This is a genomic window from Clostridium sp. TF11-13AC, assembly GCF_003481065.1.
Classification (GTDB): domain Bacteria; phylum Bacillota; class Clostridia; order Lachnospirales; family Lachnospiraceae; genus Otoolea; species Otoolea fessa.
In genome coordinates this window covers 634,385-692,055 of sequence record NZ_QUKJ01000001.1, presented here as the reverse complement: position 1 = coordinate 692,055, position 57,671 = coordinate 634,385, and the positions used below count along the sequence as shown (strand labels likewise).

The following is a 57,671-nucleotide window of genomic DNA, read 5'->3' as shown; positions in this document are numbered from 1 at the left end:
TATTTTAGAGCCGACTGAGGATTTCAATGTCGTGCGGTTTCAGGCGCTTGCCCGCGCGGCGGCGGAAGATATTTACAGCCGCGGAAAAATTCCGATCGTGGCAGGTGGAACCGGCTTTTATATTCAGGCACTGCTCAATGATATTGATTTCACCCAGATCGACGAAAATACGCAGTTTCGGGAGGAGATGGAACGCCTGGCAGCCGAACAGGGGGCAGAAGTCCTGCATGAGCGTCTGCGGGCGGTCGATCCAGAATCGGCGGAGGCGATCCACGCAAACAATGTAAAACGTGTGATCCGCGCGCTGGAATATTATGAGCAGACGGGCGAGAAGATTTCTGCCCACAATGAGGCGGAGCGGGCAAAGATTTCACCGTACCATTTCTTCTATTATGTATTAAATACCGATCGGACAGTTCTCTATGAGCGGATCGAGAAGCGGATCGATGAGATGATGGAAGAGGGATTGGTCGAGGAAGTGAGGCAGCTGCAGGCGATGGGCTGTCGCCGTGATTCAGTGGCGATGCAGGGACTTGGATATAAAGAAATTCTGGCATATTTAAATGGCGAAATGTCATTGGAGACAGCGGTCAATATCCTGAAACGCGATACGCGCCATTTTGCGAAACGTCAGCTTACCTGGTTCCGGCGGGAACGCGACGTGCGTTTCTTATATTTGCCGGAATTTGATAATGACCGGGAACGCGTGCTGGAACATATTCTGCAGGAATTAGCGGCGGAAGCGGGTATTATGGAGTGTGATTCATAAGATGGATGGAACACTCTAAATTATAAGTTGTAAAAATCAAGAAAAGTTAAAGAAACAAAAAAAGAATTATAGAATAACCGTAACTGTTCAGTAGGTCTGCGCATTTACTGCGCTGACCGTACGAAAACATGGGTCAGCAGGCAAAAATCCCATTGCCGTAGGCAATTTTTAATGGATTTTTGCGCGTGACTGTGAAGGTACTGAACAGTTACGAATAACCGACAACAGGAAAGGAACCACCATGGAGTTAGAGAAAATGTATGGCGACCTCGGTATTTCGAAAGAAGTGCTTGAATATGGAGCCAGAATCGAAGCGGCTCTGGAAGACCGTTTCACAGAGATCGATGGCAATGCAGAGTACAATCAGTTAAAGGTAATCGCTGCGATGCAGAAAAACCGCGTCAGCGATATTCATTTTTCCGGTACAACCGGATATGGTTACAACGACCTCGGACGTGAGACGCTGGAACAGGTATATGCGGATGTATTCCACACTGAGGACGCGCTGGTGCGCCCGCAGATCGTGTGCGGAACGCACGCGCTCTACACGGCATTAGCCGGAAACCTGCGCCCGGGCGACGAGCTGCTTTCGCCGGTGGGAAAACCGTATGATACTCTGGAGGAAGTGATCGGCATCCGCGAGTCCAACGGTTCCCTGCGGGAGTACGGCATTTCATACCGTCAGGTTGACCTGCTGCCGGACGGAACCTTCGATTACGACGGCATCCGCGCGGCGATCAACGAGAAGACAAAACTGGTAACCATCCAGCGTTCCAAGGGATACGCATCCCGTCCAACCCTCTCGGCAGAGCAGATCGGTGAACTGATTGCATTTGTTAAATCCATCAAACCGGAAGTGATCTGTATGGTAGACAACTGCTATGGCGAATTCGTTGAGCGGATCGAACCGAGCGATCTCGGTGCGGACATGGTAGTCGGTTCCCTGATCAAAAACCCGGGCGGCGGACTGGCGCCGATCGGCGGCTATATCGCCGGAACCAGACAGTGCATCGAAAATGCAGCGTACCGCCTTGGTTCTCCGGGACTCGGACGGGAGGTCGGCGCGAGTCTTGGCGTCAACCAGTCCTTCTTCCAGGGACTTTTCCTGGCACCGACCGTTGTATCCGGCGCATTAAAGGGAGCTATCTTTGCGGCAAACGTCTATGAGCGCCTGGGCTTTGATGTGGTTCCGAACAGCACGGAACCGCGCTATGATATCATTCAGGCGATCACGTTTGGAAAACCGGAGGGTGTTATTGCGTTCTGCCAGGGCATTCAGGCGGCGGCGCCGGTTGACAGCTATGTATCGCCGGAACCGTGGGATATGCCGGGGTATGATTCCCAGGTTATTATGGCAGCAGGTGCCTTTATCCAGGGATCCTCGATAGAGCTTTCCGCGGATGGTCCGATCAAACCGCCGTACAGCGTATTCTTCCAGGGCGGACTGACCTGGTACCATGCGAAGTTAGGCATTTTAATGTCCCTGCAGAAGCTTCTGGATGCAGGCATAGTAAAACCTGAGCAGCTCAAAATCGACTAGAAATGACGTTTTTTGAATGATTTTGTAATTAATTTTAAGAAAACTTTAAAAAAAAATCTGCCGGACTGTCTATACACATTCCGGCAGTTTGTGCTAAGATAATAAAGATTATAGAAAGGGACGGTATTCGGTATCATGAATCGAGCAAAAAATTTCTGGATTCTTCTGCTGCTCCTGATGACAGGGATTGTGTTAGGTGGATTTATCGGAAATATGGCATCCGGCGTCAAGGGACTGTCGTGGCTGAATTACGGACAATCCTTCGGTCTGATGGACCCGGTTGTTCTTGATTTAGGAATCCTGGTTATCACGTTTGGTCTGTCAATCCGGGTGACGATGGCGAGCATCATCGGCGTTGTCATTGCACTGATCGCATATCGTCTGATTTAATCAAAGAATCCCGCCTGGTGGGAATGGCTTTCTGTATGCAGAGGAGAGGCACGCAGGAGGACAATCAATGAAAAAAGAAACAGAGAAACCAGTAAAAAGTTCTGAACCGGCCGCTGGATGGCGTCTTACCATGAAAGATATCCCTGAAAAAGACCGCCCCTACGAAAAATGTGAGAGGGAGGGAGTTGGGGCACTGACGGACGCCGAGCTTTTAGCGATCCTTATCCGGACCGGAAACCGGCAGGAGTCGGCACTTTCTCTGGCAACCCGGATTCTGGCGCAGGCGCAGCCGCCGGGGATTTTAGGGCTTTTGCATCTGACTCTTCCAGAACTGATGGAGCAGAAAGGAATCGGCAGAGTCAAGGGAATCGAACTTTTGTGTGTGGGAGAACTGTCACAGCGGATCTGGCGCACCTTGACGCTTTCAGAAGCGCCTGCTTTTACGGCGCCGGAGGCGATCGCCGCTTTTTATATGGAGGAAATGCGTCACAAAGAGCAGGAAGAGATGCACCTGATGATCCTCAATACGAAGCAGAAGCTGATTCGGGATATCCTGCTGTTTCGGGGAACCTTCAATCACTCTCCGGCATCTCCGAGGGAGATATTTATCGAGGCGCTGCGCTATCATGCAGCCAGCATCGTTTTAGTACATAATCATCCGAGCGGGGATCCTACCCCCAGTGCGGAGGATCGGCGGACGACCGTCCGGATTCAGGAGGCGGGCGCTATGCTGGGAATCCGGCTTTTGGATCATGTGATTATCGGCGAACAAGCCTATTTTAGTTTCAAAGAACGGGGAATACTATCATTATGAAAAACAGCAAGTATATTCTGGCAGGTATGTCAGCCTTCTGTCTTGTGCTGATTACAGCAACGTCTATCAAATCAAGCTTTCTGATGCCGCTTCGGACGGGTGTCGGTTTTGTTCTGGTACCGCTGCAGTCAGGTGTCAACGCGATCGGCACAGGTCTCTACAATGCGCTTGAAAATTTTTCCTCCCTGCGGGAGGCGCAGGAGGAGAACAAAAATCTCCAGATGCGTCTAGATCAGATGGTGGAAGAGAACAACCGCTTGCAGTCGGAGCTTTACGAGTTAGACCGTCTCAGAGAGCTGTATCAGCTTGATCAGGAATATATGCAGTATAAAAAAATAGCCGCCCGCGTCATTGCAAAGGACTCTGGAAACTGGTTTCAGGTATTCCGGATCGACAAGGGAGCGGACGATGGCATCCAGGAAGATATGAATGTCATGGCAGGCGGCGGACTGGTCGGTATTGTAACCGATGTCGGGGCAAACTATGCAACTGTCCGCGCGATCATCGATGATGACAGCAACGTCAGCGGCATGTCCCTGCGGACCGGCGATACCTGTAATGTATCCGGCAACCTGACGCTTTACCAGGATGGACGGCTGGGACTTGACCATATCAAGAAAGAGGCAGATATCCAGGAGGGCGACAAGATCGTGACCTCCAACATCAGTGATATTTTCCTGCCGGGCATTCTCATCGGTTATGCCTCCGGGCTGACGACCGATGCCAACAACGTAACCAAATCCGGTACAATCATTCCGGTTGCAGATTTTGATAACCTGCAGGAGGTACTGGTAATCACCCAGCTGAAAAATGGGGATGGAGGCGACAATAATGCGGAAGCTGCTGATTAACCTTGTCATGCTGATTCTGGCATTCACGATCCAGATCTGCGTGTTCCCACAGATCGCCTTCTTATCTTCGGCTCCGAACCTGCTGCTGATTGTGGTGTTTGTGTGCAGCTTCATTGAGGGGCGCGAGCGGGGGATGTTCTACGGGCTGGTGGCAGGTCTTTTTATGGATCTGTTTTACAGTGGACCATTTGGCTTTTATACACTGTTTTTCATCAATCTGGGGTATGTCAGTGGAATCTGCAACAAGTATTATTATGAAGACTACATCACGCTGCCGCTGCTTTTGAGCCTGGCAAGTGATTTAATCTATAACCTGTACATCTATGTATTCCGGTTCCTGATACGGAATCGTCTGAATTTTGGGCATTATCTGGTCTCCATCATTATCCCGGAGATCATATTTACCACGGTTACGACGCTTGTCGTATACCGGTTTTTCCTTTTTATCAACCGGAAACTGAAAGAATGGGAACAAAGGAGAGATTCGAACATTGTTTGATGACCTGAAAGAATATCTGCGAGAATGGTTCAAAAAAGTGATTACCTCCCGGCTTTTTGTCCTGGCGGTTGTGTTCTGCCTGATGTCGTCCGCATTGGTGATGCGGTTGTTCAACCTGCAGATCATCAAGGGCGAAGAGTATCAGGATGCATATACAGCGATGACGGAAAAAGTCATAAAGACTGCCAGCACGCGGGGTAATATCTACGATCGGAACGGCAATGTGCTGGCGTACAACGAACTGGCATACGACGTTACCATACAGGATACCGGTGCGTACAAGACGGATGCACAGTGGAACACGATGCTCTACGATCTGGTATCGATCTTGAATAAACACGGTGAGAGCGCACAGACCAGTTTAGAGCTTACGCTCGATCACGATGGAAATGTCGTGTATACCTCCGAGACACAGTCCGGACGCAAGCGATTCCTGCGTGATTATTATGGTCTTAAAAATGTGGATGAGATGGACGATTCAGATGGAAAATACCCGTCCGACATTTCAGCGCCGGATCTGCTGGAGCGGATGAAAAAGGAGTACCACCTGACACTCGGTGACGATAAGAACCGGGACGGGCGCCCGCTTGACAAAGACGGCAATCCGATCGATGTTTCGGATGAGGTGGCGCTGCAGATCGTCGGTATCCGCTACACGATGCGTTTTACCGCGTTCCAGAAGTACGAATCGACAACGATCGCGACGGATATCAGCGATGAGACCGTTGCAGACATTTTAGAGCACGCAGCCGATCTGGTGGGCGTCAATATACAGGAATCGACGATCCGTGTGTACAATGAAAGCCTCTACTTTGCGCCGATCATTGGATATACGGGAAAAGTAACGAGCGAACGTCTGGAGGAGTTAAAGGCGGTCAACGATGACTATGAGTTAAATGATGTAGTAGGCCGTACCGGCATCGAATCCTCGATGGAGCTGGAATTAAAGGGTAAGAAAGGTTCCCAGACGGCATATGTAGATAACGTCGGAAGAATCCTAAGCGTGACCGGGGAAGTCGCACCGGTGGCAGGCAACGATATCTGGCTGACCCTCGATCTGAACCTTCAGAAGGGTATTTACCACATTCTGGAGAAGCAGCTGGCGGGCGTCTTGTTAAAGACGATTGTCAACCAGGATGAGAAAGATATCGCTTATATCGATTCTTCCAGTATTAAGATACCGATCAAGAAGGCATACTTCCAGCTGATCAACAACAACGTCCTCTCGATTGACAATTTCGCTTCCGAAGAGGCATCCGATGTGGAACAGCAGATTTATCAGAAGTACGAGAGCTCACGCGTGCGGATTGAACAGGAACTGCGGGGCGAACTGCAGTCTGAAAATGCAACGCCGATGAACGCGCTTTCAGAGGAAATGCAGGCATATATGCAATATATCTATTCGTATCTTTCTTCCAGCAACAAGGCGATTGTCCAGCGTGATGCGATCGATACGTCCAGTGACATGTATCAGGCGTGGAAGAACGGTACGATCAGTCTGCGGGAATACTTATATTATGGAATTGCCAACAACTGGATCGATACGACGAAGCTGGACATCCAGAGCCGGTATTCGAATGCGGACGATGTCTTCACGGCACTGCTGGACGACTGTTTCCGCGATCTGGAACAGGATCCGGCATTCGAGAAACTGATTTATCAGTATTTAATCAATAACAATGTTGTGACCGGGCGCGAGCTCTGCATGGCGCTCTATTCCCAGAATGTGCTTGCATACGATGAGAATGAGGTCAACCTGCTGCGTGTCAGCGGGGAAGAATACGCGTACCAGTTCCTGATGAATAAGATCCGCAATATTGAGATCACACCGGCGCAGCTGGCACTTGACCCGTGTACGGCGAGCTGTGTCGTGACGAGTGCGAAGACTGGCGAGGTGCTGGCACTGGTATCGTATCCAAGCTATGACAACAACCGGATTTCGGACAGCACCTATTTTGCCCAGCTAAATGCCGATCAGTCGCTGCCGCTGCGAAACAATGCGACGCAGACACTGAAAGCACCAGGCTCCACCTTCAAGCCGATCACGGCGATTGCAGGTCTGGAAGAGGGGGCAATCACGCTTTCTGATATGATTAACTGTACCGGTATTTATGAGGAAGTCAGCAATCCGATCCGATGCTGGAAATATCCGGGCTTCCACGGACCGTTAAATGTCGTGGGAGGCATCGAAAATTCCTGTAACTATTTCTTCTCGGAGGTGGCGCACCGCCTGTCCACAGAGGCAGATGGAAGCTACAAACCGGAGAAAGGTCTGGAGACGCTGAAAAAATACGCGACCATGTTCGGTTTGGACCGGACTTCGGGCATTGAAATCTCGGAGGCGACGCCGTCTATCAGTGATACCGATCCGGAGCGTTCCAGTATGGGACAGGGTACGCACCAGTTTGCGAGCGTGCAGCTTGCCCGCTATGTGACGGCGCTTGCCAACCGCGGCACGGTCTATGATCTGAGCTTGATTGATAAGGAGACGGATTCCCAGGGTAATCTGGTCAAGGATTATTCGCCGGCTGTGGCGTCAACCCTTGATTTCCAGACAAGCACCTGGGATGCAGTCCAACAAGGTATGCGCCAGGTAGTTACCAACAGTTCGACCAAGCGTGTGTTTGATGGTCTGGACGTACACGTGGCCGGTAAGACCGGTACGGCGCAGGAGTCCCAGAAACGGGGCAACCACGCGTTCTTTATTTCGTTTGCACCGTATGAGAATCCGGAAATTTCGGTGACGGTCAGTATCCCGAATGGATATTCTTCTTCGAATGCGGCGATGGTGGCAAAACACGTATATCGTTACTTCTATGGCTATGCGAGTCTGGATGATATCCTGAATTCAGGAGCATTGGATGCGTCCAATGAACGAATCAATGGAGATTAAGAGGTGATGGAACTATGAAAAGTTCCGTAGTAATAAAGGGATGTAAGTCCGGTATGACGGTAATTCTGAATCCGGACACCCCCTTTGAACAGTTACTGGAGGATGTAGGGAAAAAGTTTAAAGAAAGTGAAAAATTCTGGGGATCCGCCCAGATGACGCTGACCCTGGAGGGGAGAGAACTGACCCCAATCGAGGAACTGCAGGTGACGGATGCGATTACCGCCAATTCCCAGATAGAGATTCTCTGTCTGCTGGATACTGACGCTAACCGCATCGCCCGCTGTGAAAAGGCGCTGACCGAGCGGCTGATGGAGCTGACTGCCCGGACGGGACAATTTTATAAGGGTAATTTATCCCGGGGCGATCTGCTGGAATCCGATGCGAGCATCGTGATCATCGGGGATGTGGAGCGCGGCGCGCGTGTCAGCGCACGGGGCAATATCGTCGTCCTCGGCACGCTGGCGGGTTCCGCCCATGCTGGGGCGGCGGGAAGTGAGGACGCGGTGATCACCGCGCTGGAGATGTCGCCGATGCACCTTCGGATTGCTGATCTGACAGCCAAAACACGCAGCCAGGGTAAAAAGATGGGGCGCGGACCGATGATTGCATCGGTATCCGGTGGAAACATTGACGTAGAATCGGTCAAAAAAAGTTTTTTAGATTATTTTCATTTTATTTAGCGTATTTAATGGATTTAAGACTGGAATTATTCTACTTTTTAGAGTAGAATAAAATGGTAAAACAGAATACAGGAGGATGTTCCTATGAGCGAAGTTATCGTTATTACTTCCGGAAAAGGAGGCGTCGGCAAAACGACAACCTCAGCGAACGTCGGCACCGGGCTTGCCATGCTTGGCAAACGGGTGGTTCTCATCGACACCGATATCGGTCTGAGAAACCTGGATGTCGTCATGGGACTGGAAAACCGGATTATCTACAATCTGGTCGATGTGATCGAGGGAAACTGCCGGATGAAGCAGGCGCTGATTCGAGACAAAAGATATCCTGACCTGTTCTTATTACCTTCCGCCCAGACGCGGGACAAGTCGTCCGTGAGTCCGGGGCAGATGATAAAATTAGTAGAAGACTTAAGAGAAGAGTTTGATTACATACTGCTTGACTGTCCCGCCGGGATTGAGCAGGGCTTTCGCAATGCGATCGCCGGGGCGGACCGGGCGCTGATTGTCACGACACCGGAGGTATCCGCGATAAGGGATGCTGACCGGATCATCGGACTTTTAGAAGCATCCGGGGTCGGGCGTATGGACCTGATCATCAACCGGATCCGGAGCGATATGGTGCGCCGGGGCGATATGATGTCGGTGGATGATGTGATGGATATTCTGTCTGTCCCTGTGATTGGCACAGTCCCGGACGATGAGGATATCGTTATATCCACGAATCAGGGCGAACCGCTGGTCGGCATGAATGGATATGCCGGGCAGGCATATTTAAACATATGCAAACGAATACTTGGAGAATCGGTACCATTTATACAGCTTGATGCGTCTCCGGGCTTCTGGTCCCGGATATCCGGCTTCCTCAAACGTGCATAGGAGGGGACGCTATGATTCTGATTGCAGAACTGTTTACGAAAAAGAATTCCGGCGAGATAGCCAGAAAGCGTTTAAAACACCTTCTGACTGCCGATCGGGCGGGTTGTTCGCCGGAACTTCTGGATCTGATTCGCGCAGATTTCCTGAGGAGCGTGTCACGTTATCTGGAGATTGATCCGGGGGATGTGACACTCCGGATTCTGAGGACATCCTCAGAACAGCCGGCGGAGGTATTCCCGGCGGTCTGTGCGTCGGTACCGGTTCTTACTTTAAGGAGCCATTTACAGCATGATATTCGATTACCAATTTAGAAATTACAACTTTCGAGCCCTCATTTATATGATTCTGCTGAGTGTTCTCGGCATTTTGGTTGTCGGGAGCGCCAGCAATCAGGACCGTTCCTCTGTGATAAAACAGATTATCGGAGTGGTTGTATCCCTGATTATCTGTCTGGTTCTGTCTTTGATTGATTACCATCAGTATTTCCGATTTACCACGCTTATCTATGTGGTCTGTGCCGGAATGCTGGCGGCAGTTCTTTTGTTTGGACGTACCACCAAGGGCGCGACCCGCTGGCTGCGGATCGGCGGGATTCAGATCCAGCCGTCCGAGTTTGTAAAGATCGGTCTGATCCTCATCCTGGCGAATTTTCTTTCCAGAAACCGGGATAAAATCAATGAGCCAAAGACATTGGGGATGACGGCGCTTATCTGTGTCCTTCCGGTCGGCATGGTATATTTACAGCCGAACCTTTCCACCACCATCGTCATCTGCTTCATGATTCTGTGCATGGTTTATGTAGCCGGTATCAGTTACAAATGGATTGCCGGTGCGGTGGCGGTCGGGGTACCTGGATTTGCGGCGCTTATCTATCTGTCGCTGCAGGGATTCATCCCGTTTCTCCAGAAATACCAGGCACAGCGTATCATGGGAAAGATTTTCCACAGCAGCAGTGAATTTACGGATCTGAACCGTCAGCAGGATAACTCCATGATGGCGATCGGCTCCGGGCAGCTGCGCGGCAAGGGGCTTTTTAACAACACATTAAGCTCCGTCAAGAATGGAAATTTCCTCTCGGAGGAACAGACGGACTTTATCTTCGCTGTTATCGGAGAGGAGCTTGGGTTTGTCGGCGGCGTGGCGGTCATTGCCCTCTATGCGCTGCTGGTGTATGAGTGCCTCTGGATTGCAGCGCGCGCGAAGGACACAGCTGGACGTCTGATTGCATCGGGCATGGCGGCGCTTCTGGCGTTCCAGAGTTTTGCCAACATTGCGGTAGCCACGGGAATCTTCCCGAACACGGGTCTTCCGCTTCCTTTCATAAGCTCCGGACTTAGTTCGCTGCTCAGTATGTTTATCGGAATGGGAGTTGTTCTCAATGTTGGATTGCAACGAAATAACGTAACCGTTCAGTAAGTACATGCATGGACTGTGAAGCTGCATGGAAATTGAATTTTATGGTTATGAAAAATAGGAATCATTAAGGAGGCAGGTATAGATGTATATCGGGTTAATCGCACATGATGCGAAGAAAAAACTGATGCAGAACTTCTGTATCGCATATCGCGGCATCCTGAGCAAGCATGAACTCTATGCGACAGGAACGACAGGCCGCCTGATTGAGGAGGTTACGAATCTGACCCTCCATAAATATCTGCCGGGGCACCTGGGAGGTTCCCAGCAGCTCGGCGCACAGATCGAACACAATCAGATCGATCTGCTGATTTTCCTGCGCGATCCGTTGGCGCCGAAGCCGCATGAGCCAGATGTTAATGATGTTGTCCGCCTCTGTGATATTCACAATATCCCGATGGCGACAAACCTGGCGACGGCAGAGCTTCTGGTTAAGGCGCTTGACCGCGGCGATATGGAATGGCGGGAGATGTACAAATGAGAAAACAGACAATCGGACTTGCGGGCGCACTGATGCTTTGCGGTATCAGCATGCTGACCGGCTGTGGTGCCCGCGGTCTGGAACAGGCATATTCATTTCAAGAACGGGAAGCGCAGATGACGCCAGCGGCAGGTGCCGGGCTGGCGCCCTTTTTTGCCTCTTCTCTCTGCGTACCGGAATCTGCAGACGGCGATATTGCTCCAGATGATGCGGTGACGGCGCAGGCGGGCGCATTGTTTGATGTGACCGACTCCAGCGTTATATATGGTAAGAACATCTATGACCAGATGTACCCGGCGAGCATCACGAAGGTAATGACGGCGATCATCGCGATCGAGGAAGGCAATCTTTCCGATGCGGTGACGGCAAATGACGATGTCGTGATCCGCGAGGCAGGCGCTTCGATGGCAGGCATCAAGCCGGGCGATACCTTTACGCTGGAGCAGCTCTTATACGGACTGATGATTCCGTCCGGCAACGATGCAGCCAATGCGATTGCGGATCATATCGCCGGAAGCACGGATGCGTTTGTGGAGAAGATGAATGCGAAAGCGAAGGAACTCGGTGCGACCCACACGCATTTTGTCAATGCAAATGGTCTGCACAGCACCGACCACTATACAACGGCATATGATCTCTATCTGATTTTCAACGAGGCGCTTAAACTGCCGCTGTTTTGTGAGATCATTAACGCGCAGTCTTATACAGCTGATTATACCGATGCAAATGGAGCCGCAAAACAGCAGGTCTGGAAGGTTGGCAACTGGTATCTGAAGGGAGACCGCGAGGCACCGGAGGGAGTGACTGTCTTAGGCGGCAAAACCGGCACCACACAGGCGGCTGGCTACTGCCTGATCATGGCGAGCGATGGGGACGATGGCAAGGAATATATATCGGTTGTGCTAAAATCTGCAAATCGTCCGTCACTTTATGACAATATGACGGAAATTTTGACTAAAATTTCAAATAAGTGATTGCAATATTTATAAATTTATACTATAATTATTTATACAATAAAAGATTTTACATACAACTTAAATAAACTCAAGGAGGAGATTGTTATGGTTCAGATCATCGCAGGAGCAAAGGGAAAAGGAAAAACTAAATATTTACTCGATATGGCGAACACGGCTGTCAAAGAAGCCAAAGGTTCCGTTGTCTATCTGGATAAGAGTTCCAAACATATGTATGAGTTGAATAACCAGATTCGCCTTATCAATGTACAGGAATATCCGATTGATACCAGCGATGGATTTATCGGATTTATTTGTGGTATTATCTGCCAGGATCACGATCTGGAGCAGATGTATCTTGACAGCTTCCTGAAACTTGCCTGCCTCGAGGGAGCGGATATTGAAGAGACCTACAAGACGCTGGAGATCATCAGTGAGAAATATCATGTAAAATTCGTTTTAAGTATATCCATGAATGCAGCCGATCTTCCAGAGTGCGCGAAAGAAAGTGTTGTAGTATCTTTATAAGAGATTCAAAATGAACGAAACCGCAGCTGTCAGTGCAGGGCGGAGACAGGAGACTGTCCGATTCATCTGAAAAAGGAGAATTGGATGGTCTCTTTTTGTGCATAGGAAATTTCACCCTATGGCACAAAAAACGCTCTATGGGATGTACGCTCGCGCGAAGAAGCTTCTTTTACAATTACCACCTTTGGGAAAAAATAGACAAGCTTTTGCATTTTTTCAAAATTGTAAGTATTTCCTATCATGTATATGAAACTTTTTGTATTGGATAAAAAATCACAAAATATACTGAAAAATAATTGTAAAAATTTGATTTATACGGTATAATGACACATGTCGGAAGACAAAAGATTCCGATGAATCTATTTGTGAGACAGATGCAAAAGTATGCGGAAATCATTTAAAAGACAGGAAGGAAAATACTATGAATGCAGAATTTTACCAGGGGAACCGACAGCGGCTGTATGACAGCCTTCCGGATCACACCCTGCTTCTCCTGTTTTCCGGTTCTTCCATCCGAAAAACAGCCGATGAAAATTATCCGTTTTATGCCGATCGGAGTTTTCTCTATCTGACCGGCATCGGACAGGAACACACAGTCCTGATGGCAGAGAAGGACGGAGAAGAGGTACAGGAAACACTTTACATACTTCCGCCGGATATGCTGGCCGAGCGGTGGACCGGGAAACGGTTCACACCGGAGGAGGCTAAGGCGCGATCCGGAGCCGCGCAGATTGCATCGAGCGGCGAGTGGGAAAACCGCCTGAAACTTCTGATGCGGAGCGGACGGTTTGAGCGGATTGCGATGGATCTGTACCGGCACGATCCGGAGGATGCAGATACCGAGAGCATCCGGATGGCACGGAGACTTAGAAAGTGGTACCCGGCAGCCATACTCACGGATATTTCCCGTCAGATACGCCGCCAGCGCACCATCAAGCAGCCATGTGAGATCGAGGCGATGCGGGAGGCGGTCAAGATTACGAGGGACGGCATTCTGGCGATGATGAAGGCATCGAAGCCGGGAATGTACGAATACCAGTATAAAGCCGAATTTGACTACGCACTGGCGCAGCACGGATGCCTGGCACCGGCATTTCCGAGTATCATTTCCGCGGGAGCCAATAATTTCTGTATTCACTACTATGAGTACACAGGGCAGGCGAAGGACGGCGATATGATTCTCAACGACGTAGGCGCCCAGTACGACCATCTCTTCAATGATGTATCGCGCGGCTGGCCGTGCAACGGAAAGTTTTCCGAACGGCAGCGACTTCTTTACACATGTGCATACCGGACCTCGCAGCACATGTTCTCCATCATCCGGCCGGGAATGAAGATGGCAGATGTGGACCGGCTGGCGAGGGAATACAATTTCGAACAGCTCAAAGCGATCGGCTTATGTGACCGGTATGAGGACGTCGGCAGATATATCTGGCACGGCGGCGCCCACCATGTTGGCTGGGACACACACGATCTGGTTGATGTGGATATTGTAGAGCCGGGTATGGTTTTCTGCGTGGATATCGGCATCTACTGCGAGGAATGGGGCATCGGCTTCCGCCTCGAAGATAACTGCCTGGTAACGGAGGATAGCTGTGAGAATCTGACAGCATCCATCCCCAGAACGATAGAGGAAATAGAATCAGTGATGGGAGGAGAGTAAGAATGGAACAGTTACTTGCGTATATGCAGAAAGAGCACCTGGATGGCATGTTCATCAGCCGTCCGGTCAATGTAAAGTATGTCAGCCATTATACCGGCGAAGATTCCTGGCTTTTTATCACGGAGCAGGAAAAATTCTTTCTGACAGATCCGCGCTACACCGAGCAGGTTTCCTATGAATGCCCGGATTACACGATTTTGAACTGGAGAGACACCTACGGCTCCATCGGAAAGGCACTTGCCTACGCGGCGGAAAAGGTTGGGGCAAAGACGATCGGCTTTGAAGCAGCCCACCTGACCGTTGAACAGTACCAGAACCTCCAGTCGGAGGTAAAAGCAGAGCTGGTACCGGCGGACGGCATCATCGAGGAGTTTCGCTCCATCAAGAAGCCGGAAGAGATTGAGTGCCTGCGTATCTCCTGTGACATTGCTTCAAGGGCATATGAGAAGATTCAGAAGGATATCCGGGTCGGCATTACCGAGAAAGAGCTGGCGGCGCGTTTAAGCCTCTATATGGTTCTGGAGGGCGCGGATACACAGCCATATGGCAATATCCTCATCTCCGGTGCGAGAACATCCCTGCTTCATGGAATCCCGTCCCAGAAAGCGATTGAGTACGGCGATCTGGTCCTGATGGATTATGGATGCCAGTATCACGGTTATTTATCTGATATGACGCGTACTCTGGTAGTCGGACGCGCAACGCCGAAGCAGAAGGAAGTATACAGGATTGAGCAGCAGATGGTCGCCGCGGTGGAAGGATTCTTAAAAGACGGTGTTTCGGCATCGGATGCATATTATGAATCCACGAAGATCATCGAGGGGACCGAGTATTTTCCATATCACTACACAGGAATCGGACACGGCGTCGGCATGTTTGTCCATGAGATTCCATTTATGAGCCCTGTTTCTAAAAATATCGTGCATGCCAATAATGTCATGACCGTGGAACCGGGTATCTATATTCCAGGATGGGGCGGTATCCGCATTGAAGATCAGCTTCTCATCACGGAGACAGGCAATGAAAACCTGATCAGCGCCACAAAGGAACTGATTGAGCTTTAATAAAAAAGGACAAGGAGGAATATTATGAGAAAAAACAAACTACTTGCACTGGGATTAGCTGCACTGATGACAGCGAGTGTAGCGGGCTGTTCCACTCCGAGCGCTTCGGTGGATGATACGAAGGCAGCGGAATCGGGAAGTGACAGTTCCCAGAGCGCAGCAGCGGGCGAAAAGATTTTCCGTTATTCCAACACGGCGGATATCGCGACGATTGACCCTGATAAGACAAACTCTGTAGCAGACGCGACCGTCTCCTATCATATCTATGATGGTCTGTACCGCAATGTACAGGGTGAGCTTCAGCCGGCAACCGCTGAGAGCTATGAAGTCAGCGATGATGGTCTCGTATATACTTTCAAACTCCGTCAGGATACAAAGTGGAGTGATGGACAGACTGTTACGGCTAAGGATTATGAGTACGGTATGAAGCGTCTCTGCGATCCGGCAGCAGCCTGCCCTGCCAGCTATCTGGGTGCTGTTTTAAAGAACGGCGCCAAGGTCAGTGAGGGTGAACTTCCGGTGGATGAACTGGGAGTCAAGGCACTGGATGACTTTACCCTGGAGATTACGCTTGAGAATCCGGCTGATTACTTTGTCAGCATGACAAGCATGAGTGCATTCATGCCGGTACGTGAAGACCTGGTTGAGAAATATGGCAATGAGTTCGGCGGAAGTGCCGACAAACAGGTTTACAATGGACCGTTCGTTGTAAGTGAATACAGTAACGGCAAGGTAGAACTGACGAAGAACCCGGATTACTATGACAATGAAAAGATCAGTCTGGACGGCGTTGAGATTCTGACCGTAGCCGATCAGACTACCGCTGTTTCGATGTTCGATGCAGGCGAGCTGGATCTGGCAGAGGTTCCAACCGAGCTGGCAGCGCAGTATGAGGGCAAGACACAGTCCTACTACAACGGCGCAGACGATTATGCGGCACTGAATCACCGGAATAAATATCTGGCAAACAAGAACCTGCGTCTGGCGATGAACTACGCAGTCAACCGTGAAGAATACATTCTTCTGACCCACAATGGTTTATATCAGGCTAACCAGAGATATGTGCTTCCGCAGGTTCGCGGCGTGGACGGCGAGTACGGCACCGAGTATCCGTTAGAGGCATTCCCGCTTCAGGGTGATATGGATAAGGCAAAAGAGTATCTGGATACGGCATTATCTGAATTAGGTCTTTCCAGTGCTTCTGATATTTCCCTGAAACTGGTTGTATCCGATTCTGACACAGCGAAGAAAGAGGCAGAGGTTGTTGCAAACCAGTGGAAGAACAACCTGGGTATCAACGTAGATATCAACATGGTTCCGTACGCAACGAAAAACGCACTCCTGGTTCCGGACAGTGATGAGTACGATATCATCATGAGCGGCTGGGCACCGGATTACTCTGACCCGTACAGCTACCTGGAGCTCTGGTACAGCACCTCCGGCTACAACTACTTAAATTACCACAGTGATGAATACGATAAGTACATCGACGCTTCCAAGACAACTTCCGGTAAAGAGCGTATGGACAATCTGTTCAATGCAGAGAAGACACTCCTGGAAGACGGCGCACTGGTAGCGCTTCAGTTAAGAGAGGTTCCGTATATGGTATCTGACCGTGTACAGAATCTGGGCGCATACTTTGTTGGACTGAACTATGACTATATGTATGTGGACATCACAAACTAATCCATCATCTATCCAAAACATATTGAAAAACCTTAGAAGATGATTGAAGCACCTGCGCTTCAGGATCCGGCAAAGCGGCTGGATTTCTGAAGCGCAGTACATATCCGGTGGCTGCCTGGCGGATGAATGAGCCGTAACCGGCGGCCGGAACAACCGGATTTGGGATGTTCCCGTAGTTAAAGGAGCGTGAACCTATGAAAAAATATATACTGAAGCGGGTGGGAATATCCATTGTGACTGTGTTTGTTCTCGTATCCGTTGTATTTTTCCTGGCAAGGCTGATGCCGGGCGGACCGTTCAATGATCCGAAAATGTCAGCAACCGCAAAGGCCAATTTAAGTGCCTACTACGGATTCGATAAACCTTTACTCCAGCAGTATCTGACATATCTGAATAATCTGATTCATGGAAATTTCGGTTTTTCTACCAAATATCCGAGCCGTACCGTCAATGACCTGTTAGCAGGCGCATTTCCGTATTCGGCAGACCTTGGTATCCGCGCATTATGTTTTGCGATTTCCTTTGGTCTTGTATTTGGTATTATTTCTGCATTAAACCGTGGCAATAAAATTGATTTAATCTTTGTGATTGTAGCTGTATTTGGTACAAGTGTCCCGGACTTTATCATGGGCGCGCTGCTGCAGCATTTCTTTGCAGTCAAATGGGGGCTGTTCCCGATCGCGCAGTACAAGGGCTTCGCCTACACGATCCTGCCGTCGATCGGACTGGGATTCTACACGATGGCATCCGTCTCGCGTATCATGCGTGCGAGTATGCTGGAGGTAGTCCAGCAGGATTACATCAAGACGGCGCGCTCGAAGGGCATTTCCAAGTTCCGTGTGACCTGGAAGCATCAGATCCGGAACGCGATCATGCCGGTTGTTACGATCCTCGGTCCGACGGTAGCAGCCGTTCTGACCGGTACATTCGTTATCGAGTCCCTGTTTGCTATCCCCGGCATGGGTAAATATTATGTTGAGAGTGTGCAGAACAACGATTACTCCCTGATCCTTGGCATGACGGCGTTTTACGGCACATTTCTGGTATTCTGCAACATGGTAGTTGATATTCTGTATGGCGTGATCGATCCGAGAGTGCGGATCGGCGGAAAGTAGGTGGCAGTATGGGTGAGATGAAAATGAAAGATGGAAATGTGCTGCCTTCTGAGAATTCCGGCGCAGCAGCAGGCACATCCGAAAACCTGACAGATGGACGCACGATTACCCGCGACAAGTTTGAGATGGTAGGTAAAAATATTGAAAAAATGGAATCGATCTCCCGACCAAGCCTGACCTTCTGGCAGGAGGCGTGGAGACGAATCCGGACAAATAAGGCGGCATATTTCAGTCTGATTCTGTTGATTGCATATGGACTGTTAGCGATCTTTGCACCGATGTTCAGCCACTACGGATTTGACCAGCAGGATGCCTACTCGATGAGCAAGGGGATTTCAGCAGCTCATTGGCTGGGAACCGACTCTCTGGGGCGTGACCTCTGGGTACGTGTTTGGATGGGCGCGCGTGTTTCTTTGACGATCGGTCTTCTGGCAGCCCTTTTAAATACTGTAATTGGTACAGTGCTGGGCGGTTTCTGCGGCTATTATGGCGGCAAGTTTGATATGATCGTCATGCGTATTATCGATGTTATTTATGGTATTCCATCTCTGATCGTCTGTATTTTGGTTATGGTAGTATTAGGCTCCGGCGTTAAAAGCTTAATCATTGCAATGGTTATTGTTGGATGGACGGGAACCTGCCGTTTTACCAGAGGCGAAGTATACCGCTTGAAAGAGCAGGATTTCGTACTGGCAGCCCGCGTCATGGGCGAGTCGGCGTTCACCATCATCGTGCGTGAGATCATCCCGAATATAATGGGTCTTCTGATCACAAACCTGACAATGGCAATTCCGAGCGCCATCTTCCAGGAGGCGTTCTTGAGTTATATCGGTCTCGGCATTTCCCCGCCGCAGGCAAGCTGGGGCGTTCTGGCAAAAGAGGGAACCCGTATGATGACGGCAGCGCCGCATATGCTGTACGTGCCGGCATTCTTTATCTGTACAACTGTACTGGCGCTCAACCAGCTCGGAAATGGTCTGCGGGATGCATTTGACCCGAGATTGAGAGGAACGGAATAGGAGGTAGGAGACAATGGCTAAAAATATATTGGAAATCAAGAATCTGACCTTCTCGTTCCATACATACGGCGGCGTGGTAAAATCCGTCCGGGATGTCAGTTTTAATGTACGCGAAGGCGAGATTCTTGGAATTGTAGGCGAGAGCGGATGCGGCAAGAGCGTTACCTCCCAGTGCATTTTAAAGCTCAACCCGGAGCCGCCGGGATTTTTTGAGGGCGGTTCGATCAAGTATAAAGGCGAGGAGATCATCACCAAGACAGACCGCGAGATGCGGAAAATCCGCGGTGTGGAGATTGGATTTATCTTTCAGGATCCGATGACCTCGTTAAACCCAACCATGACGGTTGGAAAACAGATCGAGGAGGTTTTTGTCGGACGGAAGGGGATGACCCGGGCAGAAGTCAGGGAACGGGCGCTGGAGATCCTGCGTCTGGTCGGCATTAATGAGCCGGAGCGCCGTTATAAACAGTATCCGCATGAGCTGTCCGGTGGTATGAAGCAGCGTGTCATGATCGCGATCGCGCTGGTCGGCAAGCCGAGCATCATCATCGCGGATGAGCCGACGACCTCGCTGGATGTAACAATCGAGGCACAGATCCTGGATCTTCTGAAGGAACTGCGCGATAAGATGAACACCTCGATTATCCTGATTACCCACGATCTCGGAGTTATCGCCAAGATGTGCGACCGCGTGCTTGTTATGTATGGCGGCAAGGTGGCTGAAAAAGGAACGGTTGATGAGATCTTCTATGAGACGGCACATCCGTACACGGCAGGTCTCATCAAATCAATCGCTACGCTGGATACCTCCAAGAATCAGAAGCTGGTGCCCATCGACGGAACTCCGCCGGATCTGTTTGCACCGCCGAAAGGATGCCCGTTTGCAGCGCGCTGTGAGTTTGCGATGAAGGTCTGTTATGAAGAACAGCCGGAATTTCACAGGCTTTCAGACGAACATACCTGTGCGTGCTGGCTGCAGCATGAATATGCGCCGAAGGTGGATATCATGAAAGGGCTGACTGAGGCGCAGAAACAGGAAGAAGAGGAAAATGTTGCGGCTCTGCCGGAAGAGAAACGGAGGGGACACCATGGCAAAACAAATTGATAGGAGCACACCCCTGTTCCAGGTCACGGATCTCTGCCAGTATTTCAACGTCGGCAGGGGAAAAGTGCTGAAAGCAGTTGATCACGTGCATTTTACGATTTATAAAGGTGAAACGTTGGGACTGGTAGGTGAGAGCGGATGCGGCAAGTCCACGACGGGACGGTGCCTGGTAAAGCTGTATGAGCCGGCAGCAGGCACGATTACCTATAAAGGAAAAGATATTTTTAAATACACCCGTGAAGAGGAAAAAGCATTCCGCAAAAATGTGCAGATGATCTTCCAGAATCCACATTCCTCCCTAAACCCGCGTATGACGGTCAAGGATATCATCGGTTCCGGCATGAAACTGCATGGACTGGCGACGGACAAGGATGTGGATCAGAAGGTAGAGGCGATCCTGAAGCGCGTCGGTCTGAACCGCGACCATATGTCCCGTTTCCCGCATGAGTTTTCCGGCGGTCAGAAACAGAGAATTGGTATTGCCAGGGCATTAGCGGTCGAACCGGAGTTTGTAATCTGCGACGAGCCGATCTCCGCACTGGATGTTTCGATCCAGGCGCAGGTTTTAAATATGTTAAAAGAACTGCAGGAAGAAATGGGACTGACCTATCTCTTCATCGCACATGACTTGAGCGTCGTTAAATACATTTCTGACCGTGTCATCGTTATGTATCTGGGAACAATGGTTGAATTTGCCGATTCTGAAGAGCTGTATGCACACCCGCTGCATCCGTACACGCAGGTGCTTCTGTCCTCAATTCCGGTTGCGGATCCGAAGCTGGTGCGTGAGAAGAAGCGTATCATGGTCAAGGGCGAGATTCCAAGTCCGATCAACCCGAAGGACTGCTGCCGTTTTGCCGAGAGATGTCCGTATGCGACGGAGGAGTGCCGGGCGAAGCTGCCGGAACTCCGGGAAGTGACGCCGGGGCATTTTGTGGCTTGTCATATGGTAAAGTAAATTAAATAGATTCGTGAAGGCGTCGAAGCTGACGGGGACAGGACAGCCTGGCTTCTCAGACTTATCATTGTTCGCTTGCTTTCGCTACAGATGCTCGCCTGATGCGGACTTACATCCGCCTCATTCGGACATCTGTGCTCAAAATGCGTACAATTTGATAAGCTGAAAGCCAGACCGCCCTGTCCTCGTCAGCTTCTTAGTTTTTTGGCTAATTGAGGGAGTAATTGTAGACATTGATCGCCGACTGGTGTAAAATATTAGTTAGAATTTTTTTAAAATTATGGCTGAATTTGGAAAATTTTAACGATATATAACAGAAAGGTGGATTTTCTATGCAGTACGATTTTGATACACCGATCGATCGGACCCATACTTGGTCGATCAAGCATGATTTTAAGAAAGAAAATGGGAAAGCGGATGATATTCTGCCGCTCTGGGTGGCGGATATGGATTTTCGATCGCCGGACAGCGTGGTTGAAGCGCTGAAAAAGGCAGTAGATCACGGGATTTTCGGTTACAGCCGGGCAGATGAGTCGTACTTTGATGCGGTGGCAGCGTGGTATCAGAAACGCCATCATCTGACTCTGCAGCCGGAGTGGATGACCTGCACGCCAGGTATCGTGTTTGCACTCTCGATCGCAGTGCGGGCTTTTACCCAGGAGGGCGATGCGGTGTTGATCCAGCCGCCGGTCTACCATCCATTCAGCCGGGCGATCCTCCGCAATAAGCGGACGCTGGTGGAGAATCCGCTGGTTTTAAAAGATGGACATTATGAGATGGATCTGGAAGAGTTGGAGCAGAAGGTGCTGGATGAGCATGTCAAACTGATGATTTTATGCAATCCGCACAATCCGGTTGGCCGTGTCTGGACGAGGGAAGAGCTGACCGCACTGGCTGACATCTGCCTGCGCCACCATGTATACGTGATCAGCGACGAGATCCATGGCGATTTTGTATGGCAGGGGCATGAGCAGACTCCGTATGCGTCGATTTCAGAGGAAGCATGCCTTCATTCGATGATGTGTACAGCGCCGAGCAAGACCTTCAATCTGGCTGGCATGGCGACATCAAACCTCTTTATCCCGGATCCGGAGATGCGGCGTAAATTCCGGTCGGAGCTGCTGGATGTTGGTCAGGAAAATATGAACCGTCTGGGATTGTTCGCCTGCCGTGCAGCGTATGAAGGCGGCGGGGAATGGCTGGATCAGCTTATCGGCTATCTGGCTGGCAATCTGGCACTGGTGCGCGATTTCTGTAAAAACCGTGTGCCGCAGATTCAACTGGTAGAACCGGAGGGAACGTATCTGGCATGGCTGGATTGCCGTGAACTGGGGATGACGGATGATGAATTGATGGCATTCTTCTCGAATGAAGCGAAGGTATGGCTGGATCCGGGCACGCATTCGGGTGAACAGGGATCTGGATTTATGCGCTTTAATCTGGGCAGTTCGCGCAGTGTGATTGCACAGGCGCTCGATCAGATCGAGGCGGCATGGAAAAAACGGAACGCATAATGAAAAATAGCAGAACCGTAAAAATAAAACGTTCGGAGGGATTGCATGGAATTTGAAGAAGTGGAGAATATTGGACAGCGGATCAAGGAGATTCGCAAGAGTAAATCTATCACGATCCAGAAGCTGTCCCAGTTTACCGATCTGTCAGTGGGATATCTGAGCAATCTGGAGCGGAACCAGGCAAGCCCGACGCTGAACAATCTGCAGCGCATCTGCGTGGCGCTTGGTATTTCGATCCGGGATCTGCTCAGTCCTTCCGGCGAGGAGAGAACCCTGATCCGCCAGGAGGAGCAGCAGTTATATGAATATGATGAGTACAAGCTTCAAATCCGCCGTCTGGATTTTGGAAAGAAACGCGGTATTTATGAGTTTTCAACCTATGATCCAGAGACAAAAGATACACCGCCGTCCTGGGGGCTGCATCCATACGCGGAGGTCGGAGTCATTCTGGAAGGCAAGATGGAGGTCAATCTGGATGGAACGGTTTATCTCTTAGGACCGGGCGATTCGATCTATATCAAGCCGAATCTCTATCACACGATGCGGAATGCGGGCGATACTCCCTGCCGCTCCTTCTGGCATCTGCAGATTATGGATGATTCTGTATAATTGACGGGATGAATTGATCTTGAAATTTGGACAATTCACTCGTATAATAAAGGCTGTACGTTGGGCTATACAGAATATTGCAAAAGTCCATGGCCGGAGACAAATTTGCGTGGATTTTTGTCTGGTAACTGTGAAACTGCAGAAACAGCTGCCAGAGAAGTACATCGGGAAAAGGGAGGATGGAGCTGCATGGCCAAAAACAAGAAAATTGTACGCTACAGAAAGCCATTGAATATCAATGTAGGCATGATCATTTTTGCCATGATTTTCGTCTATCTTTCTTTCAGTGTCTATACATATCTCAGGCGGGATCACGTCCAGTTTTATGAGGTCGTCGAGGGAAGTATTGTAAATAATAAAGAATACAACGGAATCCTGTTTCGGGATGAGACAGTGGAAAATGCACCGCAGACCGGGTACGTCAACTATTATGTGCGCGAGGGAAAGCGGGCAGGCGCTGGATCGCGCGTCTATTCGCTAGATGAGACCGGCGAGCTGGGGAAATTTTTGGAAGAAAATCAGTCCTCTGGGATGTCCCTGTCAGCAGAAAATCTGGCTGATTTGAAGAAACAACTCAGTTCGTTCTGTTTATCCTACAACGATCAGCGCTTTGAAAGCGTCTACGACGCCAAATATTCTTTGCAGGCTTCGGTTGCAGAGTATATGAATTTCAATGCGCTGGGCGATATGGATGCACAGCTTCAGGCACAGGGTATCAATTACAAACAGATATCGGCGCCCCAGCCGGGTATTATTTCCTATGTGACCGATTCTTTTGAGGGGGTCGCGCCGGATGAGGTGACGGCGGATTCGTTTGACCGGAGTCAATATACGCGGCAGGTGGGACGAGCTGGGGAACTGATCGAGGCGGGCACGCCGGTGTACAAGATCATCACATCGGAGAACTGGAGTATCGTGTTTCAGATGGATGACAAGGATAAAGAGCAGTTTGCCGATCAAGATACACTGACGATCGAGCCGTTGGGAAGTGATATGAAATTCCGGGGGAATTATTCGATGTTTACCGGTTCCGATGGCAATCTGTATGGACGCCTGGATCTGGACCGTTACATGATCCAGTTTGAATCCGAGCGTTTTATGAACTTCGAGATCTCCAGCGAGGAAACGCAGGGACTTAAAATTCCGGTATCATCGGTGATGGAGAAGGAATTTTATACCATTCCAGTTGATTATATGACAACGGGCGGCAACGCTACTGAAGATGAGGCTGGCTTCAATAAAGAAGTTTACGGCGAAGGCGGAAAGGCGTCGATTGAATTTGTCACGCCGGAGATTTACAGCTCGACTGATGAGTATTATTATGTCGAGAAGAGCGACGATGGGCTGTTAAAGAGCGGCGATTATCTGGTGAAACCGGATTCAAACGAGCGCTTCCAGGTAGGACCGACGGCAAAGCTGACAGGTGCTTACAATATTAATAAGGGATACGCGGTGTTCAAGCAGGTGAAAGAACTTGCAAATAGCGGTGAATATTACATTGTAGAAAAAGGAACCAAATATGGATTATCGGTTTATGACCATATCGTGTTGGATGCCAGTACCGTATCGGATGGCCAGATCGTATATCAGTAATGATATTTCCAAAATATAGAGATAAGGAAGGTGTATCACATATGGTTCAGGAACAGTTAGAAGAAGTACGTCAGAATATACGGAACGCCTGCGAGCGGAGCGGACGGAAGGTGGAGGATGTCACGCTGATCGCGGTCAGTAAGACAAAGCCGGTGCCGATGCTTCAAGAAGCATATGATGCCGGCGCCAGAGATTTCGGCGAAAACAAAGTGCAGGAGATTCTGGAGAAGGAACCGCAGCTGCCGTCTGATATCCGCTGGCATATGATTGGACATTTACAGAAAAATAAAGTCCGTCAGGTAATTGACAAGGCAGTTCTGATTCACTCCGTCGATACGGTGGGACTGGCAGAGCAGATCGAAAAAGAAGCGGTCAAACGTGATCTGGACGTTTCTATTCTTCTGGAGGTCAATGTCGCCGGAGAAGAGTCCAAATTTGGTTTTGCCCCGGAAGAAGTCGAGGAAGCGGCACGCGAAATTGCAAAGTACCCGCATGTCCACATACAGGGACTTATGACGATTGCACCATTTGTAGAGAATTCGGAAGAAAATCGTGGTGTTTTTAAAAAATTATATGAATTATATGTTGACATGAAACGGAAAAACATTGATAATGTTACTATGAATGTCCTTTCGATGGGAATGACCGGAGACTATCAGACAGCGATTGAAGAAGGTGCAACTATGGTAAGAGTCGGTACGGGCATTTTTGGAACCAGGGCAAAGATAGGAGAGAAATAGGGTTATGAGTATTCTGAACAAATTAATGGATACAATGCGTCTCACAGAGAATGATGACGATTACTTCGATGAGGAAGATTACGAAGAAGAAAAACCGGTGATTAAGAAGCGTTCTTTCGGCAAGAGGGACGAAGAGATGGATGATTACCGCCACGAGGAGGAATCTAAGCCGCGTTTTCTGCCACGTTCCTCTAACAATAAGGTAGTGCAGATGCGCCGCAGCATGGAAGTATCTCTGATCAAACCTACTTCCATGGAGGATACGAGAGAGATTTGCGATTACCTGCTGGCTGGAAAAGCTGTTGTTTTAAATATGGAAGGAATCCACATGGAGGTTGCACAGCGTATCATTGATTTTACCTGTGGCGCGACCTATTCGATGGATGGAAATCTCCAGAAGATTTCCAATTACATTTTTATTGCGACACCGTCATCGGTTGAGCTGTCCGGCGACTTTCCCGAACTCTTAGCAGACGGTTCCATGAATGTTTCCGGGATGAATCTCCACTTCTGATACTGATATACTCCCAGGTTCGCTATATATCTGAACCTGGGAGTATTTATTATACAATCGGAAATTTGTGTGATTTCTGATTGTATACAGGCTCTCTGAGCAGGAGCACACTTTATATAAGCACTTTCGAACAGGAGTAGAAACACGCGATGCTGCAGGAAAAAGAAGAACAGCTTTTAAAAAAGAGAATGATAGAACTGGCCGGACTCTGTTATCAGCGCGATATACAGACAAGTACCGGCTTTTTGTCGTTAAATGAACAGACGATCTTTCACTCGATCGAGAAGACGCTGCCGCCGGTGCGGACTTGCCTGACGGGTGGCTTTGAGGGCGCAGAGCGCAAACTTCTTTGTTTTCTGGCTTCGTATGACGATGAGGAGTTTGGACTTCCGATTGCCGTGTTGGAGGTCATTCCGGCAAACCTGCGTTACAGTGAGGCGCTGACGCACCGGGATTATCTCGGGGCGCTCATGAACCTGGGGATTGAGCGCAGCTGCATCGGGGATATTCTGATGAAGGAAAATGGCTGCTGCGTCTTCTGCCAGGAAAAGATGGCGGATTATCTCTGCCAGGAACTCACGATGGTGCGCCACACCTCTGTGATCTGCCGCAAGGCGGACGCGACGGAGCCGATCACACCGAAGATGGAGCGCGTGAGTGGAAGCGTTGCATCACCGCGTCTTGACAGTGTGATCGCGATGGTATTTTCATCCTCCCGCACGAAGATACTGCCCCTCATTGAGGGCGAAAAGGTATTTATTGACGGGAAACAGGTGACTTCCCCGGCGGTGCAGCTTAAAGAGGGCGAGATTGTATCTGTGCGCGGCATGGGAAAATTCCGCTTTGCCGGGAGCGGGGGATTGTCGAAAAGGGGACGTCTGTATGTTTATGCGGATAAATATGTGTAAAAAAGAAAGGACTGAAAACAAATGACAGAAGTAAAGAATGAGAAAATGAATCGCGTAACCGTTCATCTGGACGAGAAGCCGATCTATGATATTGTGATGACCGAAGATTTTTCGGCACTTCCGGGTGAAATCGAAAAACTTTCCATTTCAAACCGCCGTCTCTGCATCGTGACGGATTCGAACGTAGAAAAATTATATCTGAATGAAGTAAAAAAACTTCTGGCGCCGTGCTGCAAGACGGTAATTTCGTTCGTATTTCCGGCGGGCGAGGAGCACAAAAACCTCGACACCGTCCGGGATTTATATGAAACCCTGATTTTGAACCATTTTGACCGCAACGATATGCTGGCAGCACTCGGCGGCGGAGTTGTGGGCGATCTCTGCGGATTCGCGGCGGCGACCTATCTGCGCGGCGTTGCCTTCATGCAGATTCCGACGACGCTTCTTTCCCAGGTGGACAGCAGCATTGGCGGCAAGACGGGCGTTGATTTTGACGCGTACAAAAATATGGTTGGCGCGTTTCATATGCCGAAGCTGGTATTTACCAATATCAATACGCTTCAGACGCTTCCGGACAACCAGTTTTCCGCCGGTATGGGCGAGGTTATCAAACATGGTCTGATCAAGGATGCGGCATATTATGAGTGGCTGCTTGAAAATGCGGCAGATATCTGGGCGAGAAAGCCGGAGGCACTCCGCAAGACAGTGACCTGGAGCAATGAGATCAAGCGTGCTGTGGTAGAGAAGGATCCGACCGAAAAAGGCGACCGTATGCTCTTAAACTTTGGTCATACGCTGGGACACGCGATCGAGAAGCTGAAAAACTTTGAACTTCTGCACGGTGAATGCGTGGCACTCGGCGCGCTGGCAGCGATGAAGCTGTCGGAAAACCGCGGCATGATCAAACCGGAGGAAACAAACCGCTTCAAAGAAGCACTGGGAGAATTCCATATCGGTACGCAGGTATCCGGGCTTGAGAAAGATGCGATTGTGGCAGCGTCCAAGAACGACAAGAAGATGGATTCTGGCATCATCAAATTTATTCTCATTCATTCCATCGGCGACGCCTACGTGGATCGCACAGTAACCGAGGACGAGATGAAACAGGCACTCGATCAGGTGCTGGTATAATAGCAGGAAAGGAATCAGGTGCATGAACACGAAATTACGACAGTTCTTTATCTTTTTTATCGGGCTGGGAGTCAGCATCGGACTGGATCAGTTTACAAAACATCTGGCAGTTGTCCATCTGAAAGGGCAGAAGCCATTTGTGCTCATTAAGGGTGTGTTTGAATTTTATTATTCTGAAAACCGCGGCGCTGCTTTTGGAATGCTGCAGGGACGGCAGGGATTCTTCTTCCTGATTGCAGCGGCAGTCATTCTGGCAGTGTTGTGGGCGGTTTACCGGATGCCGGCAGGGAAACGGTATCTGCCGCTGATGTGCAGCTTGTTTCTGCTCGTATCAGGCGCAGTTGGCAATATGATCGACCGTCTGACGCAGAAATATGTGGTGGATTTCCTGTATTTTAAGCTGATTGATTTCCCGATTTTTAATGTGGCAGACTGCTATGTGGTGATCGCGACGTTCTCGCTGATCCTTCTGTTTTTCTTCTTCTATTCGGATGAGGAACTGGAATTCCTTTCTTTTAAAGGTGCGAAAAAGGAGTCGGGACGATGATGCAGGAATATCTGGTTCCAGAAGAGGCGGCTGGAACCCGCATCGATAAATTTCTGGCGGACGCCTGCCCGGATCTGTCCCGTTCCTTTTTGCAGAAACTTCTGAAAGAGAGCAGCGTTACAGCAGACGGAAAAGCGGTTAAAAGCAGTTTCAAGGTAAATGGTGGGGAAACGATCGCCTTTGAAGTTCCAAAACCGGAGGAGGCGGCGATCGAGGCGGAAAATATCCCGTTGGACATTTTGTATGAAGATTCGGATATAATTTTAGTCAATAAGCCGAAGGGGATGGTTGTCCATCCGGCAGCAGGGCATTATACGGGGACTCTGGTCAATGCGCTGATGTACCATTGCAAGGATCAGCTCTCCGGCATCAACGGAGTCATGCGCCCTGGGATCGTCCATCGGATCGATATGAACACAACCGGCGTGCTGGTGGTGTGCAAGAATGATTTCGCCCACAATTCTCTCGCAGAACAGCTCAAGGTGCATTCGATCACCCGCGTGTATTATGCCATCGTATTTGGCAATCTGCGCGAGGATGAGGGTACTGTCCATGCACCGATCGGGCGTCATCCGACGGATCGCAAGAAAATGAGCATCCACTCCAAACAGGGGCGCGATGCGATCACGCATTACCGCGTACTGGAACGCTTCGGGGCGTATACATTTATCGAATGCCGCCTGGAGACGGGACGCACACACCAGATCCGCGTCCATATGGCAAGCATCGGTCATCCGCTTCTGGGCGATGAGGTGTACGGTCCGGCGCGGCAGCCATTTTCACTGGAAGGGCAGACCCTGCATGCGGGAGTCTTAGGCTTTATCCATCCGCGGACCGGAGAGTATGTGGAGTTTTCTGCGCCGCTGCCAGCGTATTTTGAAGAACTGCTGGAGAAGCTGCGGAAAAAAGCTGGAAAGTAAAAGTAACGCGAATAGTAAGATCGTTCTAATTCGTATACACATTCTTTTCAGATAGTTTATTTCTGTGTCGCTAAGAAATACCTTTTATTCCGAAAAAATGATGACTTTTCAGATAGCTTGTGTTATAATAAAGGCAGAACTTGAAAGGAGTTGAGGGAGACATGAAAAGAAATTTAGTAATTACAATCGGTCGCGAATGCGGCAGCTCCGGAAGAGCGATTGGACGAAAACTGGCGGAATCATTGGGAATCAAGTGCTATGATAAAGAGCTTCTTGCACTGGCAGCGAAGAACAGCGGTCTCTGTGAAGAGCTTTTTAAGACGCATGATGAGAAACCAACCAACAGCTTCTTATATTCACTGGTGATGGACACCTATTCGATGGGTTATAATACATCGGCTTATATGGATATGCCGATCAACCACAAGATTTTCCTGGCACAGTTTGACACGATCAAGAAACTGGCAGATGAAGAATCCTGTGTCATTGTAGGACGGTGTGCGGACTATGCGCTGGCAGATTATCCGAACGTAGTGTCTGTTTTCATCTGTGCAGATGAGGAAGTGAAGATTCAGGAATTGATGAAACGTCACAATATTACCCGCGATAAGGCAAAAGATGTGATGATCAAGACCGATAAGCAGCGTTCTGGTTATTATAACTATTATTCCAGCAAACGCTGGGGCAGCTCCAAGAGCTATAACCTCTGCATCAACAGCAGTGTCGTAGGCGTTGACGGTGCCGTAGAAATTATTAAGGAATTCGCCAAAAAGAAACAAGAATTTCTTAAGGTAAACGAGAACGCATAAAAGTATAATTAAAACCGGTGTGTTTGAATTTCTGGTGAAGAATCAGAAAGGACGCACCGGTTTTTTGCGCCTGGATGCTTTGAAGATGAGATTGTGTTGGGGTATAAAAACAAAATAGTTACTTAAGATTTTGAATGTAGATACATGAAGAAAATGATGATGAAAGAAAGACATTCTTATATAATCCGAACGGCGCTCATGGCGGCATCGGGTATTTTATTGTGCGGGATTGCCGAAGCAGTGCGCCCGGAGGTGGATTTATCAGTCGGTGTGCCTGCTGATAAAGTTGTGATTGCAGATGGGATTTTAGACCAGGAGACACAAAATGATATAGACGAATCCTTCTGCGACCGTCTGATGAAGAAAATGGTACACCCGATTCACATGGCATCCCGGTTTTTAAATGGTCTGGGGGCAGACTCGGAAGAATATGTTCCGTCGGAAACGGAGTATAACCTGATGGCGCTCCGGACGGAAGAGAGCGCTGTTGATTTGTCTGATCCATTGGCGGCATTTGAGTCTCTTCCATGGTATAAACTTGCAAAACAATTCCGGAGTATGGGGACAGAAGATACCTGGGGCGCGAAGATGTACGAAGCGCTTGGAGCGAGGGATGCACAGTGGATATCGGAGATCTACGGGTGGATCCAGACGACACCGCTTACAGCTTCCCAGAAAATGGGACTGCCAGCTGCGCAGGTACTCGGCAGCTATGATCCCTCCAATCCAGAGCATAACGCGCAGGACCCGGCGAGCTGGGTAGTTCCAACTTGGAAAAATATCCGTTTCCAGATATGCGACGGAGACGGAAAGCCGACGTCCCTCGCATCCAATGCGACCGATATTTTGTCCATGGCAAACGTATATACATATAGCCTGGACTGGAAAAATACAGACCTGTTCAATACCTATATCAATCAGCTCTGGACCAGTTCCCACCAGTACCACGTGAGCATTAGCAATGTGTATTACTGTGAGGGCTGTACAGAACTGCCGGACGAGCCGGCGACAGAGGAAACAGCAGATGACGATGTGGAGAGCGGCAGTGCAGCAGGAGAGGCATCCTCGGAGGCTTTAGATGCCCAGGGCGCAGGAGACGGTCAGACAGCGGTAGAGGAGCCGTTAACGGAGAGCGAGGCGGCATCCACAGCAAATAATTATGTCAAACCGGCACAGGGACCGGGGGCTTCCACACAGGAGCAGGCAGCCGAATCAAAAGCGGCTGCGTCCCCGTCAGAGGCGACGTTCAGTGCGGAGAGCGCTGCGGCAGTTACATTAAATGAAAACGGAAAATATTGCCCGGGACATGTTGATCTGACCATTACCGTTAAGACAACCGGTCTGAAAGAGAAGCATAATCTGTTTGCGCTCGATGGAACGGGAAATCAGACTGTCGGGAACTGGCAGGGTTGGACGGAAGAAAAACAGACAGCCGCCCAGACACTCGCTGCTCAGGATTGGCAGGAAATGTACGGTCTTGCCAGTTCAGAGTTTGCACTCGGGAATCCGCTGACACCGGCAGAAATTGCGTCTTACCTGGATTTACTTCCAGAGGATTTATCACCGGAGCGGCGTGCCGTTATCACATGCGCGCTCAATTCCGTTGGCAAGATTCCATATTATTATGGAGGAAAACCGAGTACAGCAGGACTTTCCGGCAATCATTTTGCCAGCGTGACAAGCCCGGATTACAAGGGACGGATTTTGTCAGGGCTTGACTGTTCTGGATGGGTCAACTGGGTATACTGGACCGCGCTTGGCAATAGAATGGGTGCCGCCAGCACCTACGAGATTGTGCGGACAGGACGGGCGATCAACAGCGCAGAGCTTCAGCCGGGCGACTTGCTTGTCCAGCTTGGCGGTAATTCGCACGTTGTAATGTTTTTAGGCTGGAACGCAGACGGAACCATACTGGGCGTACATGAATCCGGCAGTGCAAGCAATGTAACGGTCGGAAAGGTCCATACGGTCTGGCCGTATTACCGGGCGTTTTTGGATTAAGAAGTGAATAAAGAATAAAATGAATATGAATTAGTCATAAGGGATTTTGAGCTGGATGGATGTTGCCTTTGTTTTTTGCTGGAGTGTTTGCTGGTAAATGGCAAAGGCGGCATCCATCCATTTTGTGTTTAGGTTTGTTTTTATGCTGAAATACGATATTGAATAATTCGTAAAAAGATTTATTTACAAATAAAGGGAAACATGGTATGATAGGGAGATAGACAAAACTATTCGCGAAAGCCTACTTTATCGAATAGTTTGAAATGTAAATATGCGTATGCACTTAATTTATTTGCTAAACTATTCATTCGTTATATTTGAAAGGATGTTCTCATGAAACTTCAACGTCTTCTAAGTTTAACCCGCCAGGCGGTTGATGACTATCGTCTGATTCAATCCGGCGATAAAATAGCTATCGGTATTTCTGGCGGTAAAGACAGCCTGACACTTTTATATGCTTTACAGGGGCTTCGCCGGTTTTACCCGGAACCATTTGAACTTTGTGCTATTACAGTTGATCTGGGCTTTCAGGCACTTTCTCCGGAGGTTTCGAACCGGTTGTCGCCGACGCTTTCATCGGATGCGGCTGCATTTGATTTAAAACCGGTTCAGGAGCTTTGTGATGAATTAAACGTGCCCTACACGGTCGTTCCGACGGAAATCGGCAAGATTCTCTTTGAAACCCGTCAGGAATCCAATCCATGTGCGCTCTGTGCCAAGATGCGAAAAGGCGCTTTAAATGAAGCGGCTCTGAAACTTGGCTGTAATAAAATCGCCTATGCACATCACCGTGACGATCTGATCGATACCATGCTTTTATCCTTGATTTATGAGGGGCGTTTCTATTCCTTCTCGCCGAAAACCCATTTGGACAAAACGGGATTGACGCTGATCCGCCCGCTGATATATGTCCAGGAAGCCGATGTGATCGGATTTAAAAACAAATATCATCTTCCTGTCTGTAAAAATCCATGTCCCGTAGATGGAAAAACAAAACGCGAGTATGTGAAACAATTAACAAGGAAACTCAACCATGATTCACCGGGGGTAAAGGATCGCTTTTTCCATGCGATTATTGATGGAAACAATCCCGGATGGCCGGAACGGACCGATCGACACCTGAAAAATTTGATACATTCGGACCTTTCATCATCACCAAAGGAGGAATTGTGATATGGCTGCACTCTCCTACCACGAACAGGAAGACATCGAAAACACAAAACGAATCCGAGGCATTCTGAAAGAGCTGCCACCGTTCTGTACCGATTTCTTCCGCGGCATTGAACCTCGTACATCAGCGCGCACCCGGCTTGCGTATGCCTATGATTTAAAGACATTTTTTGATTTCCTGAAACAAGCAAATCCAGAGCTTAAATCAAAGAAGCTGCGCGATTTGCCGCTCTCTCTTCTGGATGAAATCAAATTGATGGATCTGGAAGAATATATGGAGTATCTGAAATGTTATTCGACCGAAAAACGTGAGGATCTGATAAATACAGAGCGTGGTATCATGCGGAAAGTCTCGACGGTCAAGAGCTTTTACAACTACTTTTACCGGACCGAGCGGATTCAGAATAACCCCGCTTCTCTTCTGCAGCTTCCCAAGATTCATGAAAAAGAAATTATACGCCTCGATGTTGACGAGGTGGCGCGTTTCCTGGATGAGGTTGAGGATGGAGAATGTCTGACTGAAAAACAGAAAGCCTACCATGCAAAGACCAAGCTGCGAGATCTGGCGATGATGACGCTTCTGCTTGGTACGGGGCTTCGTGTATCAGAATGTGTCGGACTGAATATCAACGATGTTGATTTCCGAAACGGTGGTCTTAGGATTCATCGAAAAGGCGGAAAGGAAGTCATCGTATATTTTGGTGCCGAGGTAGAATATGCGCTTCAGGACTATCTCAGCGAGCGTGAACATATTGTCCCAGAGGAAGGCAGCGAAGAAGCACTCTTCCTCTCCATGCAGCGTAAGCGCATTAACGTACGTAGCGTGGAAAAAATGGTCAAAAAATACGCACAGCTCGTCACACCGCTAAAAAAGATCACGCCACATAAGCTCCGCAGCACCTACGGCACGAATCTGTACCGTGAAACCGGCGATATTTACCTCGTCGCGGATGTTTTGGGACACAGTGATGTCAATACGACGAAGAAGCATTATGCGGCGCTGGAGGATGAACGGCGGCGAAGCGCAAGGAATAAGGTGCAGCTGAGAGAAAAAGAGTAAAGGGCAAAAAAGGCAAAAAGTAAAAAAAATTTTTAGGTAAAAAAGGCTAATTTCGTACTTTATTTCCGTGTAAAGTGAAAATAGTATTTTGCTAAAATAAAGTTCAAAATTCATATTTGCCAAGAAAACCGATGACCTCGACTGCTTATAGTCTATGCCATCGGTTTTCCTAGTTCAAGCACTCTCACTCTGCTTCATCTGTGTCTCAATAACTTCGTCTAAGTTGGCAGCTGTAGTTTGTTCACTCATGGCCTTCTGCCTCTAATAATAAACACTGCAAAGGTTTAAAATATCCTGCAACAGATCATACTCCATCTTTGCCTTATCATTCATTTGATAATTTATCAGAGCATTTTGCGAGTACATCGCATCTACGCTTTGCGTTTTCGTTGAAAATTCCATCAAAGTATCCGGGCCAATGCCCAAACTGGTAAAAATTTTATTCAAATGCTTATCGAATGAGCTTTTACTATCTATCTCGCCATTTAAAATTTTATCTAAAGTAGGTCGAGAAATTTCTGCCTTTTTGCAGAACGATACCTTAGAGAATCCATTGCCACTGATGTAGTCCTTTAATTTTATTCCTGTCAGTTTTCTCATTTCAAAAAGTTCATCAAAACGCACTCTCTATCTCTCCCAGTAACAAATTGTCAATAGTTTTTTAATCACTTTTCTTAAAAAGGAAAAAAATAGAACGTATAGTAAACGCTATGGTGCGTTGACAACGTATAGATTATTTCCATACGCTCTATCTCTCATTTCGTAAACGCTCCATAGCAAGTACCTTGCCAGCCCAAAGTGCTGCAACATGGTTTTGCAAGCAATAATCCGCAACGTTCGCTCCTCCAGTATTCACCTGTAATCTCCATACCGCCATCTTCTCATCTCCCCGCTTTCTTCTTTAGTGCTTATCCACCTTCCGCTTCGGGAACCATCCTTTTTCCACTCTTTTTTCCTGTTCTTTCAGTTCCTTAATGCTCCAAAAGCAACTGACGCCCAAGACACCCAGGGAAACCGACCAAAGTATTTCCTGCATTCTTACGGATAGAATCATACACAAAATGCCCACCAGCAAAAATACCGGCCAACAGCGGCTTCCAAAGTAATACTCCGCATATATAACAATAGGATGGAACAATCCAATCAGAAAAAAGGTAAGCACACCAATCAATATCCCACTAAAATTCATCATAACTCCTTGTCCTTTTCCTTATACAAACAGCACATTATCGCAGACCGGCGCAACTTATCTTCTGCGTGCAACAGTCGCCCTCAACAGCATATCCAATATGCGCAAAGAAGAAGTATTGCAATATAGAACTACAACCTTCCTCTTCCATATTTTTTAAATATCTGACACATTTTTACGGATTGCATTTTTTACACGGATCATAACCTGCAGCAATCAGCGCATCCCTACTCTCTGATGAGGATTTTTTATTGCTCTCCTTCATCTGTTTGACCGATGAACAGGACGGCCGATGAAAATTCTTTGTATTGGTATTGAGGATATAGGATTCCGTGTTGGTCTGCTGAGAAGCTGCCTGCGTAACAGCCTGTGTGGCCTGCTCTGTTTCTGCCGTCTTGTTTGTTCCAGAAGCCGAGCTGTCCCCCGTCGCATAATTGATGTTAAAGGTCGCTTTACCCATTTTGAGGGATGTAAAGTGACCTTCTCTTAGTCAAATATAATGCCGTTCCTTTCTTCGCAAACCTTTACAGAAAGTACAAGCATCCATGTTTCGTTTTTGATAAAGAATCCGTTGCTTTGGTGAGCACTTATAATCGTGTGCACACACTGGGCATGTCCAACAAACAGGTGTTATGCAATTATCCAAAATCTGATCAGGATCACATAACAAATAGTTATCCAAATGGTTCCACTCATTCATTAAATCCGGATGCAATACGGCAAAGGAATTAACACCCGGAAGAACTTCTTTCATTGAACAATACACACAATCCACGTTTCCCGTTGCCATATCTCGAATAGAACTTATATATTCGCCACCACAATCAGGGCATTTCCAGAGTGCTCGGTAACATGAATTATTTAAATAATGTGACATTGGTTCTTCATTATTAGAAGACCATCGCGACATTAATTCTGGATTCGTTAACTTGAATTGACATAAACTTTTTCTTAAAATCACCTCCTCGTCTACTTCCTTTCACACTATCACCTCCAGAATCACACGCGCTCAAATGACAGATATCTCGTTCCCTGAAACGTAAGTTTCCCAATGTCGCCTTCCGCCAGCATTCCATATTCTCTGCCAGAAACCGACAGTTCCATCCGGTCACCGCTCTCTACCTGAAACGTGACATAGTAGCTGGTACTTGAAGTCGAATGGTAGCCATGAGTTCCAGACAGGTCACCCGCATTTGCATGGCTATGATGTGTGATATTTTCACGCTTTGCGACGATGGTTGCACTCACCGACAAACGCGGTGACTGATTGTTTTTATGCCATGTTCCGATTCCTGTCACAAACTGGAAGATGATCATGCCAAAAACCATTACGAAGATAATCGGAAACATAAACTCAAACAGCATAAACATATAGCTCACCTCTTCTTCATCTTTCGTCCAATGATTACTCTGAGCACAAAACATACGACAATCACGAAAAGCGAGGCAGCGATATACAGTAATGCTTCTGTATACCACGGTGCAGAATACGATTCGTATAGTTTCGGAAAGCGCTTATACCCATAGAAATCCATACCCGTTTTAATCACAATCATGTAGAAACTCGCATAGATAATATATTTTAATAAATCGTATAGTTTATTCATGCCATCGTCTCCGCGATATTCTGTTTTAACCTTTTGGCATCGGCAAACTGAAGCTTCACGGACATTCACTTTCACTCAAATACGAACAATCTTAAGGATGTGTTGTTTTATGGATCGCCGTGTCCTTATCCAGCTCTCCACTCAACATATTTTCATAGGTTCCCTCTACATAATTGATAGTATCCTGGTTCTGAATGCCTATGATGGTCACCATCTCTCCCGGCTTTGGTCCCGGAACCGTATAATCATACCGGACGTCCCCTTCTTCATAGACACCCCGGCCCATTCTGGCAGTTCCCACATAAGGCCTTGCGTTTTTATCCTCCTCCCTGGTATTACCCTTAAAATCCCTTACAATCGCATATCCAGCCTCTTCAAGCATCTTCTCATCCAAGTCAGGGTCATATCTCACCATCATGTTCTGCAAGAAATCCTCGCCCAGATGGAACTCGCCCACATCTGCTTTTCCGATAAAATCACCATATTGAAAATTAGAATTCCATTCCATGTTATTGCCGGTCATGCCCTGATTCAATTCCTTCTTTTTCAGTTTTTGGCCGGAACGCATCACACGAGGTGCCTCAATGGTGATGCCCAGATCCTCATCATAGGCAGGTTCCAGAAGTTCCAGTTTTCCGCAGACAATGACGATTTTTCCATCATTGGCCGGATCATATCCGCCGGTTCCTACATAAACAGCCTGCTTCAATGCTTCCTCCCTCCCGCTGCCGCCGCAGCCAGACAGCATAGGCGTTACAGCTAAAAGACCTGTCACGGCAAGTATCAGCAGACCTACTTTCCTTCTACTGTTATTACTCAAGCTCATACGCACATTTCCCTCCTTTCTTAAGTCCCACAGACATTTGACTTACATTCAGACACCGCCGACGAACATTCGTTTCACGCACATCTTCGGAATTCTTGCTGTAAAAATCTTTATCATCCTCCATATTCCGAATAATCATTCAGAAGGCGTACTGTATGATAGACTTCCGTTCCATACATCTGGATCATCAGGTCATTCTCATGGATAGACGGATACAGCCAGGCAAATTCCGACTTGTTACTCACATTATATCATATTTTTTCTTCAATTACATCCACCAAATTTTAGTACACTGCCATTCGGCTTGCTTCTGTAACCGGCATCCGTTTAATCTTCTCCTGCATAAAAAGGTCACTTTACTCATTTTGCGTGATGTAAAGTGACCTTCTCTTAGTCAAATATAATGCCGTTCCTTTCTTCGCAAACCTTTACAGAAAGTACAAGCATCCATGTTTCGTTTTTGATAAAGAATCCGTTGCTTTGGTGAGCACTTATAATCGTATGCACACACTGGCATCGAATTCGATACAGAAGAATAGCGCCTCACTTTGGCAAAGCAAGGCGCTATTCTCTGTTACAGGAAAAATCAGGTTATTCTCCCATGATCTGAACCGTATATTTTCTTATCTTCAGTCCATCGAACTCCACAAAATAAATATCCTGGGCACTTCCGCCCGCTGTTTTTCCATCTATTACCGGAAGCACACAATGATTTCCGCAAAGCATTGACTTCAAATGTCCCGGGGCATTTCCGCTGCAGGTTCCATAGCTTGGGAGCATATGGGTATGCACGTAATCTCCGTCTGTTGGTATCAACCGTTCCAGCGTCAGTTCAATGTCCTTTTCTACACAGGGAAGGCTTTCATTTATCATAATCGCCGTAGTCGTGTGCATGGATATGACAAAAACAACTCCCGCTGTGATTCCGCTGGCAGCCACGTCCTTTTGCACCTGATCTGTGATTTTTACCATTTCAAATTCCTGTCTGCTGGCAATTTCATGCGTATAAGATTTAATAATCATAGCCTCTTCCTTTCATTCCCAGAAACACTTCCGCATTCTCTCCCAGGATTTTTTTCAGCACATCCGGACGAAGATTCAGTTTTTCCAGACCGTCCTTTGTTCTGACCTGGCGAAATCTGGGGAGGTTGGATCCATACATCACCTTATCCATCAGATTATTCTGCAGCCATCCCGGAGCCATATTTTTCAAGAAAATCTGTTCATAATAGTTTTTGGGGCTGTCCATAAATACCGTCGCCGTATCTGTATAAACATTAGGATACTTTAACAACAGCATGCACAGCTCATCCACCCAGGGCCATCCCAGATGCGACAGGCAGAACCGAAGCGTCGGATATTCCACGGCGATATCTTCAAACAAAATCGGACGTGTATATTTTGACGGGGAATCCGGTTCCCAGCTGAAGCCGCTGTGAAACAGCACCGACTTGTCATACTTTGTGCACAGATCTAATAACGGTTTTAACCGTCTGTCATCCGGATACATATTTAAATGGGATAAATTCAGCTTCAGACCCATCAAATTCAGCTTTTCAAACGCGTTCTTCAGTTTTTCTGCCGCACAGTCCTCTCGCGGATCGACACTGGCAAAGCCGATAAAGCGTTCCGGAAACAATTCTACGATCCTCTTTACTTCTTCGTTTGACACAATCGGCTGTCCCATCGATGCAGAATAATCTTCCGCAAGAATTACCGCCCGATCCACTCCGGCATGATCCATCACGGCCATGACCTGCTCCATGGGCACAGGAGATGATTTGTACAGGCCAAACGCCTTCTTTCTGAAATTTACCCTGTCCGAATCTGTACAGATCGGCCCAAATAACACCGGGTGTACATGTACATCAATAATCACGAAACGACAACTCCTTTCTCTCCAAAGCTTCCTTTACACATGATAAGGTTCAAATATACTGACAATCTCAGCAGCCTTTTTCGCGCCGGAAAGCATACATTCCGGTATGCTCCTGCCCCGAAGAATTCCGCTCATAAAGCCGGCGCCATAGGAATCTCCCGCGCCTACGGTATTCACCAGCTTCGGTGCCGGTATGCACGGCTGTCGATAAAACTCTGTTCCGTCAAAAGCCAGAGAGCCTCCTTCCCCAAACGTGGCAAGCAGCACCTCGGCTCCCATGGAACAGCCCATCCGCAAAAGCTCTCTTACCTCCTCGGTCTCCTCTTCAAATGAAAAAATACCATAATTGATATTTTTTAGAATGGTCGGAACATCCTCATGCCGATACCGCTTAGAAAAATCAAAATAGATCTTCGTTCCCTTGCTTCTCATGTCCTTCAGCAATCCGGTCACATTCCACGAAAGATCGGTATGAATGTAATCCTGTGTCCGGATAAAATCCATATCCTCTCCCGTTGGCTGATATGGAATCATGACTCCTTTTTCCGCCCTGTGATGCACCCGGTCTCTGCCATTTAACAGCATCTCTATCACTGCCGTCTGTCCCCCGGGAACAATGGTAACATGTCCGGTATCTACCTTCCTTTTCTGACACGCTTCCAGCATAGACTGTCCATAGGCATCATCTCCAATCGCCGTCACCACGGACGGCACAAGCTCGGGAACCAAATCCATCAGATTAAACATCAGATCGATTCCATTGCCTGTCGGGTAACTGATATTTAAGTTTTTGTATACATCAATGCAGGTGAATCCTACCGCTGCAAACCGCATAGCTGCTCCTCCCTCTGTTTATCTTCGTCACTGCATATACATTTTTAAATTCCGTACATTTTTCTTATCATATTCAAACGGATTAAAATAATATGCAGCATCTGCTCCAAGCACTCCGGCATACGCTGCAAAATTCAGCGTCTGCCCCCCAGGAAACATGGTTTTTAAATGGATGTACTTATCACATACATTGTCCCCAATCCCTATTACCTTCATTTCCTCAGCTTCTTTAGTCGAATTCCTCTTCAATCGATTGATTATATATCATTATATAATGTTATGATATCATATTAGTGCTTCTGGATCATTTTGTCAATAGGATTTTATAAAAAAACAAGAAAAAAATGCAGCCACATTGAGCCTGCGCTCAACATGTCTGCATCATTCCTTTTTCTCTTCTTTTATTCCTCTATTCTTCTTCTCTTTTTCTGTTCTTCTTTATGTAACATGGATTATTTAAATAATGTGACATAGGACGCAATTCCTCCCGTCGTTTCGATCAATCTAAATTGACATAGTAATAAAATTATATTCCGTTCATTTTCTTTCTTTCCAGTTTACCCCAGTTCAGTTTGTTCTTCTTGTATCCCACAAATGCAGTCACACGGACAAATGCCAGATAAAAGCGGAGAAAAGTTGTTTCAAAAAAACAAGCAGTAATAGCAAGGATCAGTTCTCGAAAAGAAAGCCTCTGGTCAATGGTATAGATTCTTGAAAAATATGCAGTTAATGTGAGTAAAATACCATACAGGGCATAGCAGGCAAGAAATACCAGCATAAATTTCACATTCAGCATATCCATCATCACAGATAAAACCATTGTAAGTATACCAAAAAATTCAATAAATGGTGACAATAATTCGTAAAACAGAAAATAAATATAGGATAAAAGTCCTACAGCTCCGTACCGTGGGTTTGCCAGCATTTTACGGTGTCCCCACATACACTGGAACAATCCTCTCTGCCATCTTTTCCGCTGCTTGCCCAATTCACTTAATTTTTCCGGTGTTTGCGACCAGCAGATGGCATCCTGTGCAAAATCAATCTTATATGGCTTACGATTCATGCGGCTGAATTCATGAAGTCTGACTACCAGTTCCATATCCTCGCCCATTGTACTGCTGTCATATCCGCCTACGGCAATCACTGTTTTTTTCTCAAATAATCCAAAAGCTCCGGATATGATCATGTTTGCATTGATTTTATCCAACAGGATACGTGCTGCCAGAAAAGAACGGTCATATTCCAGGGATTGCATTCTTGCTATTATATTTCTAGGTAGCCTATATTTTATCACATGACCTTTTTTTATGACAACACCATTGGCTGGACGGACACTTCCACCAACGGCTATTACATTTTCGTCCTCCAGAACCGGACGAATGATTTTCTCCAGCGAATCATGCTGTAAAATAGAGTCCGCATCCATGCAGATAAACCAAGGATACCTGGCTGCATTGATTCCGGCATTTAAGCTGTCTGCTTTTCCGCCGTTCTTCTTGCGGATCAAAGTAATGGGTACTTTCTGGTTCGGGCATTCATAAACATCTTCCTCAGGCTGACATTGGATTAGATGACGGATCGGGCGCGCCACTCGCTCCATATGAAATGCATCAATCAGGATCTGAGATGTTTTGTCTTTAGAACCATCATCTATCACTATAATTTCATATAGTTTATAATCCAGGTTGAGAAGTGAAGTAACTGTGTCCTTCACCGTGATCTCCTCGTTATAAGCCGGAACAAGAATGGAAACCGGTATGTAATAGCTTTGCCACAGTTTATTGTGCAGCTGTTCAAGGCGGTATGATTTGTACAGTTCAATTGCTCCTGCTACAACCGACAAAAACAAAAAGCTGGAATATCCAATCAGATATATAATAAAAAACAGATTGACACATTCCAGAAAAAAACGAAATGCATCGGTCATAAACCCGCCCTCCTTTGTGCTTTTGCTGCATCTAACTGGTACTCTAACATTTCTTTTGCATAGCGGTCATTTCCCTGTAAAATATCAGCTAATGCGTCCCTATCTGTATTCAGAACTGCAAGGCTTTTTGCAGCATTATGACGGACATACCAGTTTTTACTGTAAATCTCTTTTTTCAAAATTTCCAGTGTCTGCGGTCCGGGATACATAGCAAGAGAGGAAATACAGGCATTCTGCAATTCCCAGACCCCTTCCTTTTCTTCTTTGGCGTGATGAAGCAAAAAAGAAACACTTCTTTCATCCTGATATCTGCCAAAATAGCGGACACATGCGATCTGAATTTCCATATCCTGGCTTGTTTCCAACATAGACAGCATTTCATCCTTCCAGTTTGACGATGCATATCGAATATAATCCAACAGGTTTACCTGCATCCTTGGATGAAATTCACTCAATTTTTTCCAAAGGAGTGGTATCAGTTCTTCTTTTTTATCGAAGGAAAGAAGTCCATCTGCAAGTATTTTTTTATGCGGAAGCAGCTGCTCATTTGCATTCAGGAATTCCAATGCCTGCATAACTGCGTGTATATCTTCTGAACTGTATAACGCCCGCAAAGCATTCTCTCTGCAATAGAGACTTTTATTTCCAAGCAGTTCAAAAAGAAATGGGAAAACAATTTCCTTGGCCTGGAATTTCGTCATATGAAATATGGCAAATACATAAGCCAAGCAGGCCTTTTCCGTATCCGATTTTCTTTTATAAACCGGTATCAGTTCTTCCATCAGCCGACTTACAGATGCTATTCCCTGCTGGAATTGTTCCGGCATACTGTTTTCAATTTTATATAATGCTTCACTGAACGTCAGAAGTCTACTGGTTGACTGAAGCTCTTTAACCAGCCTTTTTTCCTGCTTTTTATTTTCCGTTATATTATCTAAAAACAACTGTCTGTATTCTTCGCAATATCGTTGTTCCCTCCTTTTCAGAACACAGGAACGATATCTTGAAATTATCTCTGTGAAGCAGTTAAACAGAATAATCCCCACACAGACAATAAAATAAAAAACAATCACAAATTGTGCTATCATTCGTGTTCCTTTCCTGTCCAGTATGTCTTCAGAACCTGGTATGCTTCTTTTAATCTTTCATGGTAAGATACTGTATTTTCCCATCCTTTCAGTTTAAGCCGTCCCATCTCGATAGTATTTCCTTCTCTGCCAAGACCTATAAACATCTCTTTGATCCCCACTGCTTCAATGCCATAATTTCCGTCATAATAATCATCATGAATCTGCATTCGGGACGGATCAGAAAAATTCAGCAGCTGCCATGGGATTCTAATTTCCACATCATCTCCGTTACAGATAAAATCTGCTCTGGAATCATAATCAGATGCAGATGGATTTCCATTACCATAATGCAGCTTTCCACTTTCAAAGGTTCTTAACGGTGTGGCAGCATCCTGATACTGACCAATAACATCCCGTAATACCATGCAGATATTTTCGAATACAGCGCTATCCCGAGCCGGTGGATCAATATAAGAATCTTCTCCTGTAATATCTTCCTCATAATTGGCATGAATGGGATTATACCGATCCTGAACCAACAGACGAGTATTATCTTTTCCATTTAAGATCAGTACAAAATCTGTAGGTCTTTCAAATTCTGCTGTACAATTTTCCATACGGGTACTGCCTGTTTTAGGGGTCGTATCAACCGGAACATACAGCGTGTCATTTTCCAGATCAAAGCCCTTTTTATGGAGATATAAATAAACATCGGAGGCATCATACTTCACACTGATGAAAGAGCCGTCTTCATATTGGATCACCATATCTTTATCCGTCCATTCGGAAGTATCCCCGTCCACGTAACAAACACTTTCTTTTTCCCCACAGTCAAATGCCAGCAAGCCAAAATGCTGGTCATTTGTCTGAGCATCTTCCCAGTAAATATTACGGCTTAAATCTACAGCATACATGGTATTCCAGGTATGCTTGAACCATTCATCCTGCCAGGAGTAGACACAGCCTCCGGAAAGTCCGGCAGCCATAATGTCTTCATAACAATCTACCAGAATCTTTCCCTGTTCTTTTTCAGAATAGTATCCAAGTCCTCTGCTGGTTACCTGATTCTCCTGAATCTCACCTCGTCCTGTGGCTGCACCAAATTCAACAGCCAAAACCGGCATTGTATGATGTTCGTTTAAAAGTCTTAAATATGCCCGATAAGTATTCCTTTTTCCGTCAGGAGTGATACAGTCACTAAAGTCAATCTTTTTATCAGACAAGCTGTTCCATGTTGTGTATTCCATACAGGAAAGGTAATCCTGATCATATGGAGATGCACTGTAGCTGACAAACTGACCGGATATAAATTTATCAGTTGCAGTTATATGTTCTGCGTCGATCCGGGCACATTTTCGGAAATATTCTGCAATCTCTTTAGGATAATCAAAAGGATCTGTTGCATTTCCACTGGAAAAGGAGATCAGACGCTGCTCATCATATCTTGTTGATTCATAGTACAGCATCCTGTCACCTGTTTCTGCAAGCAGGGATTCAAAGGCAGAGGCATCTTTTGAAGCAGTAAGATAGGTTCCTTTATACGGTTCCATATCCGGATATTTCTCATCTGTATATGCAACGGTTGTATCTTCCCATCCATTTCCGATAATATATCCCAGCACCCATTTCGAGATATCGTGTAAATAAAGTCCTGTACTTGTATCTGCATCATTATTGATGATAAGTCGTTTTCCATGGATCACATCTACAGTGACCAGGCAATTATCCAGAAGCTTTCCTGCAAAGGAGTCGGCATATGCATCCACTCGGGAGTTCTGTATATAATCATTTACCCAGATTCCCTGAAGTAAATATAACGGCTCCTCATGTTGGGAATTGTATTCATAGAACGCATTATAAAAAGACGGATTCTGGACAGAATAGACTCTCAGCGTATTTGCTCCTGCTTCCTGGATCAGCTGAAACCAGCGCAGATAGGTTTCTTTGGTGATCGCATAATCGGTAGACCATTCACCTGGAATACCGCTTCCCATGTCAATTCCTCTGACTTCAAATGGTTTCCACTTATCTTTGTCCTTTATAAGTATCTCTTTATTCTCAGTCCGGACAAATGTGTTTACATGATTGTCTCGGCCTGAGTCTACATAAAATCCGCCATAAAACACAGCTATAAATCCAATAAATACAAGCAGAATGATGGCAGATATACTGATAATAAATCGTTTCATATTTTAATCATTAACCTCATTATACTGCTTTACACGGGAGGATGCTGAATACTGACGCAGAGTCTCAATGTTTTCATCCAGCCATTTTCCTCTGTTTCGCAAGTAACCTTTTAACTGTCCTTCAGCGGCAGATCTACTGTCAAGATTTCTCGATACCGGAACCAGAAGTCCCTTTGCCTGCTGTTCCACACTTCCCCATCGTGCATCGTTTCTTGCAAGAGCTGGTGCGATAAAATCAAGGGTTTCATCGATATAACGATAAAGTGATTCCTCACTTAACAGACCTTTTCGCAAGGAATGATATCGCTGGATGATCCGTTCAGTAAAATCCTCATCTTTGATAAGCATTTCAAACCATAATCGGTTGTTCAGGAAAAATCCTGTATAAGGAAGTTCCTCCTCGAAATAGTTATTGCAGGCATTATTAAAATCCCATACACACATACGATACAGATTATCGGTTCCCTTATAAATATAAGTGGAATAGTTTCCGGCATCTGCATTACTGGAAAGCTCATTGATTATAAAGTAATCTACAAAGCTGTCTACATCTATCATAGAAGTGTAGCCATGTTTTTCCCTGTCATAATCATATGAATACAGAGTTTTTTCAAAATTTGAAAAATCCTGTCGGATTTCTTCTGTCAGTCTGGCATCCCTGTTCCTGTTTCCGGGATATTCTATCTGCAGCAGGAAGGGGGTTTTGTAGGTATACGTTGTAAAGCTGTTTAAAGCTTCTTCGCCCGCATGCTGATGATCCAGGCGAAGCAGGTATCCGGAAAATGTGCTGCGCTTGGCATTTACACGAAGTCCCAGCCTGGCGCCATCTTTTCCGCCGGTTATCATTTCAGTCATTACATATAGACCTTCATATTCACCATTAAGAATTACTTCGCAGAATCTTACATTTGGCGCATAAGACATCATTTCTCCGGCAAGATTGTAAAACATATAATTTCGTATGGCTGTTTTATCGAGCCAGGGACCGTATAATACCCATTCATGGTGCGCATCCATTCCCATAATGGAAAGCGGATTGTTTTCCCCTTTTTTATCTACAAGTCTGATGGCATAGCTTGGCTTATCAAACTTTCTTGAGGAATTACCTCTCATTCGTATACGGATTTCAGAAGATACATCTGCCGTTTCATTTGCATGATGGTACTCTTTGCTGTCATTCCCAATTATATCCATCTGAGCAGCAATTGTAGTTTCCCCATCCGTAGCGCGTGTATAAATGCGGTTGTTTCCATCATCCTTAATGGGTCTTCCCGGGATTTCTATCCCATCTGTATCAATTTTGACAATCGGAAGATATGTACACAGACCGCCATCCGCAGGATCCGTACATGGTTCCTGGGGAATTTCCTGTTCATGCTGATGAATTCTCTCCGTTTTTCGGTAGTCCTTATAAGACAATGGCGCAAAAACGGCAATCAGGATAACCGCAAAGCAGCATATAAATCCTATTATTTTATATTTCATATCAGTTATAAATTTCATCGCTTTGAGCTACAATATTAACACTTTCGATTTGTCCAAGGTTATAGAAATCATCTGTTAAAGCCGGATACTGTTTCTGAACTTTCTCCAGTATTTTTCTGGATAATTCATAAATGTACTCAGCATTTTCCTCTGTCGTATTTTTTACCCGAAGAACGACACCAGTCCCAAAATAACGAAAGACCTGGGATTCTATATTTTCACAGCGGCTTCTTTTTGCACGGATGATCAAAAGCATACGGTTATCACTGCGAATCGCTCCCATGATAAGAAAAATAAGAAAAATAGCAGAACTGCCTACTGCAGCAACCAGATAATCTCCAACTCCACAGCATATTCCCACAATAATCGTCCAGAAAATATATACAGTATCTCTGGAATCTTTTATTGCAGTTCGAAAACGCACAATAGATAATGCACCGACCATACCAAGCGACAATGCAATATTGTTTCCTATGACAGTCATAACTGTTCCTGTCATAACCGTCAGAACGATCAGTGTTACTCCAAATTTTTTGCTGTAAATCGTTCCCTTATGTGAAATCACATATGAAATAAAAATAAACAGACCAATGACAGCACTTACCAGAATATGCATTATAATTTGCTGCCAGGTCATATCCCCCTGTTGGGCAAGCAGGTTATAAATCGTCTCTTTCATTTCCTTTCCTCCTAAAACCTGTAGTTACAGCCAACTTGTCTTGCCATACAATATTTGCTCACGGAAAGCTCGCTTTTCTGAACGGGCAGAAGCATATGCTTGATATAGCTTAACAAAAAGCCATTGTATTTTACTTCCAGCACTACAGCAAAAGGCGACATTACACTGTTTAACACCAGATTTCTATCAAACACATTAAAATTCACTTCATTAGCCCGTATTCCGGAATCAAAGGTTATTCGAATAGAGTTTTCTGGCGCGATAAATGCAAATCTGTCATATTCTACAACTGTTTTAGGACGGTATGCCCACATTTCCATAATTGAATAACATTCCTGTCCAAACTCACTGCCACTGTTTAAAAGTACAGAATAATCACCCTCAATGAGAGCCTGCGCTTCCTTTCTGGATAATCTTAATGATCGCTTTCGCTGATATGGTCCCTGCTTCTGCTTCATTTCAAACAGTGCAAAATCCGCATCAGGACTATATACCCGCAAACGAAACTTCCTTCTTAACTCCAGACCATCTTCTTTTTCCTGAAAATCCCGATTTGACAAAGAATCAAAGTACAAAGAACGTACCTGGTAACCATCGGATCCATTATGTAAATCGGTATGAACCACATTTGACAGATAATTCCGGAGTTTTAAAGCTTCTGCCTGATTCAGCAGAAATTTCTTTTCTTCCCGCAGTACATCGCGCACAGTATTATTTCCTCCTGCTTTTGCTTTTTAGTAAATCCAACTCTATAGTATACATCCAAAAAATTTTTCTGTCTAGAATACAACTTCATACTATACAATGACCTCTCAGTTACTATTCAGGGGTTAGCTGGACTTGAGGAAACCGATGGTGTAGACTGATAACAGTCAAAGCCATCGGGTAAGCTCATCTGTATTTGTTTTCCATTTTGGGGAACATATCCAAAATACATTCCACTGACATTAACCCTTTTTGCGGATAACTGCTTTTGGAATTCTTGTAACCCACTTTATTCCACTATTTATGAAATTTCCAAAATGGAGCGATTTGAAAATGTACTTTATTCTGTTTCGAAATAAAGTACATTCTGAAATAAAGTGCATTTTGAAATTTTTGTACTTTATGCTATAATCCTTGTATCTAAGCCATTTATTAACCACTAACTATAAAGTACAAAATTTTTTACTTTTGAAAAAGGCTAATTTCGTACTTTATTAAAAAAGCAAAAAAGGCATCGTACAAAAATTTTAAAAGTTGAACACTTGAATTTCTCACAGTTTTCACAGAAAGGAAATGTTTATGATAAAAGGAACCTTATATGGCGTAGGAGTAGGTCCGGGCGATCCGCGGCTCATGACGTATCTGGCAGTTGACACGATTCAGAAGTGCCCGGTGATTGCGGTACCGGCGGATGGAAAGGAAAATGCAGTTTCCTATAAAATTGCCAGCGGGATCGTGGAAAATCTGGATGAAAAGGAATGCTTAAACCTCACTACTCCGATGACAAAAGATAAAGCTGTTTTAAATGCAGCATACCAGGCTGCCTCGAATCAGATTATAGAGCAGCTGGAACAGGGGAAGGATGTTGCCTGCCTCACGCTCGGAGATCCGACGATTTACAGTACCTATATTTATATCCATCGAATTGTAAAAGCACATGGTTATGCAACTGAAATCATTAATGGCATTCCGTCCTTCTGCGCGGTCAGCGCCAAGCTTCAGGACAGTCTTGTTGACCGCTCAGAACAGCTTCATATTATTCCGTCCACTTATGATATTGAGGCGGCGCTGGAACTTCCAGGTACCAAGGTTCTGATGAAAGCAGCTTCCAAGATGCCGCTTGTCAAGGCGACCCTGAAAGAAAAGCATATGACAGGTATCATGATCGAAAATTGTGGTATGCCAGAGGAGCATATTTATCATAAAATCGATGAAATTCCAGAACGGGCAAGTTATTATTCGATTATTGTCGTGAAGGAAGGGAACCATGATTGAATTAAAGCATCTGACAAAAAAATACGATCATTTTCTGGCGGTCGAGGATCTGAACCTGAAAATTGAGACAGGCGAGTTCTTTGGGCTTTTGGGACCGAATGGTGCCGGAAAAACGACCACCATCGGAATGCTCTCCACTCTCCTGCTTCCGACTTCGGGTGAAATCTGGATCAACGGAGAGCTGCTGACCCGTCAGAAAAACCAGCTGAAACAAAAACTCAGTGTCGTTACGCAGGAATACTCGATGCGTCAGGATATGACGATGAACGAGATTATGGAATATCAGGGACGTCTTTATTATATGCCGATCAAAAAGATTCGGGAGCGGTCAGAGGAATTGCTGGAATTCTGCGGGTTGATCGATTATCGGAAGAGAACCGTCCGAAAGCTTTCCGGAGGCATGAAGCGGAAGCTGATGGTCTGCCGGGCACTTTTAACAGAACCGGAAATCCTTCTTCTGGATGAACCGACTGCAGGGATGGATGCATTTGCCCGCCGTCAGATGTGGAATCTTCTGAAAAAGCTGAATCAGCAAAAGCTTACCATTCTTCTGACAACGCATTATATGGAGGAAGCAGAAACGCTTTGTGACCGTGTCGGCTTTATGTGCGGTGGACGTCTGGAGGAAACAGATGCTCCGGGGCATATGATAGAGACGCTGGGGCGGTATGCGGTTGATGAGACTTCACCAGATGGGCTGAAATCACACTATTTTCATGGAAAGGAGGAGGCAATTCAGTATTTGTCCGCGTCAGAACAGGAAACAGCGCTTCGCAGTACGACATTGGAAGATGTATTTCTGGAGACAATCGGGCAGCAGCTGGAATGCCGGTAAAAATGGGTATTCTTACTGTGTTATGGGAAAAATGGGTAGAATTCCGGCGGGATTTTTATAAAATCACGCTGGCTGCCATGATTGCCCCTCTTTTATATATTCTGGTGTTTGGTCTTGGAATCCAGACCATGTCGCACGGACAATCGTATCTGAACTTTCTGATTCCGGGAGTGGTTGCCCTGACGACCATGAACGGCAGTTTCAATGCTATCGCCCAGAATTTAAACGTCCAGAGATTGTACGAAAAAGCATTTGACCAGGTCATCATCTCTCCTACCCCGCTGTGGCAGTTCATCGCGGGACAGATCATCGGTGGAAGTCTCCGGGGATTATATGCGGGAGCCGTGATTATTCTTCTGATTTTGCCGATCGGAACGGGGCTCTGTTTTAACGGCTGGTCGTTTCTTCTAATGTTTTTAAACGGATCTGTGTTTTCCACAATTGGAGTTGTGGTATCTTTTTATGCCAAAAACCATGCCGATGTGCCGCGCTTTTCGAATTACGTGATTATGCCGATGGCATATCTGTGCAATACATTCTTTTCAGCCCGGAGTATGCCGGATGGTCTGCGCCAGGTGATTGAATATCTGCCGTTATCGCAGACCAGTGCGGCGCTTCGCAGCATCGCCAATCATGAGGCATTTTCTTATACAACGATTGGGATCCTGCTTCTGTATCTGGCGTGTTTTTCGATTGCTGCGTCCTGGTTTCTGTATAAGAAAAAGAATTTATAAACACAGGGTAAGGAGTTTTCTGTCTATGAAAAAAATAGGTTTCATTCTTTTGGGAATCATTTGTATCTTATTTAGCAGCCGGTGGACGTTGACAGCGCAGGCAGGTGCTGGAACGCTGCTTTCCCTGAAGGATGGTGAATATGCCATCGAGGTAACAATGACCGGAGGAAGCGGAAAGGCTTCGATCCAGAGTCCTGCTCTTCTGACGGTGACAGATGGAACGGCATACATATCCATCACATGGAGCAGTTCCAATTATGATTACATGGTGGTAGATAATAGAAAATACGAGAATGAAAGTGCCAAGGACGCAAATTCTCATTTTACGATCCCTGTTTTGGATCTGACAAAAGAACTTACAGTCAGGGCGGATACACTGGCGATGGGAACGCCTCATGAAATCGAATATACCCTTCAATTCAATACTACGTCGATTGCGTCTAAGAGCACACTTCCGCAGGAAGGGGCGAAACGTGTGCTGATGATGGCAGCCGTTATTATTATCGGTGGCGGGATTCTGAATCATATCGTAAATGAACGCCGGAAGCGGGATTATACGGGGAAACGCCGGATTTAAATTAAAGGGATTCGTAACTGTTCAGTACCTTCACAGTCACGCGCAAAAATCCATTAAAAATTGCCTACGGCAATGGGATTTTTGCCTGCTGACCCATGTTTTCGTACGGTCAGCGCAGTAAATGCGCAGACCTACTGAACAGTTACAGGGATTCTTCTTTGAAAACCAGCTTCGGGAGAATCCCTTTTTAATGCTTTTATCTTATTTATTATTCAGCCTGCTTTTGTACATAAAACAGGCGAGAATCAAAGTCGCAGCTCTCTCTTCTACCATCCATATACTGTCCGGAAGAGGCGTCACTGGTAATCAGTCCTAAATTCATCAGTTCGTCACCATAGTGGGTGCTTACGGCACTTTCATGTCCTTCTGTATATTCCGTGACATTGTAAAGATCGGATTCTTCCAGTCCCTGTAAATACAGCCGCGTAAACGGACCATTGGCGACATTCAGTGTCCGGTACCAGCCGACCAGGGCTTCTGTGCGGTCTTCACTGACCGCCATCCATGCAGTGATATTGTTTTCAAACGGACTGGAAAGTCTGTAAAAAGTACCATACTGAATCAGGGACCGGTGCTGTTTCATAAAGGCGGTCTGAATTTTTAATTCAGATAGATCATCTTCTCCGAGCTGTGCCAGATCCAGTTCATAGCCGAAAGTTCCGAAGAACGCGGTATTGGCACGTGTCCAAAGCGGTGTCTGACGATGAAGCTGATGGTTCGGAGAAGCAGATACATGGGATCCCATCGAGCTGATCGGGTAACCATAGGAAGTGCCGTATTGAATCCGCAGGCGTTCAATCGCATCTGTATCATCACTGATCCATCCCTGCGGTGCATAATACAGCATACCTGCATCAAAACGCGCTCCGCCGCTGGCGCACGATTCGAACAGAATGTCCGGAAAGCGTGTTGTCAGCCGCTCATACATCTGATAAACACCCAGAATGTAGCGGTGAAATACTTCTCCCTGCTGTCTGGCGGAAACTCCTCTGCTCCATACATCACTGAGACTTCGGTTCATATCCCACTTAATATAGGAAATGGAGGCGCCTTCCAGAATCGATACAATCTTTTCATAGATGTAATCAAGGATCTCCTGCCTGGAAAAATCCAATACATACTGGTAACGTCCGTGACAAGGCGTTCGCCCTGGAACCTGGAGGATCCAATCAGGATGCGTGCGGAATAAATCGGAATCGGCATTTACCATCTCCGGTTCGATCCAGAGACCAAACTTCATACCGAGCGCTTCTATCTTCTGTGCCAGTCCGGAAAGACCGTTTGGCAAACGGTCACGGTTTGCCTCCCAGTCGCCCAGTCCGGCTTTTGAGCTGCTTCTGGCACCAAACCAGCCGTCATCTAAAACAAACAGCTCTATGCCGCATTTCTGCGCTCTGGAAGCCAGCTGTAGAAGTTTTTCTTCGGTAAAATTGAAGTAAGTTGCCTCCCAGTTATTGATCAAGATTGGGCGCTCGCGATCACGCCAGTACCCCCTTGCCAGTCGGCGCCGATACAGCCGGTGAAAAGTCTGGCTCATGTCGTTAAGTCCCTGAGAGGAGTAAACAAGCACTGCCTCCGGAGTCTGGAAGGTTTCACCAGGGTTCAGCTCCCAGCTAAAGCCAAACGGATTAATTCCTATCATAAGACGGGTGGTTCCATGTGACTCCACTTCTGCCTGAGCCAGAAAATTACCGCTGTAAATCAAGCTGCAGCCAATGGCTTCTCCCTGAAATTCGTCAGCCGAAGGGCGTTTTAAAATAATGAACGGATTCTGCTCATGGGAAGAATGTCCCCGGGTGCTGTCAATCGCCTGAATGCCATACTCAAGCCTGCGTGTGTGGAGTGCGCGCTCTCTCGCCCATGCCCCAGAAAACTGCATCCACTCATAATCGTGGTCAGGAAGATCCAGGCAAAGACTCATCGCGGTCTGAACCTGTACAGAAATGTCTCCCTGATTGGAAATAGAAGCACTTCGGGCAATGACACCGCCCTCGACAAATATTGTATATAAAAGATGCAGCTCCAGATTAGTATGGGTATCTTTTAACGTAATAATAAGAGTTTCAGCTTCCCCGTCCTGTTCAGTATAAGTAGCGGGAAGTCCTGGCAGTTTTGGCTTTCCGGATGTAACCTGATATCCAGTAAATTGAAAATCTGAATAGGTACTTCCATCATTCTGGAGAATCTCTACTGCCGGATGACGGTAATCACCGCTTCCGTAAGTACCGTACTCCAGCTTAATATGTCCAAGTGAAAAGGTGCGATCGTTTTCATAGAGATAAGATGCCATGTCTCTGGGAGCTAATTCAAGAAGGTATGAGAAATCTTCCTTGTCACGAATCTTTTTCCCATAATACAGCTGTCCCATATGTCCGTTTGGAAGAACCATCATGATATAGCTGATGGTCTGGTTATATAAATGAAATATCTTCGATGATTCGTGATATACAATACTCATATCCTTATTTCCTCCTGTTCTTCTGTCGCTTGTCATTTAATCAGATATAGACTGCTTGCTAAACTTTATTCTACCAGAAAATAGATTAAATGAACAGACTACGGACAGGAATATGGAAAATTCTATAAATTTGATTCTGTCTCTGTTATCGGTTGTGTGTACGTGTATGTGAACGGTAACGATTTATTTATAATAACGAATGGTCAGGTAATGCCCTGCGTCAATATGGTCATCCGAAAGACTGTTCATCTGGCGCAGCTCCCGTACATACTCTTCAACTGACTCCTCCGAATCTGCACAATATGTCTGAGCAATGCTCCAGAGCGTATCTCCATCTTTCAGATGAATACTGGTATAGTACTTTTCCGGTCTAGTATCTGCTTCTTCCTCAGCCATCACATACATCAGACTCCGTCCAAAAAAGCCCGAAAGCAGCATGATGAAAACAACAGCTAAAACCATAACACCTTTTTTCAACGTATACATTTGCAATCTTCTCCTCTCGTGTTTTGTTGGAATCGTCTTTTTGTATTCAAATCTGTTCTTAAAGAATGAGAAGAGATTTGAATATTATAAAAATGTCAGGAACATTTGTTCTGTATAGTTACATTATACGATACGAACAAATGTTTGTCAATGGTTTCGAAAGAAAAAAGCAAACATTTGTTCGCAGCTTGCTACTGTTCACGCATACGTGCCCAGTAACGAAATTTTCCGTGTCTTCGCATTTAAATACGGCAAATTTCTGTTGCCACCACCTTTTCTTACGGTATTTTCGGTTTCAAAAGTGCCGTAAGAAAACGCGGCTCTGCTCGTAAGCAGCAGACACCTGCTCCCTATAAAAATCTAAATACTTTAGGTATATAGATTTTTATAGGGAATCATACATATTGCACAAAACTGCGCTGCTATTTCTGGCAAATATAACCACAAAAGTCGATGAAACTATTCGCGAAAGCATCCTTTCACGAATAGTTGATAGTTTCATTCCTATTTTTACTATCAAAATCATAATCTATGTATAACAATAATCATGTATAACATATATATAACATACCACAGAATCAGATTGACGCCATTGTGGTTTCATGATAATCTATATACATAAAATAAAGTATGACGCAATTTGAAATTTCAGTTTAAATCGAACGTTATAAGACTTGGCGCATGATCTTTGCAAAGCACTTCTTTGAAATCAGTTTGATAAGCAGAGTATTATCTCGCGTAACTGTCTACATGAGTATGAACAGTTACCATCTCGCAGCAAGAATGTCAGGGTATTAAATAAACAGGTAACTGTTCAGTACCTTCACAGTCACACGCAAAAATCCATTAAAAATTGCCTACGGCAATGGGATTTTTGCCTGCTGACCCATGTTTTCGTACGGTCAGCGCAGTAAATGCGCAGACCTACTGAATAGTTGCATAAACAGTTACAAAAAAATAGATTGGAGAATATAGAATATGGGAGAAATTAAACAGGCAAACTTTCGAATCGATTCCGATACAGCGGATGCTTTCCGTGCATTTTGCGAACAAAAAGGAATGAACCAGGCCCAGGGCTTTGATCATGTGATGCAGGTGTTTGAGTTAAATCAAGCCAAATCCTCAATCCCGGGGAGAAGTGTCGAGATTGAGGATTTTGAAACCATGGTTAAGTCCATCACCTCCGCATATCTGTATAGCTTGGAATTGAACCAGAATGCAGAAGCCAGAGCACGGGAGGAGTTCTCTTCTGAACTCCAGAGAAAAGAACTGCGCCTCACAGAGTTACAGAAAAAAGTAGAACAACTTCAAGCAGAAAAGAAAAAAATGGATGCGGAGTCCGCTTTGCTGACCAAGCAGGAACAGACACTCACCGAACAGCTAGATTCGCTCAGAAAAGGTGCTGCTGACCAGGAACAGATCAACCAGATGCTGAAGGAGAAACTAGAAGAGGCACAAAATCAGCTGAAGAAAAATGAACATTCAAAAGAATCAGAAGAAATGCTTAAGAATGAGCTTTTGCAATGCAAACAGGAGCTTCATGATACTGTACTTGCTCTCTCTCACTCTCAGAAAGAACAGGAGGTAAAGTCAGAGTCCTATCAGCATGCATCCGATCGGATTCTGGCACTTGAAACTGAAAATAAAGAATTACAGCAGAAACTCACAGAACTTACCCAGGAATTATCAAAACAAAAAGCGGATGCTGATGTGGGTCTTCAGCAATGCAAAGCCCAGGCGGAGCTTACGATGGAGCGTGCACTATTCAAAAAAGAACGGGAAATGCAGGAACTCCTTCGTCAGGCAGACAAAGAAAATGCCCGTCTGGAAGTGCTGCTTGAGCAGGCAAGAGAACAGCTTAAAAAAGAAAACATTGATAAAGACGAACAATAGTTTGCATTTTGCCCGAACATATGTTACTATATATAATATAATAAGGGCTTACTATAGGCCAAACCTTTCAGTGATTCAGCTGCTGGTCCCATCAGGTGGGCGTTCGACTTGTATCCTGCCAGAATCACTGTATATCCGATATTAAAAACATTTTATATACTTCATCGACAGGAGGAATCTATATGGCACAGGGACGTATTACAGATA

Annotated in this window: 57 protein-coding genes (2 of these 57 running past the window's edge); 40 read left to right on the top strand and 17 right to left on the bottom strand. The window is 46.5% G+C overall.

What is annotated here, in order from left to right; all coding sequences use genetic code 11:
* From miaA to DXD12_RS02875, 34 genes are all read left to right on the top strand, one after another.
* A protein-coding gene (miaA, locus tag DXD12_RS03040; protein WP_106999846.1) for a tRNA (adenosine(37)-N6)-dimethylallyltransferase MiaA crosses the window boundary here: on the top strand, positions 1-769 show its 3' portion. Its footprint begins 215 nt before the window's first position; only the last 769 of its 984 coding nucleotides appear in the window; its start codon lies beyond the left edge, outside the window; its stop codon occupies positions 767-769.
* A gap of 241 nt (positions 770-1,010) precedes the next feature.
* Positions 1,011-2,309 carry a methionine gamma-lyase family protein gene (locus tag DXD12_RS03035; protein ID WP_117795348.1) on the top strand — a complete coding sequence of 433 codons (1,299 nt, stop codon included), beginning with the start codon at positions 1,011-1,013 and terminating at the stop codon, positions 2,307-2,309.
* Positions 2,310-2,444: 135 nt separating this feature from the next.
* On the top strand, positions 2,445-2,699 hold the full coding sequence (locus DXD12_RS03030) for a DUF4321 domain-containing protein (RefSeq protein WP_118628851.1): 255 nt from the start codon (positions 2,445-2,447) through the stop codon (positions 2,697-2,699).
* 67 nt (positions 2,700-2,766) lie between these two features.
* Positions 2,767-3,513 carry a DNA repair protein RadC gene (gene radC, locus DXD12_RS03025; protein ID WP_118628850.1) on the top strand — a complete coding sequence of 249 codons (747 nt, stop codon included), beginning with the start codon at positions 2,767-2,769 and terminating at the stop codon, positions 3,511-3,513.
* On the top strand, positions 3,510-4,364 hold the full coding sequence (mreC, locus tag DXD12_RS03020; RefSeq protein ID WP_106999850.1) for a rod shape-determining protein MreC: 855 nt from the start codon (positions 3,510-3,512) through the stop codon (positions 4,362-4,364). Before radC ends, mreC begins: the two co-directional genes overlap by 4 nt.
* Positions 4,345-4,863: a rod shape-determining protein MreD gene (gene mreD, locus DXD12_RS03015; protein WP_022359512.1), complete on the top strand. Its 519-nt coding sequence runs from the start codon at positions 4,345-4,347 to the stop codon at positions 4,861-4,863. The genes mreC and mreD overlap by 20 nt, the downstream gene beginning before the upstream one ends.
* Positions 4,856-7,756 carry a penicillin-binding transpeptidase domain-containing protein gene (locus DXD12_RS03010; RefSeq protein ID WP_118628849.1) on the top strand — a complete coding sequence of 967 codons (2,901 nt, stop codon included), beginning with the start codon at positions 4,856-4,858 and terminating at the stop codon, positions 7,754-7,756. Before mreD ends, DXD12_RS03010 begins: the two co-directional genes overlap by 8 nt.
* 14 nt (positions 7,757-7,770) lie before the next feature.
* On the top strand, positions 7,771-8,436 hold the full coding sequence (locus DXD12_RS03005) for a septum site-determining protein MinC (RefSeq protein ID WP_117795354.1): 666 nt from the start codon (positions 7,771-7,773) through the stop codon (positions 8,434-8,436).
* Positions 8,437-8,520: 84 nt separating this feature from the next.
* On the top strand, positions 8,521-9,312 hold the full coding sequence (minD, locus tag DXD12_RS03000) for a septum site-determining protein MinD (RefSeq protein WP_022359515.1): 792 nt from the start codon (positions 8,521-8,523) through the stop codon (positions 9,310-9,312).
* 11 nt (positions 9,313-9,323) lie between these two features.
* The gene (locus DXD12_RS02995; protein WP_022359516.1) at positions 9,324-9,623 is read left to right on the top strand and encodes a cell division topological specificity factor MinE; all 300 of its coding nucleotides are present in this window, start codon (positions 9,324-9,326) and stop codon (positions 9,621-9,623) included.
* 28 nt (positions 9,624-9,651) lie between these two features.
* On the top strand, positions 9,652-10,728 hold the full coding sequence (locus DXD12_RS02990; protein WP_338108838.1) for an FtsW/RodA/SpoVE family cell cycle protein: 1,077 nt from the start codon (positions 9,652-9,654) through the stop codon (positions 10,726-10,728).
* An 82-nt stretch (positions 10,729-10,810) separates the two neighbouring features.
* Complete coding sequence (locus DXD12_RS02985) at positions 10,811-11,206, top strand: methylglyoxal synthase (RefSeq protein WP_022359519.1); 396 nt, start codon at positions 10,811-10,813, stop codon at positions 11,204-11,206.
* Positions 11,203-12,180, top strand: coding sequence for a serine hydrolase (locus DXD12_RS02980; protein ID WP_182426208.1), 978 nt, complete (start codon positions 11,203-11,205; stop codon positions 12,178-12,180). Before DXD12_RS02985 ends, DXD12_RS02980 begins: the two co-directional genes overlap by 4 nt.
* 87 nt (positions 12,181-12,267) lie before the next feature.
* Complete coding sequence (locus DXD12_RS02975) at positions 12,268-12,687, top strand: twitching motility protein PilT (RefSeq protein ID WP_118637317.1); 420 nt, start codon at positions 12,268-12,270, stop codon at positions 12,685-12,687.
* A 421-nt stretch (positions 12,688-13,108) separates the two neighbouring features.
* Positions 13,109-14,350 carry a Xaa-Pro peptidase family protein gene (locus DXD12_RS02970; protein ID WP_118628848.1) on the top strand — a complete coding sequence of 414 codons (1,242 nt, stop codon included), beginning with the start codon at positions 13,109-13,111 and terminating at the stop codon, positions 14,348-14,350.
* 2 nt (positions 14,351-14,352) lie between these two features.
* On the top strand, positions 14,353-15,414 hold the full coding sequence (locus tag DXD12_RS02965; protein WP_118628847.1) for a Xaa-Pro peptidase family protein: 1,062 nt from the start codon (positions 14,353-14,355) through the stop codon (positions 15,412-15,414).
* 24 nt (positions 15,415-15,438) lie between these two features.
* The gene (locus DXD12_RS02960; RefSeq protein ID WP_118637315.1) at positions 15,439-17,100 is read left to right on the top strand and encodes a peptide ABC transporter substrate-binding protein; all 1,662 of its coding nucleotides are present in this window, start codon (positions 15,439-15,441) and stop codon (positions 17,098-17,100) included.
* 194 nt (positions 17,101-17,294) lie between these two features.
* Entirely contained in the window at positions 17,295-18,215 is a 921-nt protein-coding gene (locus tag DXD12_RS02955; RefSeq protein WP_117795360.1) for an ABC transporter permease, read from the top strand.
* An 8-nt stretch (positions 18,216-18,223) separates the two neighbouring features.
* On the top strand, positions 18,224-19,234 hold the full coding sequence (locus DXD12_RS02950) for an ABC transporter permease (protein ID WP_227589504.1): 1,011 nt from the start codon (positions 18,224-18,226) through the stop codon (positions 19,232-19,234).
* Positions 19,235-19,247: 13 nt separating this feature from the next.
* Positions 19,248-20,339, top strand: a complete 1,092-nt coding sequence (locus tag DXD12_RS02945; RefSeq protein WP_022358656.1) for an ABC transporter ATP-binding protein — start codon at positions 19,248-19,250, stop codon at positions 20,337-20,339.
* Positions 20,323-21,297, top strand: a complete 975-nt coding sequence (locus tag DXD12_RS02940; RefSeq protein WP_118637313.1) for an oligopeptide/dipeptide ABC transporter ATP-binding protein — start codon at positions 20,323-20,325, stop codon at positions 21,295-21,297. Before DXD12_RS02945 ends, DXD12_RS02940 begins: the two co-directional genes overlap by 17 nt.
* 332 nt (positions 21,298-21,629) lie before the next feature.
* The gene (locus tag DXD12_RS02935) at positions 21,630-22,811 is read left to right on the top strand and encodes a MalY/PatB family protein (protein ID WP_117795364.1); all 1,182 of its coding nucleotides are present in this window, start codon (positions 21,630-21,632) and stop codon (positions 22,809-22,811) included.
* 45 nt (positions 22,812-22,856) lie between these two features.
* Positions 22,857-23,420, top strand: coding sequence for a cupin domain-containing protein (locus DXD12_RS02930; protein WP_117795366.1), 564 nt, complete (start codon positions 22,857-22,859; stop codon positions 23,418-23,420).
* A gap of 189 nt (positions 23,421-23,609) precedes the next feature.
* Positions 23,610-25,013, top strand: coding sequence for an HlyD family efflux transporter periplasmic adaptor subunit (locus tag DXD12_RS02925; protein WP_118637311.1), 1,404 nt, complete (start codon positions 23,610-23,612; stop codon positions 25,011-25,013).
* A 41-nt stretch (positions 25,014-25,054) separates the two neighbouring features.
* Positions 25,055-25,753 (top strand): YggS family pyridoxal phosphate-dependent enzyme, encoded by a 699-nt coding sequence (locus DXD12_RS02920; RefSeq protein ID WP_106999861.1) that lies wholly within the window; start codon positions 25,055-25,057, stop codon positions 25,751-25,753.
* A gap of 4 nt (positions 25,754-25,757) precedes the next feature.
* Positions 25,758-26,267: a cell division protein SepF gene (locus DXD12_RS02915; protein ID WP_022358650.1), complete on the top strand. Its 510-nt coding sequence runs from the start codon at positions 25,758-25,760 to the stop codon at positions 26,265-26,267.
* Between the two features lie 149 nt (positions 26,268-26,416).
* Complete coding sequence (locus tag DXD12_RS02910) at positions 26,417-27,175, top strand: YlmH/Sll1252 family protein (protein WP_243022481.1); 759 nt, start codon at positions 26,417-26,419, stop codon at positions 27,173-27,175.
* 21 nt (positions 27,176-27,196) lie between these two features.
* Positions 27,197-28,306: a 3-dehydroquinate synthase gene (gene aroB, locus DXD12_RS02905; RefSeq protein ID WP_118637309.1), complete on the top strand. Its 1,110-nt coding sequence runs from the start codon at positions 27,197-27,199 to the stop codon at positions 28,304-28,306.
* Between the two features lie 22 nt (positions 28,307-28,328).
* Positions 28,329-28,853 carry a signal peptidase II gene (gene lspA / locus DXD12_RS02900; protein WP_106999863.1) on the top strand — a complete coding sequence of 175 codons (525 nt, stop codon included), beginning with the start codon at positions 28,329-28,331 and terminating at the stop codon, positions 28,851-28,853.
* The gene (locus DXD12_RS02895; RefSeq protein WP_118491389.1) at positions 28,850-29,773 is read left to right on the top strand and encodes an RluA family pseudouridine synthase; all 924 of its coding nucleotides are present in this window, start codon (positions 28,850-28,852) and stop codon (positions 29,771-29,773) included. The genes lspA and DXD12_RS02895 overlap by 4 nt, the downstream gene beginning before the upstream one ends.
* 161 nt (positions 29,774-29,934) lie before the next feature.
* Positions 29,935-30,582, top strand: a complete 648-nt coding sequence (locus DXD12_RS02890) for a cytidylate kinase-like family protein (RefSeq protein ID WP_118637307.1) — start codon at positions 29,935-29,937, stop codon at positions 30,580-30,582.
* Positions 30,583-30,726: 144 nt separating this feature from the next.
* The gene (locus DXD12_RS02885; protein WP_118637305.1) at positions 30,727-32,583 is read left to right on the top strand and encodes an NlpC/P60 family protein; all 1,857 of its coding nucleotides are present in this window, start codon (positions 30,727-30,729) and stop codon (positions 32,581-32,583) included.
* Positions 32,584-32,916: 333 nt separating this feature from the next.
* Positions 32,917-33,756, top strand: a complete 840-nt coding sequence (locus tag DXD12_RS02880; protein WP_118637303.1) for a tRNA 2-thiocytidine biosynthesis TtcA family protein — start codon at positions 32,917-32,919, stop codon at positions 33,754-33,756.
* A 1-nt stretch (position 33,757) separates the two neighbouring features.
* Complete coding sequence (locus DXD12_RS02875; RefSeq protein ID WP_118637301.1) at positions 33,758-34,813, top strand: tyrosine-type recombinase/integrase; 1,056 nt, start codon at positions 33,758-33,760, stop codon at positions 34,811-34,813.
* A 261-nt stretch (positions 34,814-35,074) separates the two neighbouring features.
* Here the strand turns inward: DXD12_RS02875 and DXD12_RS02870 are convergent, their stop codons facing one another.
* The 15 genes from DXD12_RS02870 to DXD12_RS02790 all read right to left on the bottom strand — a co-directional run bounded on the left by DXD12_RS02870 (position 35,075) and on the right by DXD12_RS02790 (position 49,208).
* A complete protein-coding gene (locus DXD12_RS02870) occupies positions 35,075-35,437 on the bottom strand; it encodes a helix-turn-helix transcriptional regulator (RefSeq protein WP_118293712.1) in 363 nt (120 codons plus the stop codon).
* Positions 35,438-35,714: 277 nt separating this feature from the next.
* Entirely contained in the window at positions 35,715-36,002 is a 288-nt protein-coding gene (locus tag DXD12_RS02865; protein ID WP_117795386.1) for a DUF4491 family protein, read from the bottom strand.
* Positions 36,003-36,177: 175 nt separating this feature from the next.
* The gene (locus DXD12_RS02860; RefSeq protein WP_118637298.1) at positions 36,178-36,462 is read right to left on the bottom strand and encodes an Ada metal-binding domain-containing protein; all 285 of its coding nucleotides are present in this window, start codon (positions 36,460-36,462) and stop codon (positions 36,178-36,180) included.
* 539 nt (positions 36,463-37,001) lie between these two features.
* Positions 37,002-37,373, bottom strand: a complete 372-nt coding sequence (locus DXD12_RS02850; RefSeq protein ID WP_106999873.1) for a DUF2500 domain-containing protein — start codon at positions 37,371-37,373, stop codon at positions 37,002-37,004.
* 327 nt (positions 37,374-37,700) lie between these two features.
* Positions 37,701-38,435 (bottom strand): hypothetical protein, encoded by a 735-nt coding sequence (locus DXD12_RS02840; RefSeq protein ID WP_118637296.1) that lies wholly within the window; start codon positions 38,433-38,435, stop codon positions 37,701-37,703.
* Between the two features lie 113 nt (positions 38,436-38,548).
* Positions 38,549-38,680, bottom strand: coding sequence for a hypothetical protein (locus tag DXD12_RS15755; RefSeq protein ID WP_270487071.1), 132 nt, complete (start codon positions 38,678-38,680; stop codon positions 38,549-38,551).
* A 346-nt stretch (positions 38,681-39,026) separates the two neighbouring features.
* On the bottom strand, positions 39,027-39,458 hold the full coding sequence (locus tag DXD12_RS02835; protein WP_106999876.1) for a secondary thiamine-phosphate synthase enzyme YjbQ: 432 nt from the start codon (positions 39,456-39,458) through the stop codon (positions 39,027-39,029).
* Entirely contained in the window at positions 39,448-40,314 is an 867-nt protein-coding gene (locus tag DXD12_RS02830) for an amidohydrolase family protein (protein ID WP_118637294.1), read from the bottom strand. The genes DXD12_RS02835 and DXD12_RS02830 overlap by 11 nt, the downstream gene beginning before the upstream one ends.
* 33 nt (positions 40,315-40,347) lie before the next feature.
* Positions 40,348-41,148, bottom strand: coding sequence for a PfkB family carbohydrate kinase (locus tag DXD12_RS02825; protein WP_106999878.1), 801 nt, complete (start codon positions 41,146-41,148; stop codon positions 40,348-40,350).
* A 526-nt stretch (positions 41,149-41,674) separates the two neighbouring features.
* Complete coding sequence (locus DXD12_RS02815) at positions 41,675-43,078, bottom strand: glycosyltransferase (RefSeq protein ID WP_118472341.1); 1,404 nt, start codon at positions 43,076-43,078, stop codon at positions 41,675-41,677.
* Positions 43,075-43,653, bottom strand: coding sequence for a hypothetical protein (locus tag DXD12_RS15125; RefSeq protein WP_147353128.1), 579 nt, complete (start codon positions 43,651-43,653; stop codon positions 43,075-43,077). The genes DXD12_RS02815 and DXD12_RS15125 overlap by 4 nt, the downstream gene beginning before the upstream one ends.
* A 509-nt stretch (positions 43,654-44,162) precedes the next feature.
* On the bottom strand, positions 44,163-46,337 hold the full coding sequence (locus tag DXD12_RS02805) for a hypothetical protein (protein ID WP_118472343.1): 2,175 nt from the start codon (positions 46,335-46,337) through the stop codon (positions 44,163-44,165).
* Positions 46,338-46,340: 3 nt separating this feature from the next.
* Positions 46,341-47,450 carry a CotH kinase family protein gene (locus tag DXD12_RS02800; protein ID WP_243101135.1) on the bottom strand — a complete coding sequence of 370 codons (1,110 nt, stop codon included), beginning with the start codon at positions 47,448-47,450 and terminating at the stop codon, positions 46,341-46,343.
* Positions 47,451-47,823: 373 nt separating this feature from the next.
* The gene (locus DXD12_RS02795; protein WP_118467686.1) at positions 47,824-48,501 is read right to left on the bottom strand and encodes a DUF4956 domain-containing protein; all 678 of its coding nucleotides are present in this window, start codon (positions 48,499-48,501) and stop codon (positions 47,824-47,826) included.
* A gap of 11 nt (positions 48,502-48,512) precedes the next feature.
* A complete protein-coding gene (locus DXD12_RS02790) occupies positions 48,513-49,208 on the bottom strand; it encodes a polyphosphate polymerase domain-containing protein (protein ID WP_118538223.1) in 696 nt (231 codons plus the stop codon).
* Positions 49,209-49,785: 577 nt separating this feature from the next.
* On the opposite strand from DXD12_RS02790, the gene cobI reads away from it, so the two are divergent.
* The 4 genes from cobI to DXD12_RS02770 are packed head-to-tail and all read left to right on the top strand — an operon-like array spanning position 49,786 to position 52,627.
* On the top strand, positions 49,786-50,481 hold the full coding sequence (cobI, locus tag DXD12_RS02785; protein ID WP_333549078.1) for a precorrin-2 C(20)-methyltransferase: 696 nt from the start codon (positions 49,786-49,788) through the stop codon (positions 50,479-50,481).
* Positions 50,474-51,316: an ABC transporter ATP-binding protein gene (locus tag DXD12_RS02780; RefSeq protein WP_118491399.1), complete on the top strand. Its 843-nt coding sequence runs from the start codon at positions 50,474-50,476 to the stop codon at positions 51,314-51,316. Before cobI ends, DXD12_RS02780 begins: the two co-directional genes overlap by 8 nt.
* Positions 51,307-52,050: an ABC transporter permease gene (locus DXD12_RS02775; protein WP_233430146.1), complete on the top strand. Its 744-nt coding sequence runs from the start codon at positions 51,307-51,309 to the stop codon at positions 52,048-52,050. Before DXD12_RS02780 ends, DXD12_RS02775 begins: the two co-directional genes overlap by 10 nt.
* Before the next feature lie 25 nt (positions 52,051-52,075).
* Positions 52,076-52,627, top strand: a complete 552-nt coding sequence (locus tag DXD12_RS02770) for a hypothetical protein (RefSeq protein ID WP_118467691.1) — start codon at positions 52,076-52,078, stop codon at positions 52,625-52,627.
* 208 nt (positions 52,628-52,835) lie between these two features.
* Here the strand turns inward: DXD12_RS02770 and DXD12_RS02765 are convergent, their stop codons facing one another.
* Entirely contained in the window at positions 52,836-55,085 is a 2,250-nt protein-coding gene (locus tag DXD12_RS02765) for an alpha-galactosidase (RefSeq protein WP_118556000.1), read from the bottom strand.
* A gap of 183 nt (positions 55,086-55,268) precedes the next feature.
* Positions 55,269-55,571 (bottom strand): LysM peptidoglycan-binding domain-containing protein, encoded by a 303-nt coding sequence (locus tag DXD12_RS02760; protein ID WP_022359414.1) that lies wholly within the window; start codon positions 55,569-55,571, stop codon positions 55,269-55,271.
* A gap of 978 nt (positions 55,572-56,549) precedes the next feature.
* On the opposite strand from DXD12_RS02760, the gene DXD12_RS02755 reads away from it, so the two are divergent.
* Positions 56,550-57,464 (top strand): hypothetical protein, encoded by a 915-nt coding sequence (locus DXD12_RS02755; RefSeq protein ID WP_118637292.1) that lies wholly within the window; start codon positions 56,550-56,552, stop codon positions 57,462-57,464.
* A 182-nt stretch (positions 57,465-57,646) separates the two neighbouring features.
* Positions 57,647-57,671 carry the 5' portion of a transcriptional repressor LexA gene (lexA, locus tag DXD12_RS02750; RefSeq protein ID WP_022359416.1) on the top strand. 593 nt of this gene lie beyond the right edge of the window, so 25 of the gene's 618 nt are visible here — the first part of the coding sequence; the start codon lies at positions 57,647-57,649; its stop codon lies beyond the right edge, outside the window.

Coding starts and splice junctions, on each gene's coding strand:
- DXD12_RS02770 (WP_118467691.1), top strand. CDS start 52,076: ATGAAAAAAATAGGTTTCATTCTTTTGGGAATCATTTGTATCTTATTT.
- DXD12_RS02965 (WP_118628847.1), top strand. CDS start 14,353: ATGGAACAGTTACTTGCGTATATGCAGAAAGAGCACCTGGATGGCATG.
- DXD12_RS03005 (WP_117795354.1), top strand. CDS start 7,771: ATGAAAAGTTCCGTAGTAATAAAGGGATGTAAGTCCGGTATGACGGTA.
- DXD12_RS02780 (WP_118491399.1), top strand. CDS start 50,474: ATGATTGAATTAAAGCATCTGACAAAAAAATACGATCATTTTCTGGCG.
- DXD12_RS02935 (WP_117795364.1), top strand. CDS start 21,630: ATGCAGTACGATTTTGATACACCGATCGATCGGACCCATACTTGGTCG.
- DXD12_RS03035 (WP_117795348.1), top strand. CDS start 1,011: ATGGAGTTAGAGAAAATGTATGGCGACCTCGGTATTTCGAAAGAAGTG.
- DXD12_RS02865 (WP_117795386.1), bottom strand. CDS start 36,002: ATGAATTTTAGTGGGATATTGATTGGTGTGCTTACCTTTTTTCTGATT.
- DXD12_RS02925 (WP_118637311.1), top strand. CDS start 23,610: ATGGCCAAAAACAAGAAAATTGTACGCTACAGAAAGCCATTGAATATC.
- DXD12_RS02895 (WP_118491389.1), top strand. CDS start 28,850: ATGATGCAGGAATATCTGGTTCCAGAAGAGGCGGCTGGAACCCGCATC.
- DXD12_RS02960 (WP_118637315.1), top strand. CDS start 15,439: ATGAGAAAAAACAAACTACTTGCACTGGGATTAGCTGCACTGATGACA.
- DXD12_RS02910 (WP_243022481.1), top strand. CDS start 26,417: ATGCTGCAGGAAAAAGAAGAACAGCTTTTAAAAAAGAGAATGATAGAA.
- DXD12_RS02985 (WP_022359519.1), top strand. CDS start 10,811: ATGTATATCGGGTTAATCGCACATGATGCGAAGAAAAAACTGATGCAG.
- DXD12_RS02835 (WP_106999876.1), bottom strand. CDS start 39,458: ATGATTATTAAATCTTATACGCATGAAATTGCCAGCAGACAGGAATTT.
- DXD12_RS15125 (WP_147353128.1), bottom strand. CDS start 43,653: ATGCAGGCATTGGAATTCCTGAATGCAAATGAGCAGCTGCTTCCGCAT.
- DXD12_RS02875 (WP_118637301.1), top strand. CDS start 33,758: ATGGCTGCACTCTCCTACCACGAACAGGAAGACATCGAAAACACAAAA.
- DXD12_RS02990 (WP_338108838.1), top strand. CDS start 9,652: ATGATTCTGCTGAGTGTTCTCGGCATTTTGGTTGTCGGGAGCGCCAGC.
- DXD12_RS02765 (WP_118556000.1), bottom strand. CDS start 55,085: ATGAGTATTGTATATCACGAATCATCGAAGATATTTCATTTATATAAC.
- DXD12_RS03030 (WP_118628851.1), top strand. CDS start 2,445: ATGAATCGAGCAAAAAATTTCTGGATTCTTCTGCTGCTCCTGATGACA.
- DXD12_RS02755 (WP_118637292.1), top strand. CDS start 56,550: ATGGGAGAAATTAAACAGGCAAACTTTCGAATCGATTCCGATACAGCG.
- DXD12_RS02955 (WP_117795360.1), top strand. CDS start 17,295: ATGAAAAAATATATACTGAAGCGGGTGGGAATATCCATTGTGACTGTG.
- DXD12_RS02860 (WP_118637298.1), bottom strand. CDS start 36,462: ATGGGTAAAGCGACCTTTAACATCAATTATGCGACGGGGGACAGCTCG.
- DXD12_RS02970 (WP_118628848.1), top strand. CDS start 13,109: ATGAATGCAGAATTTTACCAGGGGAACCGACAGCGGCTGTATGACAGC.
- minD (WP_022359515.1), top strand. CDS start 8,521: ATGAGCGAAGTTATCGTTATTACTTCCGGAAAAGGAGGCGTCGGCAAA.
- radC (WP_118628850.1), top strand. CDS start 2,767: ATGAAAAAAGAAACAGAGAAACCAGTAAAAAGTTCTGAACCGGCCGCT.
- DXD12_RS02930 (WP_117795366.1), top strand. CDS start 22,857: ATGGAATTTGAAGAAGTGGAGAATATTGGACAGCGGATCAAGGAGATT.
- DXD12_RS02800 (WP_243101135.1), bottom strand. CDS start 47,450: ATGAGAGGTAATTCCTCAAGAAAGTTTGATAAGCCAAGCTATGCCATC.
- aroB (WP_118637309.1), top strand. CDS start 27,197: ATGACAGAAGTAAAGAATGAGAAAATGAATCGCGTAACCGTTCATCTG.
- DXD12_RS02945 (WP_022358656.1), top strand. CDS start 19,248: ATGGCTAAAAATATATTGGAAATCAAGAATCTGACCTTCTCGTTCCAT.
- DXD12_RS02975 (WP_118637317.1), top strand. CDS start 12,268: ATGGTTCAGATCATCGCAGGAGCAAAGGGAAAAGGAAAAACTAAATAT.
- mreC (WP_106999850.1), top strand. CDS start 3,510: ATGAAAAACAGCAAGTATATTCTGGCAGGTATGTCAGCCTTCTGTCTT.
- DXD12_RS02920 (WP_106999861.1), top strand. CDS start 25,055: ATGGTTCAGGAACAGTTAGAAGAAGTACGTCAGAATATACGGAACGCC.
- cobI (WP_333549078.1), top strand. CDS start 49,786: ATGATAAAAGGAACCTTATATGGCGTAGGAGTAGGTCCGGGCGATCCG.
- DXD12_RS02885 (WP_118637305.1), top strand. CDS start 30,727: ATGAAGAAAATGATGATGAAAGAAAGACATTCTTATATAATCCGAACG.
- DXD12_RS02995 (WP_022359516.1), top strand. CDS start 9,324: ATGATTCTGATTGCAGAACTGTTTACGAAAAAGAATTCCGGCGAGATA.
- mreD (WP_022359512.1), top strand. CDS start 4,345: ATGCGGAAGCTGCTGATTAACCTTGTCATGCTGATTCTGGCATTCACG.
- DXD12_RS02980 (WP_182426208.1), top strand. CDS start 11,203: ATGAGAAAACAGACAATCGGACTTGCGGGCGCACTGATGCTTTGCGGT.
- DXD12_RS02760 (WP_022359414.1), bottom strand. CDS start 55,571: ATGTATACGTTGAAAAAAGGTGTTATGGTTTTAGCTGTTGTTTTCATC.
- DXD12_RS02950 (WP_227589504.1), top strand. CDS start 18,224: ATGGGTGAGATGAAAATGAAAGATGGAAATGTGCTGCCTTCTGAGAAT.
- DXD12_RS02795 (WP_118467686.1), bottom strand. CDS start 48,501: ATGAAAGAGACGATTTATAACCTGCTTGCCCAACAGGGGGATATGACC.
- DXD12_RS02840 (WP_118637296.1), bottom strand. CDS start 38,435: ATGAGCTTGAGTAATAACAGTAGAAGGAAAGTAGGTCTGCTGATACTT.
- DXD12_RS02805 (WP_118472343.1), bottom strand. CDS start 46,337: ATGAAACGATTTATTATCAGTATATCTGCCATCATTCTGCTTGTATTT.
- DXD12_RS02880 (WP_118637303.1), top strand. CDS start 32,917: ATGAAACTTCAACGTCTTCTAAGTTTAACCCGCCAGGCGGTTGATGAC.
- DXD12_RS02940 (WP_118637313.1), top strand. CDS start 20,323: ATGGCAAAACAAATTGATAGGAGCACACCCCTGTTCCAGGTCACGGAT.
- DXD12_RS02850 (WP_106999873.1), bottom strand. CDS start 37,373: ATGTTTATGCTGTTTGAGTTTATGTTTCCGATTATCTTCGTAATGGTT.
- DXD12_RS02775 (WP_233430146.1), top strand. CDS start 51,307: ATGCCGGTAAAAATGGGTATTCTTACTGTGTTATGGGAAAAATGGGTA.
- DXD12_RS02915 (WP_022358650.1), top strand. CDS start 25,758: ATGAGTATTCTGAACAAATTAATGGATACAATGCGTCTCACAGAGAAT.
- DXD12_RS02815 (WP_118472341.1), bottom strand. CDS start 43,078: ATGACCGATGCATTTCGTTTTTTTCTGGAATGTGTCAATCTGTTTTTT.
- lspA (WP_106999863.1), top strand. CDS start 28,329: ATGAACACGAAATTACGACAGTTCTTTATCTTTTTTATCGGGCTGGGA.
- DXD12_RS02825 (WP_106999878.1), bottom strand. CDS start 41,148: ATGCGGTTTGCAGCGGTAGGATTCACCTGCATTGATGTATACAAAAAC.
- DXD12_RS02890 (WP_118637307.1), top strand. CDS start 29,935: ATGAAAAGAAATTTAGTAATTACAATCGGTCGCGAATGCGGCAGCTCC.